The organism is Kitasatospora sp. NPDC048239, from assembly GCF_043202015.1.
Lineage (GTDB): Bacteria > Actinomycetota > Actinomycetes > Streptomycetales > Streptomycetaceae > Kitasatospora.
In genome coordinates this window covers 425,051-481,505 of the sequence record NZ_JBICZP010000002.1, presented here as the reverse complement: position 1 = coordinate 481,505, position 56,455 = coordinate 425,051, and the positions used below count along the sequence as shown (strand labels likewise).

At 73.0% G+C, this 56,455-nt stretch carries 48 protein-coding genes, 1 tRNA gene, 1 pseudogene and 1 riboswitch (1 of these 51 only partly in view); of the genes and pseudogenes, 18 read left to right on the top strand and 32 right to left on the bottom strand.

All coding sequences use genetic code 11. The features are described from left to right. Window positions 1-632 carry the 3' end of a monocarboxylate uptake permease MctP gene (gene mctP / locus ACGFZP_RS06275; RefSeq protein ID WP_392929138.1) on the top strand. The gene continues 982 nt to the left of window position 1, outside the view, so only the last 632 of its 1,614 coding nucleotides appear in the window; its start codon lies beyond the left edge, outside the window; it ends in the stop codon at window positions 630-632. Between the two features lie 174 nt (window positions 633-806). After that, the gene (locus ACGFZP_RS06270; RefSeq protein ID WP_392929137.1) at window positions 807-1,586 is read left to right on the top strand and encodes a histidine phosphatase family protein; all 780 of its coding nucleotides are present in this window, start codon (window positions 807-809) and stop codon (window positions 1,584-1,586) included. 45 nt (window positions 1,587-1,631) lie between these two features. Here the strand turns inward: ACGFZP_RS06270 and ACGFZP_RS06265 are convergent, their stop codons facing one another. Continuing rightward, window positions 1,632-2,588, bottom strand: coding sequence for a helix-turn-helix domain-containing protein (locus ACGFZP_RS06265; RefSeq protein ID WP_392929136.1), 957 nt, complete (start codon window positions 2,586-2,588; stop codon window positions 1,632-1,634). A 476-nt stretch (window positions 2,589-3,064) separates the two neighbouring features. Here ACGFZP_RS06265 and ACGFZP_RS06260 point away from each other — a divergent pair, with 476 nt between their 5' ends. Continuing rightward, entirely contained in the window at window positions 3,065-3,559 is a 495-nt protein-coding gene (locus ACGFZP_RS06260) for a GNAT family N-acetyltransferase (protein WP_392929134.1), read from the top strand. Window positions 3,560-3,593: 34 nt separating this feature from the next. On the opposite strand, the gene ACGFZP_RS06255 is transcribed toward ACGFZP_RS06260, so the two are convergent. From ACGFZP_RS06255 to ACGFZP_RS06235, 5 genes are all read right to left on the bottom strand, one after another. Next, entirely contained in the window at window positions 3,594-5,180 is a 1,587-nt protein-coding gene (locus tag ACGFZP_RS06255) for a glycosyltransferase family 39 protein (RefSeq protein WP_392929132.1), read from the bottom strand. Between the two features lie 164 nt (window positions 5,181-5,344). Then, window positions 5,345-7,564: a glycosyltransferase family 39 protein gene (locus tag ACGFZP_RS06250; protein WP_392929130.1), complete on the bottom strand. Its 2,220-nt coding sequence runs from the start codon at window positions 7,562-7,564 to the stop codon at window positions 5,345-5,347. Then, window positions 7,564-8,661, bottom strand: a complete 1,098-nt coding sequence (locus tag ACGFZP_RS06245) for a glycoside hydrolase family 26 protein (RefSeq protein WP_392929129.1) — start codon at window positions 8,659-8,661, stop codon at window positions 7,564-7,566. Before ACGFZP_RS06245 ends, ACGFZP_RS06250 begins: the two co-directional genes overlap by 1 nt. After that, window positions 8,658-10,259, bottom strand: coding sequence for a glycosyltransferase family 2 protein (locus ACGFZP_RS06240; protein ID WP_392929127.1), 1,602 nt, complete (start codon window positions 10,257-10,259; stop codon window positions 8,658-8,660). Before ACGFZP_RS06240 ends, ACGFZP_RS06245 begins: the two co-directional genes overlap by 4 nt. 159 nt (window positions 10,260-10,418) lie before the next feature. After that, window positions 10,419-11,291, bottom strand: coding sequence for a hypothetical protein (locus ACGFZP_RS06235; protein ID WP_392929125.1), 873 nt, complete (start codon window positions 11,289-11,291; stop codon window positions 10,419-10,421). A 477-nt stretch (window positions 11,292-11,768) separates the two neighbouring features. Then, a riboswitch (cobalamin riboswitch) is annotated at window positions 11,769-11,910 on the top strand. Window positions 11,911-12,094: 184 nt separating this feature from the next. Here ACGFZP_RS06235 and ACGFZP_RS06230 point away from each other — a divergent pair. Beyond that, window positions 12,095-14,506 carry a ribonucleoside-diphosphate reductase subunit alpha gene (locus ACGFZP_RS06230; protein WP_392929663.1) on the top strand — a complete coding sequence of 804 codons (2,412 nt, stop codon included), beginning with the start codon at window positions 12,095-12,097 and terminating at the stop codon, window positions 14,504-14,506. After that, window positions 14,506-15,522 carry a ribonucleotide-diphosphate reductase subunit beta gene (locus tag ACGFZP_RS06225; protein ID WP_392929124.1) on the top strand — a complete coding sequence of 339 codons (1,017 nt, stop codon included), beginning with the start codon at window positions 14,506-14,508 and terminating at the stop codon, window positions 15,520-15,522. The genes ACGFZP_RS06230 and ACGFZP_RS06225 overlap by 1 nt, the downstream gene beginning before the upstream one ends. Before the next feature lie 65 nt (window positions 15,523-15,587). On the opposite strand, the pseudogene ACGFZP_RS06220 reads toward ACGFZP_RS06225, so the two are convergent. The 3 genes and pseudogenes from ACGFZP_RS06220 to ACGFZP_RS06210 all read right to left on the bottom strand — a co-directional run. Then, window positions 15,588-15,740 (bottom strand): annotated as a pseudogene (locus ACGFZP_RS06220) (DUF397 domain-containing protein); the annotation flags it as partial. Window positions 15,741-15,791: 51 nt separating this feature from the next. After that, on the bottom strand, window positions 15,792-16,142 hold the full coding sequence (locus ACGFZP_RS06215) for a peptidoglycan-binding protein (RefSeq protein WP_392929122.1): 351 nt from the start codon (window positions 16,140-16,142) through the stop codon (window positions 15,792-15,794). A gap of 362 nt (window positions 16,143-16,504) precedes the next feature. Further along, window positions 16,505-17,041 carry a DUF3995 domain-containing protein gene (locus ACGFZP_RS06210; protein WP_392929120.1) on the bottom strand — a complete coding sequence of 179 codons (537 nt, stop codon included), beginning with the start codon at window positions 17,039-17,041 and terminating at the stop codon, window positions 16,505-16,507. A gap of 308 nt (window positions 17,042-17,349) precedes the next feature. On the opposite strand from ACGFZP_RS06210, the gene ACGFZP_RS06205 reads away from it, so the two are divergent. Then, entirely contained in the window at window positions 17,350-18,408 is a 1,059-nt protein-coding gene (locus tag ACGFZP_RS06205; RefSeq protein ID WP_392929119.1) for a ferritin-like protein, read from the top strand. A 70-nt stretch (window positions 18,409-18,478) separates the two neighbouring features. Here the strand turns inward: ACGFZP_RS06205 and def are convergent, their stop codons facing one another. From def to ACGFZP_RS06165, 8 genes are all read right to left on the bottom strand, one after another. After that, on the bottom strand, window positions 18,479-19,120 hold the full coding sequence (def, locus tag ACGFZP_RS06200) for a peptide deformylase (protein ID WP_392929117.1): 642 nt from the start codon (window positions 19,118-19,120) through the stop codon (window positions 18,479-18,481). A gap of 62 nt (window positions 19,121-19,182) precedes the next feature. Beyond that, complete coding sequence (locus tag ACGFZP_RS06195; RefSeq protein WP_387944294.1) at window positions 19,183-20,172, bottom strand: tetratricopeptide repeat protein; 990 nt, start codon at window positions 20,170-20,172, stop codon at window positions 19,183-19,185. Between the two features lie 292 nt (window positions 20,173-20,464). After that, window positions 20,465-21,787, bottom strand: coding sequence for an HD-GYP domain-containing protein (locus ACGFZP_RS06190; RefSeq protein ID WP_392929115.1), 1,323 nt, complete (start codon window positions 21,785-21,787; stop codon window positions 20,465-20,467). A 23-nt stretch (window positions 21,788-21,810) separates the two neighbouring features. Further along, window positions 21,811-23,253 (bottom strand): HD-GYP domain-containing protein, encoded by a 1,443-nt coding sequence (locus ACGFZP_RS06185; RefSeq protein ID WP_392929114.1) that lies wholly within the window; start codon window positions 23,251-23,253, stop codon window positions 21,811-21,813. A 389-nt stretch (window positions 23,254-23,642) separates the two neighbouring features. Further along, entirely contained in the window at window positions 23,643-24,032 is a 390-nt protein-coding gene (gene rsrA / locus ACGFZP_RS06180; protein ID WP_392929112.1) for a mycothiol system anti-sigma-R factor, read from the bottom strand. Next, window positions 24,029-24,772, bottom strand: coding sequence for a sigma-70 family RNA polymerase sigma factor (locus tag ACGFZP_RS06175; RefSeq protein ID WP_387944636.1), 744 nt, complete (start codon window positions 24,770-24,772; stop codon window positions 24,029-24,031). Before ACGFZP_RS06175 ends, rsrA begins: the two co-directional genes overlap by 4 nt. Before the next feature lie 277 nt (window positions 24,773-25,049). Further along, on the bottom strand, window positions 25,050-25,706 hold the full coding sequence (locus tag ACGFZP_RS06170) for an alpha/beta family hydrolase (RefSeq protein ID WP_392929110.1): 657 nt from the start codon (window positions 25,704-25,706) through the stop codon (window positions 25,050-25,052). Window positions 25,707-25,756: 50 nt separating this feature from the next. After that, a complete protein-coding gene (locus tag ACGFZP_RS06165; protein ID WP_392929107.1) occupies window positions 25,757-26,509 on the bottom strand; it encodes an SOS response-associated peptidase in 753 nt (250 codons plus the stop codon). Between the two features lie 133 nt (window positions 26,510-26,642). On the opposite strand from ACGFZP_RS06165, the gene ACGFZP_RS06160 reads away from it, so the two are divergent. From ACGFZP_RS06160 to hisN, 5 genes are all read left to right on the top strand, one after another. Beyond that, entirely contained in the window at window positions 26,643-27,356 is a 714-nt protein-coding gene (locus tag ACGFZP_RS06160) for a M50 family metallopeptidase (protein ID WP_392929105.1), read from the top strand. A gap of 101 nt (window positions 27,357-27,457) precedes the next feature. Continuing rightward, window positions 27,458-28,789: a 3-phosphoshikimate 1-carboxyvinyltransferase gene (gene aroA, locus ACGFZP_RS06155; protein ID WP_392929104.1), complete on the top strand. Its 1,332-nt coding sequence runs from the start codon at window positions 27,458-27,460 to the stop codon at window positions 28,787-28,789. A 15-nt stretch (window positions 28,790-28,804) separates the two neighbouring features. Beyond that, window positions 28,805-29,860, top strand: a complete 1,056-nt coding sequence (gene rsgA, locus ACGFZP_RS06150) for a ribosome small subunit-dependent GTPase A (protein ID WP_392929102.1) — start codon at window positions 28,805-28,807, stop codon at window positions 29,858-29,860. 120 nt (window positions 29,861-29,980) lie between these two features. Next, the gene (locus tag ACGFZP_RS06145; RefSeq protein WP_392929100.1) at window positions 29,981-30,304 is read left to right on the top strand and encodes a DMT family transporter; all 324 of its coding nucleotides are present in this window, start codon (window positions 29,981-29,983) and stop codon (window positions 30,302-30,304) included. 156 nt (window positions 30,305-30,460) lie between these two features. Continuing rightward, a complete protein-coding gene (hisN, locus tag ACGFZP_RS06140; RefSeq protein ID WP_392929098.1) occupies window positions 30,461-31,258 on the top strand; it encodes a histidinol-phosphatase in 798 nt (265 codons plus the stop codon). An 85-nt stretch (window positions 31,259-31,343) separates the two neighbouring features. On the opposite strand, the gene ACGFZP_RS06135 is transcribed toward hisN, so the two are convergent. Continuing rightward, window positions 31,344-32,822, bottom strand: coding sequence for a catalase (locus ACGFZP_RS06135; RefSeq protein WP_392929096.1), 1,479 nt, complete (start codon window positions 32,820-32,822; stop codon window positions 31,344-31,346). Between the two features lie 105 nt (window positions 32,823-32,927). Here ACGFZP_RS06135 and ACGFZP_RS06130 point away from each other — a divergent pair, with 105 nt between their 5' ends. Continuing rightward, window positions 32,928-33,347, top strand: a complete 420-nt coding sequence (locus tag ACGFZP_RS06130) for a Fur family transcriptional regulator (protein WP_392929094.1) — start codon at window positions 32,928-32,930, stop codon at window positions 33,345-33,347. A 3-nt stretch (window positions 33,348-33,350) separates the two neighbouring features. Here ACGFZP_RS06130 and ACGFZP_RS06125 read toward each other — a convergent pair whose 3' ends face one another. The 3 genes from ACGFZP_RS06125 to ACGFZP_RS06115 all read right to left on the bottom strand — a co-directional run bounded on the left by ACGFZP_RS06125 (window position 33,351) and on the right by ACGFZP_RS06115 (window position 38,805). Continuing rightward, window positions 33,351-35,330 carry a tetratricopeptide repeat protein gene (locus ACGFZP_RS06125; protein ID WP_392929092.1) on the bottom strand — a complete coding sequence of 660 codons (1,980 nt, stop codon included), beginning with the start codon at window positions 35,328-35,330 and terminating at the stop codon, window positions 33,351-33,353. A 348-nt stretch (window positions 35,331-35,678) separates the two neighbouring features. Beyond that, window positions 35,679-35,752, bottom strand: a tRNA-Met gene (locus ACGFZP_RS06120). A gap of 56 nt (window positions 35,753-35,808) precedes the next feature. Beyond that, entirely contained in the window at window positions 35,809-38,805 is a 2,997-nt protein-coding gene (locus ACGFZP_RS06115) for a UPF0182 family protein (protein ID WP_392929089.1), read from the bottom strand. A gap of 178 nt (window positions 38,806-38,983) precedes the next feature. On the opposite strand from ACGFZP_RS06115, the gene ACGFZP_RS06110 reads away from it, so the two are divergent. After that, entirely contained in the window at window positions 38,984-39,550 is a 567-nt protein-coding gene (locus ACGFZP_RS06110; RefSeq protein WP_392929087.1) for a PPA1309 family protein, read from the top strand. A gap of 66 nt (window positions 39,551-39,616) precedes the next feature. Here ACGFZP_RS06110 and ACGFZP_RS06105 read toward each other — a convergent pair whose 3' ends face one another. The 4 genes from ACGFZP_RS06105 to ACGFZP_RS06090 form a co-directional block, all read right to left on the bottom strand. After that, window positions 39,617-40,735 (bottom strand): PDZ domain-containing protein, encoded by a 1,119-nt coding sequence (locus ACGFZP_RS06105; protein ID WP_392929084.1) that lies wholly within the window; start codon window positions 40,733-40,735, stop codon window positions 39,617-39,619. A gap of 42 nt (window positions 40,736-40,777) precedes the next feature. Beyond that, window positions 40,778-40,966 carry a hypothetical protein gene (locus ACGFZP_RS06100; RefSeq protein WP_392929082.1) on the bottom strand — a complete coding sequence of 63 codons (189 nt, stop codon included), beginning with the start codon at window positions 40,964-40,966 and terminating at the stop codon, window positions 40,778-40,780. A gap of 231 nt (window positions 40,967-41,197) precedes the next feature. After that, window positions 41,198-41,638: a molybdenum cofactor biosynthesis protein MoaE gene (locus tag ACGFZP_RS06095; protein ID WP_392929081.1), complete on the bottom strand. Its 441-nt coding sequence runs from the start codon at window positions 41,636-41,638 to the stop codon at window positions 41,198-41,200. A gap of 108 nt (window positions 41,639-41,746) precedes the next feature. Further along, the gene (locus ACGFZP_RS06090) at window positions 41,747-42,895 is read right to left on the bottom strand and encodes an NAD-dependent epimerase/dehydratase family protein (protein ID WP_392929080.1); all 1,149 of its coding nucleotides are present in this window, start codon (window positions 42,893-42,895) and stop codon (window positions 41,747-41,749) included. Window positions 42,896-43,104: 209 nt separating this feature from the next. On the opposite strand from ACGFZP_RS06090, the gene ACGFZP_RS06085 reads away from it, so the two are divergent. Both ACGFZP_RS06085 and ACGFZP_RS06080 read left to right on the top strand, forming a co-directional pair. Continuing rightward, a complete protein-coding gene (locus tag ACGFZP_RS06085; protein WP_392929078.1) occupies window positions 43,105-44,640 on the top strand; it encodes a zinc-dependent metalloprotease in 1,536 nt (511 codons plus the stop codon). Further along, a complete protein-coding gene (locus tag ACGFZP_RS06080) occupies window positions 44,637-45,245 on the top strand; it encodes an NUDIX hydrolase (RefSeq protein ID WP_392929076.1) in 609 nt (202 codons plus the stop codon). The genes ACGFZP_RS06085 and ACGFZP_RS06080 overlap by 4 nt, the downstream gene beginning before the upstream one ends. 153 nt (window positions 45,246-45,398) lie before the next feature. Here the strand turns inward: ACGFZP_RS06080 and ACGFZP_RS06075 are convergent, their stop codons facing one another. Beyond that, complete coding sequence (locus ACGFZP_RS06075) at window positions 45,399-45,935, bottom strand: M48 family metallopeptidase (RefSeq protein ID WP_392929074.1); 537 nt, start codon at window positions 45,933-45,935, stop codon at window positions 45,399-45,401. A 450-nt stretch (window positions 45,936-46,385) separates the two neighbouring features. Here ACGFZP_RS06075 and ACGFZP_RS06070 point away from each other — a divergent pair, with 450 nt between their 5' ends. Further along, window positions 46,386-47,474, top strand: coding sequence for a ThiF family adenylyltransferase (locus ACGFZP_RS06070; RefSeq protein ID WP_392929073.1), 1,089 nt, complete (start codon window positions 46,386-46,388; stop codon window positions 47,472-47,474). A gap of 813 nt (window positions 47,475-48,287) precedes the next feature. Here the strand turns inward: ACGFZP_RS06070 and ACGFZP_RS06065 are convergent. After that, entirely contained in the window at window positions 48,288-48,944 is a 657-nt protein-coding gene (locus ACGFZP_RS06065; RefSeq protein WP_392929071.1) for a DUF4937 domain-containing protein, read from the bottom strand. Window positions 48,945-49,369: 425 nt separating this feature from the next. Between ACGFZP_RS06065 and ACGFZP_RS06060 the strand changes: the two genes are divergently transcribed. Beyond that, window positions 49,370-50,749: an ABC1 kinase family protein gene (locus tag ACGFZP_RS06060; protein WP_392929069.1), complete on the top strand. Its 1,380-nt coding sequence runs from the start codon at window positions 49,370-49,372 to the stop codon at window positions 50,747-50,749. 128 nt (window positions 50,750-50,877) lie between these two features. On the opposite strand, the gene ACGFZP_RS06055 is transcribed toward ACGFZP_RS06060, so the two are convergent. From ACGFZP_RS06055 to ACGFZP_RS06040, 4 genes are all read right to left on the bottom strand, one after another. Then, entirely contained in the window at window positions 50,878-51,123 is a 246-nt protein-coding gene (locus ACGFZP_RS06055) for a hypothetical protein (protein WP_387944344.1), read from the bottom strand. Between the two features lie 149 nt (window positions 51,124-51,272). Then, complete coding sequence (locus ACGFZP_RS06050) at window positions 51,273-51,641, bottom strand: WhiB family transcriptional regulator (protein ID WP_392929067.1); 369 nt, start codon at window positions 51,639-51,641, stop codon at window positions 51,273-51,275. 167 nt (window positions 51,642-51,808) lie between these two features. Beyond that, a complete protein-coding gene (locus tag ACGFZP_RS06045; protein ID WP_392929064.1) occupies window positions 51,809-52,285 on the bottom strand; it encodes a hypothetical protein in 477 nt (158 codons plus the stop codon). A 313-nt stretch (window positions 52,286-52,598) separates the two neighbouring features. After that, window positions 52,599-54,833 (bottom strand): ATP-dependent DNA helicase UvrD2, encoded by a 2,235-nt coding sequence (locus ACGFZP_RS06040; RefSeq protein WP_392929063.1) that lies wholly within the window; start codon window positions 54,831-54,833, stop codon window positions 52,599-52,601. 230 nt (window positions 54,834-55,063) lie between these two features. Between ACGFZP_RS06040 and ACGFZP_RS06035 the strand changes: the two genes are divergently transcribed. Continuing rightward, entirely contained in the window at window positions 55,064-55,321 is a 258-nt protein-coding gene (locus tag ACGFZP_RS06035) for a mycoredoxin (RefSeq protein WP_392929061.1), read from the top strand. A gap of 26 nt (window positions 55,322-55,347) precedes the next feature. Here the strand turns inward: ACGFZP_RS06035 and ACGFZP_RS06030 are convergent, their stop codons facing one another. Continuing rightward, window positions 55,348-56,187 carry a GntR family transcriptional regulator gene (locus ACGFZP_RS06030; protein WP_392929060.1) on the bottom strand — a complete coding sequence of 280 codons (840 nt, stop codon included), beginning with the start codon at window positions 56,185-56,187 and terminating at the stop codon, window positions 55,348-55,350. Between the last annotated feature and the right edge of the window lie 268 nt (window positions 56,188-56,455).

Here is a 56,455-nt window from a genome sequence, read left to right as displayed (position 1 = left end):
TCGAGAACATGTTCCCGGACTGGTTCACCGGCGTCGCCTTCGCCGCGATCGGGATCGGCGCGCTGGTGCCGGCCGCCATCATGTCGATCGCCGCGGCCAACCTCTTCACCCGCAACGTCTACAAGGAGTACCTGAAGCCCACCGCCACCCCCGCCGACGAGACCAGGGTCGCCAAGCTCGCCTCGCTGCTGGTGAAGGTCGGCGCGCTGGTCTTCGTGCTCACCATGGACAAGCAGGCCGCGATCAACCTGCAGCTGCTCGGCGGCCTGTGGATCCTGCAGACCTTCGTCTCCATCGTCGGCGGCCTGTTCACCCGCTGGTTCCACCACTGGGCGCTGTTCGCCGGGTGGGCGGCCGGCATGGTCTACGGGACCTGGCAGGCGTACGGCCTGGCCAGCCCGGCGACCAAGCACTTCGGCGGCAACGCCACCGAGATCCCCGGCATCGGCGAGCTGGGCTACATCGGCCTGACCGCCTTCGTGCTCAACCTGCTGGTCTCGGTGGTGCTCACGGTGGTGCTGCGGGCGCTCAAGGCCCCGGAGAGCCCGGACGAGACCCGTCCGGGCGACTACAGCGCCGAAACCGGCGACGAAGAGCTGAAGAACGCGCCGGAGCCCGTGGCGGCGCACTGATACGCCCCGCGCGCGCCCTGTGATCGCGCCGCCTTCTCCGTGAACACTGGAGAAGGCGGCGCGATCATATGTATGAACGGCCGCACACCCAGAGCACCATCCAGCACGACCAGACCGGACCGCCGGACGGCCGGCAACTGATCGCACCGGCATCGACCACGGGGAGAAGCGGCGATGGCAGAACTCGGCACCACCCTCAACGGCCAGTACCAGTCCACCCACGGCGCACCGCCCACCGCACCGGCCGCCGCCCACCGGCTGCCGTCCGTCCTGATCGCCACCCGGCACGGCGAGTCCACCGCCAACGTGGAGTTCCAGCTGGCCGAGGCGGCCGACGCGCTGAGCGTGCCGATCAGCTGCCGGGACGCGGACATCCCGCTCTCGCTGCACGGCCAGCAGCAGGCCCAGGCGCTGGGCCTGTGGTGGGCCGCCCTGCCCAGCGCCGACCGCCCGCGCAGCGTCTGGTGCTCGCCGTACGTCCGCACCACCGAGACGGCCCGGATCGCGCTCGCCCAGGCCGCCGGGCTCGGCGCGGTACCGGTCTCGCTGAACGTGCGCTACGACGAGCGGCTGCGCGACCGCGAACTGGGCGTGCTGGAGATGCTGACCAAGGCCGCGATCGAGGCCAAGTACCCCGAGGAGGCCGCCAGACGGCGCAAGATGGGCGAGCTGTACTACCGGCCGCCCGGCGGCGAGTCCTGGGCCGACGTGGCGCTGCGGATGCGCGGGCTGCTGCGCGACCTGGGCGAGGAGGAGGCCGGGCGGCCGGTGCTGCTGGTCGGGCACGACTGCACGGTGCTGATGCTCCGGTACGTGCTGGACCGGCTGACCGAGGCCCGGCTCACCGCGCTGGAGCCGGTGCGCAACTGCTCCACCAGCATCTGGCGCGCCGAGGGCGGGCGGCTGCAGCCGGCGCACTGGAACGACACCGGGCACCTGGAGGGCACCCGGTAGCCCGCCCTGTCCGGCGCCGCGGCGCCGGCCCGGAAGGCGACGGGCTCAGCCGGCGACGGGCTCGGCGAAGCAGCGGCGGTAGGCCAGCGGGGTCGTGCCCAGCCGGCGCCCGAAGTGGTGGCGCAGGGTGGCCGCGTTGCCGAAGCCGCAGCTGGCCGCGATCACGTCCACCGATTCGGTGGTGGACTCCAGCATCCGCTGCGCGAGCAGCAGGCGCTGCCCGGTGAGCCAGCGGTGCGGGGTGGTGCCGGTCTCCTGCTGGAAGCGGCGGGCGAAGGTGCGCGGCGACATGTGGACCCGGGCGGCGAGCTGCTCCACGGTGGACTCCTCGTCCAGGTGGTGGCGCATCCAGTCGAGCAGCGGGGCGAGCGAGTCGCCGTCGCCCTCGGGCAGCGGGCGGGCCACGAACTGGGCCTGCCCGCCCTCGCGGTGCGGCGCCACCACCATCCGGCGGGCGATCCCCCGGGCCACCTCGGCCCCCTGGAACCGGCGCACCAGGTGCAGACAGGCGTCGATGCCGGCCGCCGTCCCGGCCGAGGTGATCACCGGGTCGTCGTCCACGTAGAGCACGTCCGGCTCGACCGTGGTCAGCGGGAAGCGCCGGGCCAGCTCCTCGGCGTGCCGCCAGTGCGTGGTGGAGCGGCGGCCGTCGAGCAGCCCGGCGGCGCCGAGGACGAAGGCGCCGCTGCAGATCGACAGCACCCGGGCGCCGCCGTCCACGGCCGACCGGAGGGCGTCGACCAGCGGTTGCGGGTACTGCGGGCGCAGGCCCGTCGCCGTGACGATCACCAGGTCGGCCTCGGCCAGCCGCTCCGGGCCGTGCGGGACGTCCACCGTGAAGCCCGCGTGGGTGCGGTGCGGACCGGTCCGGGCCCCGGCGATCGCGAAGTCGTACCCGGGCAGGCCCTCCTCGGTGCGGTCCAGGCCGAAGACCTCGCAGGCCACCCCGAGTTCGAAGGGGTGGAGCTCCTCCAGGACCACCGCGACCACGTTCGTCAGCATGCCGCCCAGGATGCCCTCCCGGGCGGCCCGGGGGGAAGGGGTCGGGTGGCAGTATTTCGATGCAATCGGTCATTCCTGCCACTCGTGCTGTCCGGACGGCCCCGCGAGAGTGGAGCCATGGACTCCGACACACTCGCAAGCGCCCTCGCCCTCGCCGGTGCCGTCGGCGGGTTCGGCCTGCTCGGCACCCTGATCGGCCGGGAGGTCGCCCGGGGCACCGCCGCCGGCCGCGACAACTGGCACCGGCCCGGCGGCTACCCCGCCGACCCCGCCCTGCCCGACCGGCTGTACGGCACCATGCCGGCCGCCTCCCTGCGCCCGTCCGCCGACCCCGCCGCCGACTCCCCCGCGCTGCCCGCCGCCGACCGCCCCCCTGTCGTACCGGCCGGCCGCGCCGCCACCCGCCGGACCGCCGGCCCGGCCACCCGTCCCGCCCCGGCTCGGGCCGTACCGGCCGGCTCCGGCACACTGGCCGGATGGACATCGTCATCCGCCGGGCCCGGGCCGAGGACCTCGAAGCCGCCGGCCGCATCACCGTCGAGGCCTTCGTCGGCGACGGCTACACCTCGCCCGAGAGCCGCTACGTCGACCTCCTGCGCGACGCCGCCCGCCGGGCCCGGGAGGCCGAACTCCTCGTCGCGGTCGACCAGGCCGACGGACGGGTGCTCGGCTGCGTGACCTTCGCCGTGGGCGGTACCGAGTGGGCCGACATCGCCGACCCGCACGAGGGCGAGATCCGGATGCTCGCCACCGCCGCGGCCACCCGCGGCCGGGGCGTCGGCGAGGCCCTGGTCCGCGCCTCGCTGGCGCGCAGCCGCGAACTGGGCCTGGCCGGCATGGCCTTCTCCACCCGGCCCGAGATGACGGCCGCCCACCGCATCTACGAGCGCGTCGGCTTCCGCCGCACCCCCGAGCGGGACTGGGCGCCGTACCCGGGCATGGACCTGATGGTCTACAGCCTGGCGTTCTGAGCAGGCCCCGGGGCTGGGCCCTGTCCTGGTACGCCTAGGCCTTGCCCTTGGTGCGTTCCAGCAGCACCACCCGGAGGTTGGGCACCGCCTCGGTGCGGACGGTGTGGAACTGCTTCAGCTCCTTGGCCACCTTGTCCGACACACTGCCGTACGGCCGGCGGTCCCCGCTCGCCACCAGCAGCCAGATCCGCTGGACCCCGGCCATGCAGCGGGCCGGCTCCTCGCACTCCAGCGCGCCGAAGCTGCCGGCCTGCTGCGCGGTCACCCAGAGCAGGGTGTCCTTCGGAGCCGGGCGGTCGCGCAACTCGTAGGCCAGCGCCCGGCGCATCGAACTGGTCGGCTCGAACACCACGCCGTCCCCGGGGTGCAGTCCGGCGCTGATCACCCGGGCGGCGGCGCGGGCGTCCGCCTCCCCGCCCAGGTCGTCCCGGACGCTCGCCTGGGCCGGCCAGGCCAGCACCGCGGCCAGCGCGAAGGCCACCACCAGCGGAACCGGCCCGACCACCCAGCGCGGCGGGGTCCGGGAGGCGGTGAGCTGGGCGACCAGCCCGGGCAGCCGGCCGATCGCGGCCGCGGTGAGCAGCATCCAGGCGGGCACCGTGAAGAGCAGGTAGCGGGCCAGGAACAGGTGCAGCCAGTGCGCGGTCGCCACGGTGACCAGCACCGGCACGAGCGCCCAGCAGATCAGCGGACCGACCGGCTGGCGGAGCAGCAGCAGGCCCACCGCGCCGAGCACGCCCAGCGGCAGCAGGGTCCAGCCGAGCGCCGAGGAGCCGGCCAGGTCCTTCACGAGTTCGCCGAGGTCGCCCCAGTCGCGCGCGTTCCAGGCGATCTGGCCGCTCTGCCCGGCACCGAGCAGCAGCAGCGGGCTCAGCAGCAGCACCGCGGCGGCCGAGGCCACCGCCCAACGGCCGAACAGCACCCAGCGGGCCCCGGCGTCGTCCGTGCCGCGGCGGAACTCGCGGGCGACCAGCAGCAGGTGGCCGGGCAGCACCATCAGCGTCACCAGGTGGGTGAGGCCCATGGCGACCACGGTGAGCGCGTAGCCGGCCCAGAGCAGCAGCACCGGCCGCAGCCCGGCCGCGGCGGGCCTGCGGTCCTGAACGATCCGGGTGATCAGCAGGGTGCTGCCGGAGGCCGCCAGGACGGCGAAGGCGTACGGCCGGGCGTCCTGGCCGTACCAGGTGATGCTGGGACAGACCGCGAACAGCACTCCGGCCAGCAGGCCCAGCCGGGGGGAGAGCAGCCGCCGCCCGAGCAGGGCCACGCAGCCGGCGGCGGCGGCCATCGCGAGCGCCGAGGGGATCCGCAGCGCGGCCTCGGACTGGCCGGCCACCGACACCCACAGGTGCAGCAGCAGGTAGTAGGGCGCCAGCACCAGGTCCATGTTCCCGGTGAGGGTGCCGAGATCGGACCAGGACAGCGTGGCCGCCCACCAGGAGGCGTGCTCGTCCCGCCAGAGCTGGCGGTCCTGGATGCCGTAGAGGCAGAGCGCGAGGGTGAGCAGCACGGGCGGCAGGGCGATGCCGAGGGCGGCCCGCCACGGCGGGGCCTGCTCACCGGCCTCGGGCGCGGCCGGGACGGGTGGCACGGCCGCGGCGGAGGCCGGGAGCGGTGGCACGGACCCGGTGGAGGCCGGGGGCACGGCCGGGGGCGCGGGCGGAGGCGGCGGCGCCGTGGGGGGCGCGGCCGCGGGCGCGGGCGGGGACGGGGGCATCGGCGGGTGGCCCGGGGCCGGCGGCCAGGCCGCCGACGCACCCGTCGCACTGGTGGAGGTGGTCATCGCTACTGTTTGACCCAGATCCGGTAGTAGCCGGTTCCACCCACGTGTGTGAAGGGAATGCGCCCGAGCAGCCGGTAGTGCGGGCTCTGCGCGATCGCCTCCGCCACCACCCGGTCGGTGTCCGGGGTGGCGACCCCGTCCAGCACCACTAGGTCGAACCAGCCGTCCGCGATGGCCGTCCGGTAGCCGTCGTCGCCGGTGTGCAGTTTGTCGGCCTTGTCGACGTACCCGATGCCGTAGGTGGAGGTCCACTGGCTCTGCAGGGTGAGGTCGCGCGTGTAGTACACCGGGACGTTGTCGGCCGAGGCCAGGTAGCGGCCGGTGCTGGTGACGTGCTGGCGCAGCACCTCGGTCATCCGGGTGGAGTCCGGCCAGGTGTCGAACCGCCAGGTCGACTGGGTGAGGCCGAGCGCGAGCGCCACCACCCAGAGCAGGATGCCCAGTTGCGGGTGCCGGAAGTGCGGGCCGACCAGGCGGGCCAGGCCGATGCCGGCCATCGGCGCGGCGAACAGCAGCCCGAAGCCGAGGTGCTTGTAGAGCGCCACCGAGGTGTGCAGGTGCATCTGGTAGGCCGGGGCGAGCAGCGCGGTGCCGGTCAGCAGCAGTCCGAGCAGGACTCGTCGGCGCCGGCCCGGGCCGGTCATCGTGCGGACCAGCGGGGACTCGTTCATCCGGCCGCGCAGCGCGTAGGCGATCGCGCCGCCGACCGCGGTGACGAACATCAGGCCGCTGAACTCCACGCACTGGCGGGCCAGTTCCGTCCAGGGCTCGGTGCCGTGCGCGCGCTGGGTGGTGGTCGCCTGGACACCCTTGAGGACGTCGGTGAAGGTCATCCCGAGCCAGAGCAGCGCACCCGAGCCGCCCGCCAGCAGCACCCCGCGCAGCATCGGCTGGCGGACGCCGTTGCGCCGCCCGGTCAGCACCGCGAGCAGCACCAGGCTGGGCAGGTAGAGCGCCGAGGCGTACTTCAGTCCGACCGCCAGCACCGCGACCGGCGCGGCCGCCAGGACGACGGCGGCGGGCGCCCTGTCGCTGCGCACCACGATCCAGATCGCAAGCGCGAGCAGCAGCACCGCCGGGGCGTCGTAGGTCGCGAAGAAGCCCAGCACCACGGTGGACTGGGTGACCGCGAACATCGCCGCCGCGCCGAGTGCGACGCGCTCGTTGAACAGCCGCCGGGTGAAGCCGTAGAGCAGCGCGGTGGAGCCCAGCATGGAGAGCAGGCTGAACAGCCGCACCCCGAGCATGCCGAAGTGGTTCTCCACCACCGCGGCCACGATCGGGTAGAGCGTCGGCGAGCCGGAGAAGTAGGTGTTGTAGTCCTTCGGCATCGGGGTGCCGTACATCCAGTGGGACAGCTGCGCGTGTCCGGCGTACATGTACAGCGCCTCGTCCTGGAACGCGGTGTTCGACAGGCGCACGGACATCGCGGTCTGGATCGCCAGGATGGCGATCAGCAGGGCACGGCTGACCCAGGAGCGGCGGCGGCCGGAGTCGAGCGTCCAGCTGGCCTCGGGCACCGGCGGCAGGGTGTAGCCGGGGCCCTCGTCGACCTCGGCGGGCTCGGGCTCGGCTGCGCGGCGGCGGCCGCGGCGGGGCCCGGCCTCCGGGTCCGACCCCGGTTCCGGTTCCGATCCCGGCTCCGGCCCCGGCTCCACGGGCTCGACCGGTCCGCGGGTGGCGGGGGCGGGCTGCTCCGGCTCCGCCCCGGGCGCCCTACGGCGACCGCGGCGCGGCCCGGGCGGGCTCGGCACGGGCTCGACCGGTCCGTCCTCGGCAGGGGCGGCCGGCTGCTCCGGCTCCGCCCCGGGCGCGCGGCGGCGACCGCGGCGCGGCCCGGGCGGGCTCGGCACGGGCTGCTCGGCGTCGCCGTCGAGCGGCTCCTCCCGCGGCAGGGCCTCCGGATGCAGGGCCTCCTGTTGCAGGGTCCCCGACGAGCGGGCGTCCTGCGAACGGGCCTCCGGTGAACGGTTCGGCTCCGGGTTGGTCGACTGCGGCCGGTTCGGCTGCGGGCGGGGGCTCTCGAACCACGACCCGCCGGTGTCGGGGATCCGGACCGGCCCGTCCTCGACGAACGGCGGCTCGGCGGCCGAAGGCTCGACCGGCAGCGGCTCGACGGACTGCGGCTCGACGGGCGGCCCGTCGGCGCGGCGGCCGTCGGCGGCCTCCGGTCTCGGGCCGGGGACCCGGCGGCGGGTGCGGTGCGCTGGGGAGGACGTCATCAGGGGCTCTTCACATCGAAGCTGTAGCGGCCGTCGGAGACCGCCTGCTTGAAGGCGGTCTGGGACTGCTGGTCGCTCTCGATCCGCCAGTCGACCTCCTTGTTGAGGTTGAACCAGATGAAGCCCAGGCAGTCGGAGCGCTTCAGCACGTTGGCGGCGAGGTTGAAGATGTCGGCCGGTTTGCGGGCACCGGGTTCGGAGCCGGTCTCGGCGATGATCCAGGGCTTGTTGGTGAAGGTGCGGATCTGGGTGAGGGTGGGCGTGTACAGGGTGTCGAAGGTGCCCGCTTCGAGGTGCGTGTAGTACGCGACGATCCCCACCCAGTCGACGTAGGTGTCACCGGGGTAGTACTGCTTGAGCGTCACCGTCGGCACCGGGTTGATGCTGTTGGGGCTCCACACCCAGATCACCTGGCCGACGCCGAGCTGGGTGAACACGTCGTGCAGGTGCTGGTAGGCGGCGACGAAGTCGGCGGCGGTGGTGGTCTTGGTGCCCCAGTCGTACCAGGTGCCGTTGAACTCGTGGGCGAAGCTGATCGCCACCGGGATGTTGGTGTTGCGCACGGCGGCCGCGTACCGCTTGACGTAGTCGTCGTGCTTGCCCGCCGCGATGTCCGCCAGCGGCGTCTTGTAGGGCTCCCAGGCGATGAACGGCATCGCCCCGGCCGCCCAGGCGTTGGTCACGCCCTTGACGTCGTACTCGTCACCCCAGCCGGAGTAGTACTCGACGATGTTCGGCCGCTTGCCGGCCTTCGTCGCGAACTCGTCCACGCCGGCCATCGACTGCGGGGCGCCGTCGACGGCCACCCCGATGTACTTCTTCGCCGGCTTGAGCAGCGGCCGGACGTCGTAGGGCAGATCGGCGGCCGCCGTCGCGGCGGGCGAGGGGGCCGCCGCGGAGGCGGTCGGCGACGCCCCCGGGGAGGCCGTGCCGGAGGCGGTCGGGGCCGGCGCCGGGGCGGCGGCCAGCGGTCCGAGCGGCTTCTCGCCGAGCAGGTCGCAGGCCGCCAGCGGGAGCAGCAGCAGGGCCGCCGCGAGCGCGCGGACCAGACCGGAGCGGGCCCGGCCACCCCGTCCGGAAGTGGTGTGGAGCGTCATGCCGCTGCGTCCTGGGATCGGGGCTGGATGAGGATCCGGCCGACGGTCACCGCGTAGAACAGGCCGGAGGAGAGGACCAGGGCGAAGTCCAGCGGGTACATGGTGAACATCCGGTAGACCGCCGCGACCACCCAGACCAGCGCGGAGCCCGCGCCCCAGACGATGACACCGGTCCAGAACCGCCGCTGGCGGTTCTTGGCCTTGCTCGAACCGGTCGGCTGCCAACCGCGCTCACGCCCGCGGACGAGGTCCCAGACGGCGAAGAAGTGCGCCCAGCCGTACATCATCCGGCCGGCCCAGGCCTCCAGGCGGTACGGCGCCCGGTGCCAGAGCGGGAAGATCAGGGTCGCGTACACCAGGCTGGGGATGACGAGCGTCAGGTGCTCGACCTTCAGCAGGTCGGGCCGCCAGAGCAGCAGCATGATCGGCAGCATCGGCAGCGCGAAGGTCAGCAGCGCGGTGTGGATGTAGTACAGGAACCCGGAGATGTAGCAGAGCCGGGTGGTGAAATCGAGCTTGGTCTTCCAGAACTTCCGGCTGGTCATCAGCGACATCGAGCCCATGCACCAGCGGTACTGCTGGTTCTGGAAGGCCCCCGCGTTGTCCGGGCAGACGCCGGTGGACAGCGCCACCGGTATGTACTGCAGGTCCCAGCCGAGGGCGCGCAGGTCGAAGCCGGTGTGGACGTCCTCGGAGTGGGCTATCAGCGTGGTGCCGCCGTTCTCGTCCAGCGCCGCCCGCCGGTAGACCGCGCAGCTGCCGACGCAGATCGCGCCGTCGTTGCGCTGCCGGGCGACCTGGACCGAGCGGTAGAACAGCTCCTGGATCGCCCCGGCGCCGCGCTCGATCCAGTTCTGCGAGTCCAGCACCCGGAAGAACTGGGGCGTCTGCACGATGGCGAGCCGGCTGTCCCGCTGCAGGTACGGCAGGACCTCGTGCAGCAGGTCGTGGCGGGGCGCGAAGTCGGCGTCGAGGATCAGGATGAACTCGCCGTCCGAGCGCCCGAAGCCGTAGTGCAGGTTGCCGGCCTTCTTGAACCAGCCGCGGTTCTCGCGGACGCCGTAGCGGAAGCCGAAGTCGGCGGCCATCGCCTCGACCTCGGGGTTCGCCGCGTCGTCCAGGACGAACGGCATCACCAGGCCCGGGTAGTGCTCGGCCATCTTCCGGACGTACGTCCACGTGTTGTGCAGCACCTCGATCGGCTCGCCGCAGACCGGCAGGAAGACGTCCACGGTCGGGAGGTCGTCGGGCTTCCACTGCCGGACCAGCCGGCGGTGCTCCTTGATGTCGAAGTTCGGCGTGAAACTGTTCACGCGCAGCGACACCAGGTAGTAGACGACCGTGAAGAACAGGAACGGCACGCAGAGCCAGAACCACGACCCCACGGAGTACAGCTGGCCCTGGCTGATCACCAGGCAGGCGAAGCTGACCACCGAGCAGAGGGTCAGCACCCACTGGTGCCTGATGGTGTAGCTGTACTTCTCCTGCGAAGTGGGCGGGGCCGGCAGCAGCAGCGACGGGACGGGCTCGCCCGGGCTGCCGCGTCTGCGGCCTGCCGCTCTGCGCCGTCTGCTGGTCGCATTGACGGCAGCGCTCACCGCGCGGTACCTCCTGCTCGCTGATTCCCCGTCTCGGGGGCGCTTTGGGGCAGGCCGATACCTCCCCCCGAAAGCGGTCATCCTATCCGACGGCCATCTGCCGCCCGCACCGGGACGGTTGGCCGCCGGACGGTCCGCCGGCGGCCTCCTGCGGCAGACTCAGCCGGTGTGTCCGGCGCGGCCCAGCAGGACCGCCTTGGTGCGGTCCGCGAGCAGGGCGCCGGCGGTCGAGGCCACCGGGTCGCTCTGGTCCGGGGTCTGCTTGAGCGAGCCCGCCACGGTGAAGTAGCCGAAGCGGCCGATCGCGGCGTGCGTCTCCGTGCAGCCCGACTTGTCGGTCACGCAGAACATGGCCACACCGGGGCCGGACAGACCCTGGATCAGGCCGGCGTGACGGCCGAGCGCGCGGTCCGCGCCCGCCTTGTTGTCGAAGACCGCGACGCCGACGGTCACCGCGCTGTCGCCGCTGACGTACGTCGCGCGGACCAGCGAGCGGCAGGTGTCGTCGCCGAGGGCGAGGCCGAGGCCTCCGGTGGTCGCCTTGGAGCACGGGGACGTGGCCCCGGTCACCTTGCGGGTCCACACCTTGCCGTCGATGGTGCGGGTCTGGTCCGGGAACAGCGTCGCGGCGTCGACCGGGAGCTTGTCGGTGGCGGCGTCCGAGATGACGGCCAGCGCCTGCTCGGTGGGCACGCCCGCCGAGGTGGAGCTCGCGGTCGGCTTGGGGTCGTTCTTGGTGTCGCCGTTGCCGTTGATCCACACCGCGGCCGCGACCACGCCGCCGACCAGGACGGCGGCCAGCGCCGCGGCGCCGATCCACAGGCGCTTGCGCTTACGGGACTCGTTCGCGTGGCGGTCCGCCATCGCGCCCCAGTCCGGCTCGGCGGGGGCCTGCGGCGCGGGCTGCGGCCACTGGTTGTACGGGGCGGGCCCGCCGGGGCCCTGCGGCGGCCCGGTGTGGGGCTGCGGCGCGGGCTGCGGCATCGGCTGGGCCATCGGCTGCGGCTGCGGCTGCGGCTGCGGCTGCGGCACGGGTTGCGGCTGCGGGTGTGGCTGCGGCTGCGGCTGGGCCATCGGCTGCGGAGCCGGCGGCGGGTACGCCCCGGGCCCGCTCGGCACATGCGGCGGCGCCGGCGGCTGGGCCTGCGGCGGCACCCCGGCCCCCGGCTGCGCGTACGGGGTCGCGGGCGGCCCGAAGCCACCGGGCGGCGGCACCGGCGGCCCCCCCTGCTGCTGCGGCGGCACGGGCGGTTGACCCGGCGGCACCTGACCCGGCGTTTCCGGCTGCTGACCCGGCACCGGCTGTGCCGGCTGACGCGTCCACTCCGCCGGTACGCCCGTTCCCTCGCTCATGTGCCGAGATCGTAGGGCATGACCCTGACGGCCAGTCGTCCGGTAACCAATCCGTTCCCAAAACCGGCCGTCCACCGGACACGCCAGGGCCCGCGCCCGCACCCGCCGTCATCGTCCCGACACGCGGCGCCGCACAACATGTGGTGTCGCATCGAGCGGACACCACTAGATGTATGCTCGATCCTGCTGTCGACGCAGGGGAACCCGGTGCGAGTCCGGGACTGCCCCGCAGCGGTGTGCGGGCGGCTCCCCAGAGAGCCCGCGAGTCCGAGTACCTGCCGACGGCGTGCCACGGCCTCCCCGCAGAGGCCCTGCAGCACGTGCAGTACTTCCGGGCCTCGCGGGCGGGCCGGGGATGCCACCGTCGCGCGACGCCACCGGGCGTTCGCGCCGTGCTCCCCTGCCCCGATCGGCCCGGTTGCCGGATCCACCGCCGATCGCCGCCAGGAGAGAGCGCCTTGACCACCGCTGCCTCAGCCACCCTGCCCGCCCAGGGTTCCCCCGCCGAACCGACGGTTTCCGACCCCGGCGGTTCGCTGCTCCGGCTACTGACCGACCGCAGCGTCGATCTCCCCCAGGTGGACCCCGGCCATGTCGCCGCCGCCGCGCTCCGCGGCCGCCACGCCGGCTCGGACTTCGCCGAGCTGCGCGGACTGGCCGTGGAGGCCGCCGCCTCGATGATCGCCGAGGACCCGCAGTACTCGAAGCTGGCCGCCCGCCTCCTCGCCCTGGAGATCGTCGACGAGGCCGTCAGCCAGGGCTCGGTCTCGTTCTCCGCCTCGATCGCCGTCGGCCACGCCGAGGGCCTGATCGGCGACACCACCGCCGCCTTCGTCGCCAAGCACGCCGACACCCTGAACGCGCTGATCGACCCCAGCGGCGACGACCGCTTCGAGTACTTCGGCCTGCGCACCGTGCAGAGCCGCTACCTGCTGCGCCACCCGATCACCCGCAAGGTCGTCGAGACCCCGCAGCACTTCCTGCTCCGCGTCGCCAGCGGCCTGGCGGTCGGCGACAACGAGCAGTCGGTGCGCGAGGTGGCCGAGCTGTACCGCCTGATGAGCCGGCTGGAGTACCTGACCTCCTCGCCGACCCTCTTCAACTCCGGCACCCGGCACCCGCAGATGTCGAGCTGCTACCTGCTCGACTCGCCGCTGGACAACCTGGACTCGATCTACTCGCGCTACGCCCAGATCGCCCGCCTCTCCAAGCACGCCGGCGGCATCGGCCTGTCCTACTCGCGGATCCGCTCGCGCGGCTCGCTGATCCGGGGCACCAACGGCAAGTCCAACGGCATCGTCCCGTTCCTGCGCACCCTCGACTCCTCGGTCGCCGCCGTCAACCAGGGCGGCCGCCGCAAGGGCGCGGCCTGCGTCTACCTGGAGACCTGGCACGCGGACATCGAGGAGTTCCTGGAGCTGCGCGACAACACCGGTGAGGAGGCGCGCCGCACCCACAACCTGAACCTGGCGCACTGGATCCCGGACGAGTTCATGCGCCGGGTGAACGCCAACGCCGACTGGTCGCTGTTCTCCCCCGCCGACGTGCCCGAGCTGGTCGACCTGTGGGGCGTCGAGTTCGACGAGGCGTACCTGAAGGCCGAGCAGGCCGGCAAGGCCGTCCGCACCATCCCCGCGCAGACCCTGTACGCCCGGATGATGCGCACCCTGGCGCAGACCGGCAACGGCTGGATGACCTTCAAGGACGCCTCCAACCGCGCCGCCAACCAGACCGCGCTGCCCGGCCGCACGGTGCACAGCTCCAACCTCTGCACCGAGATCCTGGAGGTCACGGACGACTCCGAGACCGCCGTCTGCAACCTCGGCTCGGTCAACCTCGGCGCGCACGTCGCCGCCGGTGCCACCGCCGCCGACCTGCTGAACGCCATGGACTGGGACCGGCTGGACGCCACCGTGCGCACCGCCGTCACCTTCCTCGACCGCGTGGTGGACATCAACTTCTACCCGACCCCCGAGGCCGGCGCGTCCAACTCGCGCTGGCGCCCGGTGGGCCTCGGCGTGATGGGCCTGCAGGACGTCTTCTTCCAGCTCCGCCTGGACTTCGACTCCGCCGAGGCCAAGCAGCTCTCCACCCTGATCTCCGAGCGCATCATGCTCACCGCCTACGAGCGCTCCGCCGACCTGGCCGAGCAGCTGGGCCGGCACGAGGCGTACGGCGAGACCCGCGCCGCCCGCGGCGAGCTGCACATCGACCACTTCCCGAGCGCCGCGCCCGAGTGGGCCGACCGCTGGACCGCCCTGCGGGCCCGGATCGCCACCACCGGTCTGCGCAACTCGCTGCTGCTGGCGATCGCGCCGACCGCCACGATCGCCTCGATCGCCGGCGTGTACGAGTGCATCGAGCCGCAGGTCTCCAACCTGTTCAAGCGCGAGACCCTCTCCGGCGAGTTCCTCCAGGTCAACCCGTACCTGGTGCGCGAGCTCAAGGAGCTCGGCGTCTGGGACCAGCAGACCCGGGACGCGCTGCGCGACGCCAACGGCTCCGTCCAGGAGCTCAACTGGCTGCCCGCCGGGGTCCGCTCGCTGTACCGCACGGCCTGGGAGCTGCCCCAGCGCGCGCTGATCGACCTGGCCGCCGCCCGGATGCCGTACATCGACCAGAGCCAGTCGCTGAACCTCTTCATGGCCGCGCCCACCATCGGCAAGCTCAGCTCGATGTACGCGTACGCGTGGAAGGTCGGTCTGAAGACCACCTACTACCTGCGCTCGCGCCCGGCGACCAGGATCGCCCAGGCCGCGTCGGGCACGGCCCGCGCCGCCGCCCCGGTTCCGGCCGACCCGGTCAGCGTGGGCACCCCGACCCTCACGCCGGAGGAGGAGGCCGCGCTGGCCTGCTCCCTGGAGAACCCCGAGTCCTGCGAGGCCTGCCAGTAATGTCCGACGACCGCGAGAAGATGCTGCTCGACCCCGGGTTCGAGCTGACCCTTCGCCCGATGCGCTACCCGTCGTTCTACGACCGCTACCGCGACGCGATCAAGAACACCTGGACCGTCGAGGAGGTGGACCTGCACTCCGACGTCGCCGACCTCGCCAAGCTGAGCGAGGGCGAGCGGCACATGATCGGCCGGCTGGTCGCCTTCTTCGCCACCGGTGACTCGATCGTCTCCAACAACGTGGTGCTGAGCCTCTACAAGCACATCAACTCCCCGGAGGCGCGGCTGTACCTGTCGCGCCAGCTGTTCGAGGAGGCCGTGCACGTCCAGTTCTACCTGACGCTGCTGGACACCTACCTTCCGGACCCGGAGGACCGCAACGCGGCCTTCGCCGCGGTGGAGAACATCCCCTCCATCCACCAGAAGGCCCAGTTCTGCTTCAAGTACATGAACGCGGTCGACCACATCGACTCGCTGCAGACCAAGGACGACCGCCGCGCGTTCCTCCTGAACCTGATCTGCTTCGCGGCGTGCGTCGAGGGCCTGTTCTTCTACGGCGCGTTCGCGTACGTGTACTGGTTCCGAAGCCGGGGCCTGCTGCACGGCCTGGCCACCGGCACCAACTGGGTGTTCCGGGACGAGTCCATGCACATGGACTTCGCGATGTCGGTCGTGGACACCGTCCGCGAGGAGGAGCCCGACCTCTTCGACGAGACGATGGCCAAGCAGGTCACCGAGATGCTGGAGGAGGCCGTCGAGGCCGAGCTCCAGTTCGCCCAGGACCTCTGCGGCGAGGGCCTGCCCGGCATGAACACCGCGTCGATGCGCGAGTACCTGCAGGCCGTCGCCGACCAGCGGCTCGCCCGCCTCGGCATGCCGATCCGGTACGGCTCGACCAACCCGTTCGGCTTCATGGAGCTCCAGAACGTGCAGGAGCTGACCAACTTCTTCGAGCGCCGGGTGTCGGCGTACCAGGTCGCCGTCGAGGGCTCGGTCGCCTTCGACGACGACTTCTAAAGAAGGCGGACACGACAGAGGTGCCCCGCACGGCCACGGCCGCGCGGGGCACCTCTGCGTTGGGCTCAGAAGACCGGAAGGTCCCCGCACCCGGCCCCTGTCACGAAGGCCGCCCACGCCCCGGCGGCGAGGAGCAGAGCCGGCCCCTCCGGATCCCTGGAGTCCCGGAGGGCCGTCGCCATCAACCCGACCCGCGTCCCGACGCAGCTCCCGCCCTGACCGCTGTACGTGCCCGGTCGGCCGGTCCGGCAAGGGCCTCCTGGGGCTTCCTAGCCCCAGATGCCCTCGGTGGGCAGGCTCCAGTAGCAGGAGCCGTTGGTGCCCGAATTGTAGTTGTACCGGGGGTCGCCCCAGGCGTAGAGCGTGCTGCCCGTGGCCGGCCCGACGATGCCGTCGACCTCGGTGTTCGGGTCGGTGTCATTGGCCTGCAGGTACCTGATCGCCTCCTCCGTCTGCGGGCCGAACAGGCTGTCTTCCTTGATCTGTGCGTGGTAGATGTTCATGGTCTTGAAGATGTGGTTGAGGCTGTGCTGCACGCACCACACGCCGGCCTTCGTGTTGGGGTAGCCGTTGCCGATGTAGCTCACTCCGACCCTGGCCTGGGCGCTGCCGCTCAGCATGCCGCTCACGAACAATGCCGCGGTGCCCGCAACGAGACCGATCCTGGCAACCCTGCGCTTGCGCATGGCCCTTCCCCCTCTTGACGGTGTTTCGGAATTCACCAGGGGGCCCTCTTCACCCCTGGCGCTGCGTCAACTATAGGAATCCGCAACCCACTCCGAGTGGCGCCAAACCCCGCAGGCGGCATCCCGGGATTCGTCTCACGACGCTGACCTGGGAATTGGGACGCCACCATGCCCCCAATTGGTGACGTCCCACTCTGACGGACGGTGGGTGGAGACGACCACGGCCCACCGCGACGCCATCCGCTCCTGCACCAGCCCCGGCCGGTCCGACTTCTCACGCGCGTGGTCGCGGCTGCTCAGGCCCGCGCGCAGTTCGCACAGTTCGCGCGGTTCGCACGGCGAAGGCGGTGGCGGGCGGCCAGGCCCAGGGCTAGGCCCCAGGCGAGGAAGAGGCCGTACCAGAAGAGGCCCCAGGCGGCCTGCGGGTGGGCGTCCTTCGCGGCGAAGGCGGGCGCGGAGACCACGCGGTCCGCGGCGAGCAGGTACTGCATGGCGAAGTAGGTGAAGCCCCAGAGCACCATGCCGACGGAGGCGATCGCCGCCGGAACGGCGATCAGGCGGGCCGGGATCCGCCGGCCCCACGGGCGTACCAGGGCGAGCGAGAGCACCGCGCCGAACACGGCGACCAGCCCCATCCCCCAGTATCCGGTCGCCGCCGCCCATGTGCCGTGCGGCGCCGAGGCAAAGTCGCCCGGGAAGGTCGCCGCGACGCCGGCGCCCCACCAGAAGTGCGGTGCCGCATAGGCGAGCGCGGCCCCGGCGGCCGCGTAGCCGGCCCACCCGGAAGAACGGTTGCTCCGGTCGGGCAGCGGGAGGGCGGTCACGGCGGCCATGGGGCTCTCCGGGGATCGTCGGGTTCGGCGCGGTGATCCGAGTCTTCCCTCGTGAGCACCCGCGGCGGATCCGGCCGCCGCACGATCCCACTCCCCCTGCGGGGGGAGGCGGCCCCTGCGCAGGAAGTCGGAGGGGCCGCCTTCCTGCGCAAGAACCGCGAGGATTCAGGCGAACCACCGGGCGGGGCGCCCGCGCCCGCGCGCGCCGCCCGTACGGATGAACTACCGGGCCGCGCCGCCGCGGGACATCCGCACACGATCAACCCCCGCGTACGGTCCGGCGCACAGCCGAACGAAAGGGGCCCACCGTGCCGACCGGAATCCTCGACTACAAGAGCGATGCGATCGTCCAGCTCATGAACATGGCGGAGGAGGACTGGACCGAGCAGGAGCTCAAGGACGCGCTCCAGCGGGCGATCATGCTGGAGCTCTCCACCATCCCGCCCTACGCCACCGCCCTCTGGTCGATCACCGACCCGGACAACGGCAAGCCGGTCCGCCACACCATCCGCGAGATCGTCTTCGACGAGATGTCCCACTTCGGCCTGGTCTGCAACATGCTCACCAGCATCGGCGGCACCGTCGTCCTCACCGACCCCGCCACCGTGCCCAAGTACCCGGGCCAGCTCCCCGGCGGCGTCAACCCCGGGCTGGAGGTCTTCCTCAGCGGGCTGAGCCGCGACTCGGCCTGCCTGTTCGCCGACATCGAGAAGCCCGAGCACCCGCTCGCCTTCGCCGCCGACGGCAACACGATCGGCGCCTTCTACCAGCGCATCGCCAACGTGTTCCCGAAGTTCGCCCACCTGCTCACCGGTCAGCGGCAGGTGGAGTTCCCGCTCGGGTCGAGCCACGGCGCCGGCAACGACATCATCCCGATGAACACCATCGACGACGTCCTGAAGGCGATCAACATCATCCAGGAACAGGGCGAGGGCACCACGGCCTCCCCGGTGAACCCCTTCCCGGGCTCCCCGGGCGAACTCGCCCACTACTACGCCTTCAAGGAGATCGCCGTCGGCAAGAAGCTGGTCTTCGACGACCAGACGGGGAAGTTCGAGTTCGCCGGCCCCGACCTCCCGCTGCCGGACACCTCCCCGGTCGCCCGCGTCCCCCAGGGCGGCTGGGCCAACTCCCCCGGCAACGAGCCCGACGCGACCACCGCCGGCCTCCTGCGCACCTTCAACCAGCACTACAGCGACATGCTGCGCGCCCTCGAAGGCGCCTGGGGCGCCGACGGCCCGGACTCGATCGGCCCGGCCATCGGCCTGATGGGCCAGATGCGCCGCGCCGCCCAGCAGGTCAACGGCGTCAAGCTCCCCGCCGATCCCCGCTTCACCTACGGCCCGGAGTGGCTGTTCGTCCAGTAGCAGCCCGCGCCGCGGAACGACGAAGGCCGGTGCGATTTCGCCGCACCGGCCTTCAACACGCCCTCGGACGTCAGTCGTTCGCCACCGTCGCGTACCGCGGCGTGCCCTCGGCCATCTGCCGCAGCGCGTCCTTGCGGTCCCGCTTGGACAGCTTGTCGATGTACAGGAACCCGTACAGGTGGTCCGTCTCGTGCTGCAGGCAGCGGGCGAAGAAGCCGGTGCCCTCGACGCGGATCGGGTTGCCGTCCTTGTCGACGCCGGTCACCGCGGCGTAGTCGGGCCGGGGCAGCTCGGCGTAGGCCGTCGGCACCGAGAGGCAGCCCTCGTTGCCGTCGTCCAGCACCCGCTTGCTGCCGGCCGGCAGCTCCTCCAGGACGGGGTTGACTACGTGGCCGATGTGGCGCACGCCCTCGTCGTCCGGGCAGTCGTAGACGAAGACCTTGAGGTCCACGCCGACCTGGTTCGCGGCCAGGCCGACGCCCTCGGCCGCGTACATCGACTGGAACATGTCGTCGATCAGCGCCGACAGCTCACCGTCGAACACGGTGACGTCCTTGACCTCCCGGTGCAGCACCGGGTTGCCGTACACCGTGATCGGACGCGCGGTGCCCTTCGAGAGGTCCGGCTCCTCGCCGACCACCTTCACCGGCTGGGCCTCGCCCTGCTCGGGCTCGTGGTCGTGGTCGTGCTGGTGGTCGTGCTGCTCCGCCATCGCTGCTTATCTTCCGATTCCGTGGACTACCGAGGTATACCGATCAAGAGTAAGCGGCCCGGTCAGCAGACTTCTTCGAGATCCCGATACGCCCTGGTCCCCGGCGCCGCCGCCACCCAGCGGTCCAGCAGCGTACGCACCACCCCGGCCGGCGCCGCGAGCCCGCACTCCCGCTCCACCAGCCAGGACATCCCGCCCGCGCCCTGACTCAGATGGCTCAGGTGCCCCGGGTGGGCCGCGTCCCCGTCGTCGTGCGGATCGTGGTGGGCCGTGTGGCCGTCGTCGGACGCCATCCGGCTCTCCGAACACGCCCGGCACAGCAGCCGCACCGAGGACGTCCAGTCCTCCGCCGCGTACCCCGCGTCCGCGACCAGCCGCTCCAGCGCGTCCCGGTCCCCCGCCGTGGCGGCCTGCAGCAGCACCACGTACGTCGGCACCGGGGACGGCGCCCACAGCTCGATCTCGTCGAACACCGGGTACGCCACGCCGTCGGTCACCCGCTCGCCGTGCGGGGCGCCGTCGTGCAGCACCACCTCGCCCCACCGGCGGCCGGAGGACGGCAGCGGAATCGACAGCACCTCGATCCGGGCCGGGTCCAGCCGGCGCCCCCACACCACCTCGGACTCGCCGTCCGGCGACAGCCGCACCGGGGTCGTCCCCAGGTCCAGGCTCACCGGACCGTCCGGCTGCGCCCCGGGGCCGCCGGGCAGCCGCAGCCCGTACGCCTGCCAGGCCCGCCGCGCCAGCGGCCAGTCCTGCAGCGCCGTCGCCGTGATCCCCAGGTTCCACCAGTCCGGCGCGCCCTGCTCGCGGTCCAGCAGCGCCACCGCCCGCAGCCCGGCCGCCCGGGCCTGCTCCCAGTCCCGGCGGAACTTGTGCAGCAGCGCGAGGTTGAACCAGGAGTCCGACAGCCACGGCTCCAGATCGGCGGCCATCACCAGCAGCGCGCCCGCGTCCTCGAAGCGGCCGTCGCCGATCAGCGTGAAGGCCCGGTCGGTCGTCTGCCGCCAGGTGGCGGACGGCCGGTGCCGTGCCCGGTGGAAGATCCTCACGTTCGTCCCTGCCGTCGTCGTCCGCTGAAGTCCCGCACCACTTCTCCCGTATCCGCTCCCGCGTCACGGTCCCGGTGCCCCGGGTCGGTGTTCCACGCTACGACCGCATCCAACCACGCCCGCTGCCGCCTGCGCTCCCCACCGCCGCGGTTGCACCTGCTTCCGGCCCCCGCCCCTACCCAGCCTGCCCGCCCCGCCGCCCGGCCTCAACCCCAGCCGCCGGACCGGCCCCGGAGACGGCCCGGACACGACCCGGGCCCGAGCCGGGGCCGAGCCTGAGCCCGGCGGGAATCTAGCCCCGCACCCTCACCAGTGCGTCGACGACCCGGGCGTCGTAGACCCGCCCGCGCCCCATCCGCAGCGCCTCCAGCACCTCCAGCCCCCCGACCGCCTCCCCCACGCCCCGCCCCCGGGCCGCCGTCAGCAGGTCGTCGTGCGCGTTGGCCACCCGGATGATCCGCGCCGCCAGCGGCACCGAGCGGTCCGCGCCCCCGTCCGGCCCGTGCCACGGGTCCGCCGACCGGGCGACCTGCTCGGCCACCTGCCGCGGCACCCCCGTCCGCCGGATCACCTCGCTCCCCAGCCGGGCGATCCGCTGCTGCTCCTCGTCCGACAGCAGCGCCGTCGCCCCGTCCGGCACCGGCTCCACCAGCGACAGCTGCCCGACGTCGTGCATCAGCGCCGCGTACTCCAACAGGGCGAGCTCACGGGTGCCCAGCCCCAGCTCGCGCCCCAGCGCGCACGCCGTGTCGGCGACCCTGCGGGCATGCCCCGGCGGGGTGTAGCCGGCCACCTCGGTGGCCTTGGCCAGGCTGGCGATGGTCTGCCCGGTGGTGGCCCGGGCGGCGGCGGCCCGCCGGAACGACACCTGGGCCAGCAGCAGCGGCGCGCAGAACAGCGGCAGCGCCCAGAGCCCCACCTCGCCCGCCGCGAGGCTGACCAGCATCCCGGTGGCGACGATCGCCGAGCCGATCCCGAACAGCGAGCGCAGCTCGTCCTCCAGCGCCGCCGGGAACCGCAGCCCGCTGCGCGCCCGCCGCAGCGCCGCGGCGAGCGTGGCATCGCACAGCGCCGCCAGCGCGGCCACCACGGTCAGGAACACCCCGTACGCGGGGCCGTCCGGCGAGTACCGGTCGACCAGGCCGCTGTTGTAGAGCGGTTGGAAGAGCACCGCGGCGAAGCCCACCCCGATCAGCCGCCGGGCCGCGGTGTCCCGCCGGGCCGGGTCGTTCCACGGCCGCCGCCGGTGCCGCCGCGCCGACCGGGGCACCACCGCCGAGGGAAGCAGCGCGAGCAGCATCCCCACCCCCGCGACCACGACCACCTGGAGCACCCCGTGGGCGGTCGGCAGCCCGCGCAGCGGCCCCAGCAGGGCGTAGGCGAGCGCCCCGGCGGCCCCGATCGGCGCCTGCTCGCGATCGCCCGGAAGGGTGATCCGGACGCACTCGCCGAGCGCGATCAGCACGACGAAGGCCAGCGCCACCCCGGGCGCGGACACTCCGCGCACCACGACCGCCCCGAGCGCCACGGCGAACAGCCCGACCGCCCCGGCGTGCACCGCCCCCGGACCGGGCCCGAACGCCGCCGTCCCGCGTGCCCGGCCGGTCCCGCCCATCCGGCCCGCCCCGCCCGTCCCGATCACGGCTGACCGGCCATCGGCCCGGTCCCGCCCTGGGCCGGCACCCGGCGCGGGGCCGCCCGGGCCGGCTCGGGCACCCCGAGCGGAATATCCGGCACCGCCCGGATGCAGTCGCCGGGCGGCGGCAGCACCGGCTGCCAGTCGTGCACGGCGAGCGCGTCCACCAGCGCCCCCACCATCACCGGGTCGAACTGGCTGCCCGAGCAGCGCTGCAGCTCGGCGACCGCCTCGGTGACCGGCCGCCCGCGCCGGTAGGAGCGCGTCGAGGTCATCGAGTCGAAGGCGTCGGCCACCGAGATGATCCGGGCGAACTCCGGGATCTGCTGCCCCACCAGCCCGCTCGGATAGCCCCGGCCGTCCATCCGCTCGTGGTGGTGCAGGATCCCGGCGTGCGCCTCGCCGAGGAAGGCGATCCCGTGCACCAGCTCGTACCCGTACACCGGGTGCACCTCCACGGCCCGTCGCTCGGCCTCGGTGAGGGGACCGTTTCTGCGCAGCAGCTCGGTGGCCACGCCCAGCTTGCCGACGTCGTGCAGGATGCCCGCGAACCGCAGCGTGCGCAGGCGCTCGGCCTCCATGCCCAGCTGACCGGCGATCAGCACGGCGGCCCTGCCCACCCGTTCGCTGTGGCCGCGGGTGTACGCGTCCTTGATCTCGACCGCCTGCACCAGCGCCTGGACGGTGGCCTGGTGGGCGTCGCGCTCCCGGTGGCCCTGGGCGAACACCCACGCGGAGATGGAGAGCGGCAGCAGCGCCAGCAGCGCCGCGAAGGCCCCGTACGGGCCCTGCCAGAGCACCGCGACCATCAGTCCGCCGGCCGCGTGCACCAGGACCGGCAGCCCGACCGCGGCGGCCGGCCCGCGCAGCAGCACCCCGGGCCGCCGCCCCTCGGCGAGTACCAGCATCACGCCCACCAGCACCCCGTTGGCCAGGCAGAACGTGCCGACGGCGGCCAGCGCGGGCAGCAGCGCGGCCGGGAACCGCGAGCCCAGCAGCAGCTGCGGCCCGCACAGCAGGTGGAACACCACCGAGGAGGCGAACGCGCAGAGCGCGAGCTGCGAGCCGTTCCACAGCTGCCGCAGCCAGAAGTGCGGCTCGGGGTGGCCGAGCAGCCCGGCCGGGACGGCCACCAGCGCGGCGGCGGCGGGCGGCAGCATCAGCACCCCGGCGAAGAGCACCGGGAAGAAGGCGTTCGCCCCGGACCGGGTCGGGGCCCGCTCCGGCAGCGGCCGGCGCAGCACCAGCCGCAGCAGCCGCAGACAGGGCGTGGGCAGGCCCTGGGCGAGCGACTCCCAGCAGCCGTGCAGGAACGCCAGCAGGCCGACCTTGGGCCAGTCGACCGGCCCGCCCAGCCAGCGGGGCGCCCCGAGCGGGAGCGCGTCGGACAGCAGCGGCAGCAGGCAGCAGAGCGCCGCCACCGGGACGGCCACCAGGTACCGCACGGCGCCCTCCCGCAGGGCTTCGCCTCCACTGTCGGTAGCGATCTCGACCTCCCCGCCGTCCTGGCCCGCTCTGCGCTCAGCGCGCCGGGCGGACCGGCGGTGAGTGTCCGTCAGGAGGATAGGCCGCCGCTCCGGTGCAAGGACGCATGATCGCGGAATGCCGCAGCTGGCGCATTACCAACTCACTCGAACGAGTGACGGCGCATACGAGCAGAAAGGGAGCGGCCCCGGGAGCGCGTGCTCCCGGGGCCGGGTGTCCAGGTATCCGTGGAATCCGAGGTGTCAGGCCTGTCCGGCCGATCCACCCGGCACGGCGGGCCCACCGGATCCGGCCAATCCGCCGTATCCGATGCGAACACGCGTCCGCCCGCCGGTCGGCGGACCGCCGCTCACTCCGCCGGAGCGCCCGCCTCGACCGACGCGCCCACCGACCGGACCGCCGCCTCGGTGGCGGCCTTCGGCGGCACGGCGACATGGACGTCCGCGGCGTCGACGGCGACCACCACCGCCTCGCCGGAGCGCTGCCCGGCACGGATCGAGTCGATCCTGGCCAGCACCTTGCCGCGCAGGTCGGCCGGGGTGTCGTCGCACCCGCAGCAGCGCTTGATCAGCGCCTTGATCGCCTGCTCCAGCCCGTACTTCTCCAGGCACGGGGAGCACTCCTCGAAGTGCACCCGCAACTTGTCGTAGTCGCCCTCGGCCATCTCGTTGTCGAGGAATTCATAGAGGTGGTCGAGGACCTCGCCACACTCGGTGTCGTGCGGATCGCCGCAGCTCATGAGCCCGAGCCCTTCGCTTCCTGCCCTGCCCCGCTGCCGGCCGGGACGAGCCCGCGCTCACGGGCGTAATCCTCCAGCATGCCGCGCAGCTGACGACGGCCGCGGTGCAGCCGGGACATCACCGTACCGATGGGAGTACCCATGATGTCCGCGATCTCCTTGTACGCAAAGCCCTCTACGTCCGCGAGATAGACGGCGATACGGAATTCCTCCGGAATGGCCTGGAGGGCGTCCTTCACGTCGCTGTCCGGGAGGTGGTCGAGCGCCTGGGTCTCGGCCGAGCGCAGACCGGTCGACATGTGCGACTCGGCCCTGGCCAGCTGCCAGTCCTCGATCTCCTCGGCGGCGGTGCGCTGGGGCTCCCGCTGCTTCTTGCGGTACGAGTTGATGAACGTGTTGGTGAGGATGCGGTACAGCCAGGCCTTGAGGTTGGTGCCCTCACGGAACTGGTGGAAGGACGCGTACGCCTTGGCGAACGCCTCCTGGAGCAGGTCCTCCGCATCGGCCGGGTTGCGGGTCATCCGCAGCGCCGCCGAGTACATCGGATCCAGGTAGCCCAGGGCGTCGCGCTCGAAGCGCTCCCGCCGGGCCTCCTCGCTCTCCTCCGCCGACACCCGGAAGGTGTCCTCACCGATCGCCTCGGCCAGCTCCTCACCGGTGAGCGCCTCGCCCGTGGGCAGGCTCTCGCCCGGGCCCCTGCCCGGCTCGGCCTCGTGCTCGGTCCCGACGACCGGACCCACCTCCTCGGCATGGCGCCCCACGGCGGGCCGCCCCGAAATGGAGGATATCGGCCTGACGGGCTTCTCGCCCGCGGCAATCCACTCCGACCATGCAGGGGCAAAGGCCGTGGCGGCCTCGCGCTCCTCCGGCCGCTCGGGGCACGCGATCGAACCCATCTGTGCTGCCTTCCACCTCGGGACTCAAGCTGACGAGGGTGTCAACCACACCGAGGGCGCCCGCATTCCCGCCCCGCCCCCTTGATTCACCCGCCAGGGTGAGCGGGCGGCCACAGCCCGCTCACGAACCACCCGTAGCGGCCCTGAGCAGCCCCGACAGCCAGCCGCCGACCGCGCCGGTGATCAGCTCCAGCACCTCCTCCTGCCCGATCGGCGCCCGCTTCGGCACGTCGAACCCGTGGCCGCCGTACGGCACGGACACCAGCTCGTGCCCGGCCGGCAGCTCCGGGAACTCCGCCGGGCCGCCGAACGGATCGGCCACGCTCTGCACCACCAGCGTCGGCAGGCCCGACTCCAGCAGCTCCTGCGCCCGGCTCTTCTCCGGCCGCCCCGGCGGGTGCAGCGGGAACGCCAGTGCCAGCACCCCCACCGCGCCGGTGGCCGCGCCCGTCCGGCAGGCCACCCTGGCCCCGGCGCTGCGCCCGCCGACCACCAGCGGCGGCCCGTCCCCGGCCAGCCGCTCGGCGACCGGCGTCCAGGCCGTGTCCAGGGTCTTCGGCGCCGGCCCGAGCCGCTTGCCCGCCACCCGCCACGGCTGCTCGACCAGCGCCACGGTGAACCCCAGCGGCGGCAGCGCGGCCGCCAGCGCGGCGAGGTCCCTGGCCTCGATCCCGCCGCCCGCGCCGTGCCCGAGCGCCAGCACCGCCGCCTGGTCGGCCGCCCGGTGCCAGGTGATCCGGGCGTTCCCGGCGGGGGTGGGGAGGAGTTCGGTGGTCATCGTGCGGGGCTCCCGGTTCGGAAAGGCGCGGTGCTCGGAGAACGCGGTGTTCAGAAGAGCGTGGTCTCGTGCTCGACCTCGGTCCACGGCCGGGTCAGCTCGGGTCCGTTGTTGCGGATGCTGCCGACGGCCGGCGAGACCGGGGTGGCCAGCAGCGCACCGGGCGGCGGAGGTATCAGCAGTCGGCGCAGCTCCTCCGGTTCGACCGCCGCCGGGTCGAGCCAGTCGTCGAAGGAGCCCGGGTCGAGGAAGAGCGGCATCCGCTCGTGGATCGGCGCGAGCAGCTCCTCCGCCCCGGTGGTGACGATGGTGAAGGTGACCAGCCACGCCTCCGGGTGCCCGGCCGGCACCGTCCGGTTGCGCCAGAACTCGTACAGCCCGGCCAGCGCCAGCGGGGCGCCGTCCGCCCGGGAGACGAAGAACGGCTTCTTGCGGGGCTTGCCGCGCTCACCCGGCAGCGTCTGCCACTCGTAGTAGCCGTCGACCGGCAGGATGCAGCGCCGGGACGCGAAGGCCTGCCGGTACGAGGGCTTCTCGTGCACCGTGTCCGACCGGGCGTTGATCATCTTCACCGCCGTCTCGGCGGACCTCGACCACTGCGGCACCAGGCCCCAGCGCAGCACCCGCAGCTGCCGCACCGGCTTCGTGCCGCCCTTGGGCACCCGGTCCAGCACCACGAAGGCGCTCTCGGTCGGGGCGACGTTCCAACTGGGCGCCAGCGTCTCGGCCGGATCCCACTGCCGGACGCCGAACAGCTCGACGATGTCCTCGGGCCTACTGCTGGAGGCGAAGCGACCGCACATGCCGTCAGCTTGCCACGCGCCGCACTCTCACCGATTCCTCATCCCGAACAGCGGAACCCCCCGCCGCCGCCCGGCCGTCCCCGCATGGGAGGCTGCCACCTCGGCCGCCGGACCGCAGGCAGGGAGCGCACGCATGGACACCCAGAGCATCGGCGAGGTGTGGGACCGCGTCACCGGCACCCAGCCCGCCCCGCCCGGCTGGCTCGTCCTGGCCACCGGCGCCGCCGCGCTGCTCACCGTGCTGTTCCGGCCGCTGTGGCGGTTCGGCCGCAACGCGGTGACCATCGCCCACGAGGGCGGCCACGGCCTGGTCGCCCGCCTCACCGGCCGCAGGCTGGCCGGCATCCGGCTGCACTCCGACACCTCCGGCCTGACCCTCTCCTACGGCCACCCCACCGGGCCCGGCATGGTGCTCACCGCCGCCGCCGGCTACACCACCCCCGCGCTGCTCGGCCTCGGCGGCGCCGCCCTGCTCGGCGGGGGCCGGATCACCCTGCTGCTCTGGCTGGCCATCGCGCTGCTGCTGGCCCTGCTGGTCCGGATCCGCAACGCCTTCGGGCTGTTCTCCGTCCTGCTGGCCTGCGCCGCCTTCCTGCTGGTCTCCTGGTACGGCAGCACCGAGGTCCAGGCCGCCTTCGCCTACCTCGGCAGCTGGTTCCTGCTGTTCGGCGGCGTCCGCCCGGTGGTGGAGCTCCAGCACCAGCGCCGCCGCGGCCAGGCCGGCGACTCCGACGCCGACCAGCTGGCCCGGATCACCGGCATCCCCGGCCTCGCCTGGGTGACGCTGTTCCTGGTGACCGCCCTCGCCTGCCTGGCCCTCGGCGCGAACTGGCTGCTGGGCTACTAAGCCGTCCTTGCAAAGACCCCCCAGGGCGCGGCGGCCGCCGGACCGTCCCGCCATCCGGCCACGGGCGGGGACAGTTCCCGTACGGCCCCTAAACTTGCCCCATGACCGAGACCCTGTGGCCCGCCCCCGTCGCGACCACCCCCGTTGACGCCACCGTCACCATCCCCGGCTCCAAGTCGGTCACCAACCGGGCCCTGGTGCTGGCCGCCCTCGCCGGCGAGCCCGGCTGGGTGCGGCGCCCGCTGCGCAGCCGCGACTCCCAGCTGATGGCCGACGGCCTGCGCGCCCTCGGCGTCGGCATCGAGGAGCGGGTCAACAACGACGCCGGCGGCACCGGCGGCGGCGAGGCCTGGCGGGTCATCCCCGCGCCCGCCCTGCTCGGCCCCGCCTCCATCGACGTCGGCAACGCCGGCACGGTCATGCGCTTCCTGCCCCCGCTCGCCGTCCTCGCCGACGGCCCGGTCCACTTCGACGGCGACCCCCGCAGCTACGAGCGCCCCCAGCACGGCGTGATCAACGCCCTGCGCGCGCTCGGCGGCCGGATCGACGACGGCGGCCGCGGCGCCTTCCCGCTCACCGTGCACGGCACCGGCGCGCTGGACGGCGGCCCGGTCGAGCTGGACGCCTCCTCCTCCTCGCAGTTCGTCTCCGCCCTGCTGCTCTCCGGCGCCCGCTACAACCAGGGCGTCGAGGTCCGCCACGTCGGCGGCCCCGTCCCCTCCCTCCCGCACATCCGGATGACGGTGGAGATGCTGCGCCTCGCCGGGGTCCAGGTCGACGCCCCCGAGGACGGCGGCGAGAAGGACGTCTGGCGGGTCACTCCCGGCGCCCTGCTCGGCCGCGACATGGTCGTCGAGCCCGACCTCTCCAACGCCGCGCCGTTCTTCGCCGCCGCGCTGGTCACCGGCGGCCGGGTCGCCGTCCGCGACTGGCCGAAGCACACCACCCAGCCCGGCGACCAGCTGCGCGAGATCTACACGCGGATGGGCGGCGTCTGCGAGTTCACCGACGAGGGCCTGCAGTTCACCGGCAGCGGCCGGATCCACGGCATCGAGGCGGACCTGCACGACGTCGGCGAGCTGACCCCGGTGATCGCCGCCGTCGCCGCGCTGGCCGACTCCGAGTCCCACCTGTACGGCATCGCCCACCTGCGGCTGCACGAGACCGACCGGCTGGCCGCGCTCGCCAAGGAGATCAACGACCTCGGCGGCGACGTCACCGAGACCGAGGACGGCCTGCGGATCCGCCCGCGCCCGCTGCACGGCGGCGTCTTCCACACCTACGAGGACCACCGCCTGGCCACCGCCGCCGCGGTGATCGGCCTGGCCGTCAAGGGCGTCCAGGTGGAGAACGTGGCCACCACCGCCAAGACCCTGCCCGACTTCCCGGTCATGTGGGCGGACCTGCTCGGCGAAGCGGTGGCGGGCGGCTGAGCGGAGACTGAGCACATGCGCCGCTACGGCAAGGACGCCGACGAGGACGACATCCGCAACCGCCCCGCACGCCGCGGCTCCCGGCCGCGGACCCGGATCCGGCCCAAACACGACGACGCCGCCGAGGCGATGGTCCTCACCGTCGACCGCGGCCGGCTGACCTGCCTGCTCGACGCGGGCACCCGGCAGGAACGCGAGATCGTCGCCATGAAGGCCCGCGAGCTGGGCCGCAAGGGCGTCGTCGTCGGAGACATCGTCAACATCGTCGGCGACCTCTCGGGGGACGCCGACACCCTGGCCCGGATCGTCCGGGTCGAGGAGCGCACCTCGGTGCTGCGCCGCACCGCGGACGACGACGACCCGTACGAGCGGATCGTGGTCGCCAACGCGCAGCAGCTGGCCATCGTCACCGCGCTCGCCGACCCGGAGCCCCGGCCCCGGCTGATCGACCGCTGCCTGGTGGCCGCCTACGACGCGGGCATGGAGCCGCTGCTGGTGCTCACCAAGTCCGACCTGGCCCGGGCCGAGCCGCTGCTGGAGTCGTACGCCCCGCTCGGCATCAACTACGTGGTGACCCGTCGGGACGAGCTGGCCACCGAGGGCGCCGAGGCCGTCCGGGCGCACCTGCGCGGGCTGTCGACGGTGTTCATCGGGCACTCCGGCGTCGGGAAGACCACCCTGGTCAACGCCCTCGTGCCGCTGCACCAGCGGACCACCGGGGTGGTCAACGCGGTGACCGGCCGCGGCCGGCACACCACCGTCTCGGCGCTGGCGCTGCGGCTGCCGCCTCCCCCCGGGGTCAAGCCGGGCTCGAAGAAGGCGCTCGATCCGGGCTGGGTGATCGACACCCCGGGCTTCCGCTCCTTCGGCCTCTCGCACATCGACCCCTCCCGGGTCATCCTCGCCTTCCCCGATCTGGAGCCCGGCACCGCCGACTGCCCCCGCGCGTGCAGCCACGACGAGCCGGACTGCGCGCTGGACGCCTGGGTGGCGGACGGCCACGCCGAGGCCGCCCGGCTCTACTCGCTGCGCCGGCTGCTGGCCAGCAAGGAGACCCGCGAGGGGGACTGACGGCGCGGCGCGCCGCTTGTTTTCCGCGCGTTCGAGGTGTCGGACCGGCCAGGCCTGGTGATCATAGGAAAGTCGGGCCGGGTTACGGTCCGACACCTCGATCGACAGGGAGAGCACGCGATGGCATGGGCCCTGGTGATCCTGGCCGGCCTGCTGGAGACCGGCTTCGCGATCAACCTCAAGCTCAGCGAGGGGTTCACCAAGCTCTGGCCCACCATCAGCTTCTGCGTGTTCGCCCTCAGCAGTTTCGGCCTGCTCACCCTCTCCCTGAAGAGCCTGCCGGTCGGCCCGGCCTACGCGGTGTGGACCGGGATCGGCGCGGCCGGCACCGCGATCTACGGCATGGTCTTCCTGGAGGAGACCACCTCGGCGCTCAAGCTGGTCTCGATCTCCCTGGTGATCGCCGGGGTGATCGGGCTCCAGCTGAGCGGCTCGGCGCACTGACGCGCGGCTCGGCGCCGCCCCGAGCCGTACGGCCCCGGACGCCCGCCCGCCCCTGGCCGGGGGCCCTCGCGGGGTGCTCCACGGCGGCCGGACGCACGGCGTCCGCTCCGCGAGCCCGACTGTCCCGATCGGGTACGGCTCGCTAGGGTTTCGACCATGGCCGACTACCACGACGATCTCCGACTCGCCCATGTCCTCGCCGACTCGGCCGACTCGATCACCCTGGAGCGCTTCCGCGCCCTCGACCTGAAGATCGAGACCAAGCCCGACCTGACCCCGGTCAGCGACGCCGACAAGGCGGCCGAGGAGCATGTGCGCGGGGTCCTCCAGCGGGCCCGACCGCGCGACGCGGTGCTCGGCGAGGAGTTCGGCCTGCAGGGCTCCGGCCCGCGCCGCTGGGTGATCGACCCGATCGACGGCACCAAGAACTACATCCGCGGCGTACCGGTCTGGGCCACCCTGATCGCGCTGCTGGAGGACGGCCCGGACGGCGTGGAGCGCCCGGTGGTCGGCATCGTCTCCGCCCCCGCGCTGAACCGCCGCTGGTGGGCCGCCAAGGACCTCGGCGCCTTCGCCGGCCGCAGCCTGGCCAAGGCGAGCCGGATCCACGTCTCCGGGGTCTCCCGGATCGAGGACGCGTCGTTCTCCTACTCCTCGCTCTCCGGCTGGGAGGACCGCGGCCGCCTCGACCCGTTCCTGGACCTCACCCGGGCGTGCTGGCGCACCCGCGCCTACGGGGACTTCTGGTCCTACATGATGGTCGCCGAGGGCGCGGTGGACATCGCCGCCGAGCCCGAGCTGTCGCTCTGGGACATGGCCGCCAACTGCGTCATCGTCGAGGAGGCCGGCGGCCGCTTCACCGGCCTGGACGGCGTCCCCGGCCCCGGCGGCGCCGACGCGGTCGCCTCCAACGGCCTGCTGCACGAGGAGGCCCTGCGCCGCCTCAGCGTCTGAGTCCTTCCCCGTTCATGGGTGCGGGCCCGTGCCGACCGGCTTTCCGGTCGGCACGGGCCCGCGGCTCATCGGGGACGCGGCGGCGTCACTTCTGCTTGCGTAGCTCCCGCACCGCCTCGTCCAGGCGCCGGCCGTAGTCGGCGTCCGCCTTGCGGAAGTTCTCCACCGCCCGCTCGACGATGTCCTCGCGGTCGGCCGAGACCTTGGCGATGAAGCCGGCCAGGTTGGCGATCAGCCGCTGCTTCTCGTCCTCGGAGAACAGCCGGTACAGGGTGCCGGCCTGCACGAAGTCGTCGTCCTCGCGGTGCGAGGGCGCCTCGTGGGTGCCGGTGGCCCCGGTGACTGCCGTGGCGGCCCACAGCGGGCGGTTGGTCTGCACCGCGCCGCCGAAGCTGTTCGGCTCGTAGTTCTTGCGGCGGCCGTGGCGGCCGTCGTACAGGTGGCCGTCCCGGCTGTTGGTGAGCGCCTCGGTGGCGTGCGGGCGGTTCACCGGCAGGTGGTCGGCGTTGATGCCGACGCGGTAGCGGTGGGCGTCCGCGTAGGCGAACAGCCGGCCCTGCAGCATCTTGTCCGGGGACGGGCCGATGCCGGGCACGAAGTGCGCCGGGGAGAAGATCGACTGCTCGACCTCGGCGAAGACGTTGTCGGGGTTGCGGTTGAGCTCCAGCCGGCCGATCTCGATCGGCGGGTAGTCCGCGTGCGGCCAGACCTTGGTCAGGTCGAAGGGGTTGAAGCGGTAACCGGCCGCGTCCGCCGCCGGCATGATCTGGACCTGCACCGTCCAGCTCGGGAACTCGCCGCGCTCGATGGACTCGCGCAGGTCCCGCTGGTGGCTGTCCGGGTCCTCGCCGGCGAGCTTCGCCGCCTCGTCGGCCGTCAGGTTCCTGATGCCCTGGTCGGTCTTGAAGTGGTACTTGACCCAGAAGTACTCGCCGGCCTCGTTCTGCCACTGGTAGGTGTGCGAGCCGTAGCCGTTGAGGTGGCGGTAGGAGGCGGGGATGCCGCGGTCGCCGAACAGCCAGGTCACCTGGTGGGTCGACTCGGGCGACAGGCCCCAGAAGTCCCAGACGTTGTCCGCCTCCTGCGAGCCGGTGTACGGGTCCCGCTTCTGGGTGTGGATGAAGTCCGGGAACTTGATGGCGTCCTTGATGAAGAACACCGGGGTGTTGTTGCCGACGAGGTCGTAGTTGCCCTCCTCGGTGTAGAACTTCAGCGCGAAACCGCGCGGGTCGCGGACGGCGTCGGCGGAGCCGAGGTTGCCGGCCACGGTGGAGAACCGCAGGAAGGTCTCGGTCTGCCGGCCGACCTCGGAGAGGAAGTGCGCCCGGGTGTACGCGGAGACGTCGGCGGTCACCGTGAAGGTGCCGTACGCGGCGGCGCCGCGGGCGTGCACCACGCGCTCCGGGATCCGCTCGCGGTTGAAGTGCGCGAGCTTCTCGAACAGCTGCTGGTCCTGGATCAGCGCCGGACCGCCGACACCGGCGGTCTCGGTGTTCTGGTTGTCGGCGACGGGGGCACCCGCCTCCGTGGTGAGGGTGGGGCGCAGCTCGTCCTGAGTGGTCATAAGAGGGTGCCTCCGCGTGATCCGGTCGTGATGAACCGATCCTAACTTGGACTCTGTCTAAGTCAATACTGGAACCAGGTCCGGAGCGTCACTTACCCTGTACCCATGAGTGATCTGCTGGAGCGACTTCGCGGACGTGGGTGGCGGCTGACCTCGCAGCGCCGGGTCGTTGCCGAGGTCCTCGACGGTGAGCACGTCCACCTCACGGCCGAGGAGGTGCACGCCCGCGCCGTCGAACGGCTCCCCGAGATCAGCCGCGCGACGGTCTACAACACGCTGGGCGAGCTGGTCTGCCTCGGCGAGGTGCTGGAGGTCGCCACCGACGGCCGCGCCAAGCGCTACGACCCCAACGCGCACCACGCCCACCAGCACCTGGTGTGCTCCGGCTGCGGCGCCATCCGCGACGTCCACCCGCAGGGCGACCCGCTGGCCGCGCTGCCGGCCGCCGAGCGCTTCGGCTTCGTGGTCTCCGGAGCCGAGATCACCTACCGCGGACTCTGTCCGGACTGTACGAACGGACCCTGACCGCTACGCGCTCAACTCGGCGTGCAGCGCGCCCAACAGGCGCCCCGCACGCTCCGCGACCTCGGCCGGGCCGTAGTCCGTGGCCCGCCGGCACCAGTTCTCCGCCTGGACCGGCTCGCCGCGCCGCAGCGCCAGCAGGGCCAGCCGCAGCGCCGCCCGCCCGTGCCCGGCGTCCGCGGCCCGGGTGTACCAGAGCATCGCCTCGGCCTCGCTGTCCTGCCGGGCCAGCAGCAGCCCCAGGTTGAACGCGGCGCTGCGGCTGCCCGCCTCCGCCGCCCTGCGGTACCAGCTCTCCGCGATCTCCAGCGCGCCGCGCTCGGCCGCCCGCACGCCCATCCGCACCTGGGCCCGCCGGTGCCCGGCGTCCGCCGCCAGCGCGTACCAGTGCTCGGCCTCCGCGTCCGCGTCCCCCCGCCGGTCCAGCACCGAGGCCAGCCGGAACGCGCCCTCCGCCGAACCGCCCGCCGCCGCCTGCCGGTAGCGGTCCAGGGCGCCCGCCAGATTGCCGCGCTGCTCCTGGACGACCGCCAGCTGGAGCGCCGCCTCGCCGTGCCCCTCGGCGGCGGCGCGCGCGTACCACTCCTGCGCCTGCCGGTGCTCGCCGCGCCCGGCGTGCAGGACGCCCAGGTTGAACGCGCCGTCCACGCTGCCGGCCTCGGCGGCCTTGGAGAACCACGGCTCGGCGCCCGACTCGTCGCCGCGCTGGAGCAGCACCACGGCCAGCGCGTTGCAGGCCTCCCGGTGCCCGGCGTAGGCGGCGCGGCGGTACCACTGCTCGGCCTGCTGGTCGCGGCCGGCGCCGGCGCAGAGCAGACCGAGGTTGAAGGCCCCGTTCTGGTCCCCCGCGTCCAGCGCGCTGCGGTACCAGCGCTCGGCCTCCGCGGCCTCGCCCCGGCCGGCGTGCAGTGCGCCCAGCGCGTTGGCGGCGTTGCCGTCCCCGGCCTCGGCGGCCTCCTGCCACCAGTCGGCCGCGGCGGCGGGGTCGCCGGAGTCGCGCAGCAGGAAGCCCAGCGCGCAGGCGGCCCGCGGCTCGCCGTTCTGCGCCGACTGCCGGTACCAGCGGGCGGCCTCCTCCAGCAGCGACTGGTCGGTCCTGGCCCGCTCCTCCAGCAGCACCCCGAGGCGCAGCGCCGCGCGGGCGTGGCTGCGCGCCGCGGCGGTGCGGTACCAGGTCTCGGCGGTCTCCTTGTCCCCCGCGGCCTCGCGCATCCGGGCCAGCCGGTAGGCGGCCTCGCGGTGCCCGGCGTCGGCGGACACCTTGAACCAGCGCTCGGCGCGCACGTCGCGCCGGTGCTCCATCAGGTCGCCCAGCGCGTACGCCCCGAGCGGGTGGCCGTGGTCGGCGGCGAAGTGCAGCCAGTACTCGGCGGCCTCCTCCTCGCCCTGGTCGCGCAGTTGGAGGCCGAGCGCGTGCGCGGCCGGTGCGCTGCCGGCCACCGCGGCCTGCCGCCACCACTGGGCGGCCTCGGCCCGGTGGCCCTGCTGGTGCAGCAGCACGCCGAGGTTGTTGGCGGCGGCGCGCAGCCCGGCGGCGGCGGCGCTGCGCAGGTACGGCTCGGCGTCCTCCAGTTCGCCGCGGCGCAGCAGCAGCGTGCCGAGCCGGCTGGCGGCGTCCGGGTCGCCGCCGTCGGCGGCCTGGCGGTGCCGGGCCTCCAGGGCGGCCTGCTCGCGGGCGGCGAGGGCGGTCTCGAAGCTGGCGGAGTCGAAGCCGACGGAGTCGGGGCCGGGCTGTCCGCCCTGCTCCGCCTCGCCCTCGGTGAGCGCGCCGTACGAGCCGATGGCCGCGGCGAACTGACGGGCGGAGACGTGCACCAGGCTGTCGGGGCCGTAGCCGTCGGCGGTACGGCGCTCGGTCAGTCCGCTGGTGCGCTGGGCGGGCAGGGCTCCGGGATGGCGCTCGGGGCTCTCCGCCCAGGCGTCGGTGTCCGCCTCGGTGGTCGCTGCGGGCTTGGCTCCTGGTCCGTTCCTGCCGATCAGCCTCATGCCGACTCCCGCTCCCCCAGAGTGCCGCGGCATCCTCCCCCGGCCTTCGGCCAGGGGGACCCCCAGGGGGCCTGCCGGATCCGACGGCCGGTCAGCAGCCGTGCAACGTCCCCCGTATGTCCCATCGTCGCATCACCCGCAACCCGCGTACACCTGCCCCGGCCGATTTCGGCGGGGCGGACCCGAAGCCGACGGAATTGCTTCGGCGCTTTGTCGATTTCCCGACACTTCGATGCCACAAACCCCGATGCCCGCAACGGTCGATAGTACCGGAGCGGGCCGGACCGCCCCCGGATGAAAACGCAAGAGGCCCGGAGGATGATCCTCCGGGCCTCTGCTGCTACTGAGTAGCGGGGACAGGATTTGAACCTGCGACCTCTGGGTTATGAGCCCAGCGAGCTACCGAGCTGCTCCACCCCGCGTCGGTAGTTGAACTGTAGCACGGGTGCGGGGTGGAACAGGAATCGGTTTTCCCAGCTCAGGGACTCGTACTCGGCCCGGGGGTCTGGGCGGGGGTCTGGCCCGGCCCGGTCGGTGCCGCCGTCGGCGCGGTCGTCGGTGCCGCCGTCGGGGCGGTGCCCGCCTTCTGCTCGGCGGCCGCCAGCTCCTTGGCCGCCTCGCTCTGCGCCTTCTGCGCCTGCCCGAGCGCCACCCAGTCCCCGGCCTTGGCCGCGTTGTCGGCGTCGGTCTGCGCCTTCAGCACGTTCTTGATCGCCTGCTGCAGCTCGGGCGTGATGGTGGAGCCCGGCGCCGGGGTCGTCGGGTTCGTCGGCGTGGTGGGCGACGTCGGCGTCGTCGTCCCCGGCGAGGTGGGCACGGTCGGCGTGGTGGCCGGCGCGGCGCCCGCGAACACCTTCTTCAGCGCCTCCTCCAGGGTGTTCTCAAAGGCGACGTTGTCGTTCCCGTACACCGCGAGGACCTTCTGCAGCGTCGGGTACTTCGCCCCGCGCCCGCGCACGTACACCGGCTCGACGTTGAGCAGCCCGCCGCCGACCGGCAGGGTCAGCAGGTTGCCGTACTCCAGGTCGGAGTCGCCGCCGCTCTTCAGCAGCGTGATCTGCTGGGCCACCTCCTGCCGCGAGTTGAACTGCGACTGCACCAGGTTGGGGCCGAGCGTCTTGCTGTCCCCCGGCACCTTGAGGATCCGGATCTTCCCGTAGTCCGGCCCCGGGTCCGCGCTGACCGCCATGAAGGCGGCCAGGTTGTCCCGGCCCCTCGGCACGAAGGTGGTGGTCAGCGAGAAGCTGGCCGAGGTCACCGCAGGGTCCGGCATCCGCACCGTCAGGTAGTACGGGGGCTGGAACTGCTTGGTGTCGCTGGTCGGGTCCACCGGGACCTGCCAGATGTCGCTGCCGTTGAAGAACGAGTCGGCGTCCGTCACGTGGTACTGGCCCAGCAGGTCGCGCTGCACCTTGAACAGGTCCTGCGGGTACCGCAGGTGCGGCATCAGCGTGGCCGGAATGTCGGCCTTGGCCTTCACGGTGTCCGGGAACGCCTTCATCCAGGTCTTCAGCACCGGGTCGTTCTCGTCCCACTGGTACAGCGTCACCTCGCCGGTGTACGCGTCCACGGTGGCCTTGACCGAGTTGCGGATGTAGTTGACCTGGTTGGCGGCGGTCAGCAGCTCACCGCGCTGGTTGGTCAGCGAGTCCTTGGTGGCGGTCCCCAGCGTCGTCTTCGACGAGAAGGGGTAGCCGTCCGAGGTCGTGTAGCCGTCCAGGACCCAGACCACCCGGCCGTTCTCCACCACCGGGTACGGGTCGCCGTCGATCGACAGCCACGGCGCGACCTTCTCGACCCGCTCCTTGGGCGTCCGGTCGTAGATCACCTTGGCGCCGTCGCTGATCGCGCCCGCGTAGAGGATCTGCGGCTCGGCGAACTTCACCGCGTAGGCGGCCCGGGTCAGCGGGTTGTCCAGCGAGACGCCGCTGCCGCCGGTGTACTTGTACTGCTTGTTCTCACCGGAGTCGGTGGTGTAGTCGATCTCCTGGTTGGAGCCGCCCACGATCGAGTACGTGCTGGTCTTCTCGCCGTAGTAGATCCGCTGCTGGTAGTCACCCAGCGAACCGGTGGCGGGCAGGCCCGACTCGGTGAAGACCGGCTGGCCCTTGTCGTTGACCTGGTTGCCCTTGGCGACGACCGCGCCGTAGCCGTGGGTGTACTTGAAGTGGTCGTTGATCCAGTTGCGCTGCACCCCGTTGAGGTCCAGCTCACGCAGGCCGATCACGGTGTCCTGGGCGCCCGCGCCCTTGCCGTAGCGGTCCACGTCCAGGGTCGACGGGAAGGCGTAGTACGAGCGCTGCTGCTCGATCGACTGGAAGGTCGGCGAGACCACGTTCGGGTCCAGCAGGCGGATGTCCGCGATGGTCTGCGCATCCGGCTTCAGCGCCTCGGCGTCCGTCGTGCCCTTGGGGCTGTACGGACTCGTCTGGCTGTCCGCGATCCCGTACGCCTGCCGCGTCGCGTCGATGTTCTTCTGGATGTACGGCGTCTCCTTGGCCTGCTCGTTCGGCTTGACCTGGAACTGCTGCACGATCGCCGGGTACACCCCGCCGATCAGCACCGCCGACAGCACCATCAGCCCGAGGCCGATCAGGGCCGGAGCCCAGGTGCGGCGGATCGGGGTCAGGAAGAACAGCACCGCGCAGATGATCGCGACGAAGAACAGGATCGTCTTCGCCGGCAGGAACGCGTTGGCGTCCACGTACCGCAGACCGGTCCAGCCGGAGACCTCCCGGTAGGAGCCCGTCTTCACCGCCAGCGCGTACCGGTCCAGCCAGTACGCCACCGCCTTCAGCAGCACGAAGATGCCGAGCAGCACCGCCAGGTGGCCCTGCGCACCCGCGCTCGCCCGACGGCCCGGGCCCTGCAGCCGCAGCCCGCCGTACAGGTAGTGCACCAGCACCGAGGCCAGCAGGGACACGATCAGCGCACTGAACGCGAACCCGAGCAGGAACTCGTAGAAGGGCAGCTCGAAGGCGTAGAAGGAGACGTCCAGGTTGAACTGCGCGTCCTTGACGCCGAAGGACGTCCCGTTGGTCCACAGCAGCCAGGTCCGCCACTGGCCGGACGCCGCGGCACCGGCCACCAGGCCGATCACCAGCGACAGCCCGATCAGCGCCCAGCGCTTGAACGGCGCCAGCCCGGCCCGGTAGCGGTCCAGGCTCTGCTGCTCCACCGACATCGCCGACAGCGGCGGCCGCAGCCGGTGCGCCAGCCAGATGTTGGCACCCGTGATCACGGCCATCAGCAGGCCGAAGACGGCGAACAGCCCGACCTTCGTCCAGAGCTGGGTGGTGAACACCGAGGAGTAGTGGACGGACTTGAACCAGAGCCAGTCCGTCCAGAACCCGGCGAACATGACGAACAGCAGGAAGAGCACCGCGAGTACGCCCAGGGTGAGCAGGGCGACCCGCGCACGCCGGGAGGGCGGGCCTACCCTGCGCCGGAATCCCGGCCCTGAGCGTTCCGGCATCTGGAATACCACGGTGGCACCTCAGCTGTGTCGTCTGGAATAGGTTCGGTCGTCAGTGCAACTTAACCAGGCTTTAGCCGAGTTCCCACCGTTAGCAGACGGTTACGACAACCGCCCGCCACAGCCCGCCGTCCGTGTGTGGCGCCGCCCCGGCCGCCCGGCGTGTGAGGATTGGGACATGTCCGATGTCTCCTCTTCCTCCCCCGACGACGTCTCCAGCCTCCCGGCCGCGACCCCGCTCACCCGGGCCGCGCTGGAGATCGACGAGTACGCCGCCACCCTCGGCTGGGACCTCCCGGCCCGGCTGTTCGCCCTCGTGGACAGCGCCGCGCTGCGCAAGGCCGACCCCCGGGTCGCCAAGCAGCTCGGCCTCGCCGACAGCGACGAGCCCGGTCTCACCCCGGTCGAGCAGGACGAACTGCCGGCCGGCATGGAGCTGGACAAGTTCCTCGGCACCATCGCCTGGCCCGACGCGGTGGCCGGCTGCGCCCTCGTGGTGGAGCGGCTGATGCTTCCGCCGGGCGCCGAGCAGTCCCGCCCGCGCAACGCCAGCGACGCCCAGCTCGCCGACTGGGTGGCCAACCACCCCAAGCGCGAGGAGGTGCGGATCACCGCCGCCGTGCTGCGCAACGGCAAGAAGGAGATCGCCCTGCGGCTGCGCTCCAAGGACACCGCCCGCGAGGTGCTGACCGGCCCCGACCTGGTGCCGGGCCTGACCAAGGCGCTGCTGGCGACCTTCTCCTGACCCGGCCTTCCCGCCCGGTCGGCCCCGGCCGCCGGGCGGGGCCGGTGGCCGGCTGCGGCGGCTCTGCTACTTGGTGCAGGACGGCAGCGCGGAGGTCTGCCCGGAGCGGACCTGCTCCAGCGACTTCAGTGCGCCGTCCAGCGTCTCGGCCTTGATCAGGGTCAGCCCGGACGGGGTGGCCTTGCTCGCCTCGGCGCAGTTGGCGGCCGGGGTGAAGAAGTACTCGGCGCCGGCGTCGCGGGCGGCGATCAGCTTCATCGATATGCCGCCGATCGGGCCGACCCTGCCGTCGTCGGTGATGGTGCCGGTGCCGGCCACGAACCTGCCCGCCGTGAGGTCCTCCGGCGTCAGCTTGTCGATGATGCCGAGCGAGAACATCAGGCCGGCGCTCGGGCCGCCGACGTCCTGCAGGCCGATGTCGATCTGGAACGGGTAGGTGTGCCGGATCCCGGCCACGATGCCGACCATCGCCGCGTCGGCGCGGTCCGGCTTGAGCGTCGGGTCGACGTCCCCGGCCCGCCTGGTGACGACGGCGACATCGGTGCTGGCGGCCGGGTCGGCCTTGGCGCCGTTGGCGTTGGCGTCCTTGACCCGCGGGACGACGGTGAACATCACCAGCTCGCCCGGCTTGTGCTTGGTGACGGCGTTGGCGACGTCCTCGGGGGTGGTCACCGGGGTGCCGCCGACGGCGACGATCTGGTCGCCGGCGTGCAGTTTGCCCTCCGCCGGGGCGCCGGCCGCGACGGACTTGACGATCAGCTCGGCCCCCACCGGGATGCCCAGCTGGGTGAGCGCCGCCGTCCGGGCGCTGTCCTCGGAGGAGGCGAACTCCTCGGCGTTCTGCCGCTTCGCCTGCTCGTCCGTCTGGCCCTTCGGGTAGACGTTGTCGTGCGGGACGACCAGCACGTCGCCGCGCAGCCACCCGACCACCGCGGAGACCAGGCTGGGCTCGTACTTGGCGCCGGTGACCTGGACGGTCGTCATGTTGAGGTGGCCGCTGGTCGGGTACGACTCGTGGCCGGTGATGCTGATCACCGGCTTGCCCGTCTTGTCCTGCATCCCGAGCGTGTTGTACGTCGGCCCGGGGCTCATCTCCGTGTACGGCACCTTCGTCAGCACCGAGACGCAGAGCAGCGCTATGAGCAGCAGGGTGGCGGCGAGCATCGTCGCAGAGCGGCGTGGCATGCCTCGACAGTACGGGACGCGGGTGACGCGGCGCCCGCCGGGCTACCGGCCGGGACGCTCGCCCGAGGCGCTGTCCGCGGTGGTGCGTTCCATCGCGGCCATGAAGCGCCGGTGTTCGGCCAGTGAGGCCGGGTCCCCCGTGGCTCGCGGGGCCCGTTGGGCCCACCCCGCCCACAGGGCGGCGAGCAGGACGGCGACTACCGGAATGATCAACCAGGCGAGCACAGCCATCTCAGTACTCCCAGCTCGTCGTGTCTATGAGCAGATTAACCACCCCGGCGGACAACGCAGGTGGCGCCGTCCGGGTTACGGGACGGCCGATCGGCTCACTGCCAGGGAGTATTCGGCGCACCGGTCCACACCCGTTCGGGTGAGGGCCCGGCGCGCCTGCCGGAAAGCGGTGCGGCGGGGGGCTTCAGCGGCTGCGGCGGAAGCCCTGCGGCAGCTGCCGGCGGGCGGCCTTCAGCAGCTGCCGGCGCCGACCCACTCCTCCTCGCCGTCGGAGAAGACCTGGTGCTTCCAGATCGGCACCTCGTGCTTGAGGTCGTCGATCAGCCGGCGGGCGGCGGCGAACGCCTCACCCCGGTGGGCGCAGGAGACCGCGACGATCACGGCCTTGTCGGTGATCTCCAGCCGGCCGATCCGGTGCACCGCGGCGAGCGCCCGGACCGGGAAGTCCGCGACGATCTTCTCCGCGATCCGCCGCATCTCCTGCTCGGCGGTGGGGTGGCAGCTGTACTCCAGCGCGGCGACGGACTTGCCGCCGTCGTGGTCACGAACCGTCCCGACGAAGACGGTCGTACCGCCGGCCGCGTCGTCGCCGACCGCCTCGTACACCTCGTCGAGCGAGAGCGGGGTGTCGCGGACGGCGAGCAGCCGGATGGGGTCGTGGTTCTCGGACATGACTCCATGATTCCCCATCCCGGGTGGTTTCGGGCAAGGGGCTTCCGTATCACGATTGCAAAATTTCGCATCGTGAGAACGGGATAGGGAATCGACCGCCCCGACCGGTCAGAAGCGGCGCCGCTTGCGGGCCCGGCGCACCAGCGCCGCGGTACCGACCAGTGCCACCGTCGCCCCCGCCGCCCCCAGGCTGGTGGCGGCCTCCTTGCCGCCCAGCCGCCGCCCGGCCACCGCGTGCTTGCCGGAGACCTGCGCCAGCAGCTCCGCCAGCACCTGCTCGTTGCTGTACACCGGGCGCCAGCCCGCCTCGTGCAGGCGGCTGCCGGACACCACCCACGGGTACATGGTGTACGCGAGGTCCCCGGCCGGGGCCGGGGTCAGGCCCAGCCGGTGCAGCCGGGCGGCGGTGCCCAGCGCCAGCGAGGCGGGCAGCTCCATCCGCCGGATCCCGGAGAGCCGCTCCACGTCCTCCTGCTCCAGCCAGCCGTCGCAGCCGACGGTGACCTCGCCCTCGACCAGGCCGAGCGCCGCGTACTCCAGCGCCGCCGCCAGGTCGTCCACGTGGCAGAACTGCCAGCACGGCCGGGAGCCCGCCACCACCAGCAGCCGGGGCGCCTCGAAGTGCCTGGTCAACACGGTGTCGACGCCCGGCCCGACCACCACGGCCGGACGCAGCACGGTGACCTGGAGGCCCGGGTGGGCGCGCGGGGCCCGCCGGGCCAGCCGCTCGATCTCCAGCAGGTCGCCGACCAGCGAGGCCTCCTCGGTGGCCCGCAGCTCCGAGTCCTCGGCCAGCGGCACCTCGTTGTCGGCCAGCGCGCCGTAGACCATCGCCGAGGTGCAGAGCACCACCCGGTTGACCCCGGCGGCCGCGGCGGCGGTCAGCACGGTCTGCGCGCCGCGCACGTTGTAGGCGCTGCGGGCCCGCGGGTCGGACTCCATGCCGAGGTCCATCGCGAGGTGGACGACCACGTCCACCCCGGCCAGCCGCTCGGCCACCGCCGGGTCGCGGACGTCCAGGATCCGCCACTGGACGCCGGGCACCTCCCCGCGGCGGTCGTCCACCGCGAGCACTTTCTTCACGCCGGGCGAGGCCACCAGGCGTGCGGCGACGCGCTCGCCGAGCACGCCGGCGGCGCCGGTCACGGCCACGGTCAGCGGCCTTCCGCCGTAGGCTGGAGGCGGCGACGCCGTGATGTCCGGGGCGTCCTCACCTCCGGTCAGCCCAGAGCGAACGTCCGAGGGCGGGGAACTCACCGGCCATCCTCCACGGTTAGCTTATGTGCGTACGTACGTGTGTCAGTACGTCCATCCTGCCCGAGGCTAAGGCCCGGCGGTGCACCCGGCGCGGGCCAGCCGCGCGGGAGCCGCCCACCGGCCACGAGTCCCCCACTCCGCCGACCGCCTCGGACCGGCAGTTTTCTCCCGCCACCACCCGCAAGACGGCCGACCGGATCGAGGACCCCGTGAGCGACCTTCCCTTCGGATTCGGCGTTCCGCCAGAGGAGCCCGAGGACGGCAAGGACAAGGACAAGTCCGAGCAGGACAAGCCCCAGCAGGGCAAGCCCGAGCAGAGCGGCCAGTCCCCGTTCGGCTTCGCCGGGAACCCGCTCGGCGCGCTGTTCGGCATGGGTATGCCGGGAGCCCCCGGTGGGCCGGGCGCCGGCGGGCCCGGTGCGGACAACCCTTTCGCGGCGATGTTCGGCGGCCTCAACCCCAACGACCTCGGCGCGGCCTTCCAGCAGCTCGGGCAGATGCTCTCCTTCGAGGGCGGCCCGGTGAACTGGGACCTCGCCAAGGACATCGCCCGCCAGACCGTGGTCGCCGAGCCCGTCGAGGGCAAGAGCAAGGACCGCTCGGTCAGCGCCACCGAGCGCTCGGCCGTCGCCGAGGCCGTCCGGCTCGCCGACCTCTGGCTGGACTCCGCCACCGAGTTCCCCTCCGGCGCGGGCACCGCCGTCGCCTGGAGCCGCGCCGAGTGGATCGAGGCCACCCTGCCGGTCTGGAAGGACCTCGTCGACCCGGTCGCCGAGCGGGTCGGCACCGCCATGGGCGGCGTGCTGCCCGAGGAGATGCAGGCCATGGCCGGCCCGCTGATGGGCATGATGCGCTCGATGGGCGGTGCCATGTTCGGCACCCAGATCGGCCAGGCGCTCGGCGCGCTCGCCGCCGAGGTGGTCGGCTCCACCGACGTCGGCCTGCCGCTCGCCCCGGCCGGCAAGGCCGCGCTGCTGCCGCAGAACATCGCCGAGTTCGGCGAGGGCCTGAACGTGCCCGCCGACGAGGTCCGGCTCTACCTCGCCCTGCGCGAGGCCGCCCACCAGCGGCTCTTCGCCCACGTGCCGTGGCTGCGCGCCCACCTGTTCGGCGCCGTCGAGGCCTACGCCCGCGGCATCAAGGTGGACAGCTCCCGGATGGAAGAGCTGGCCGGCCAGCTCGACCCGAGCAACCCCGAGGCGCTTCAGGAGGCGCTCGCCGGCGGCCTGCTCCAGCCCGAGGACACCCCCGAGCAGAAGGCCGCGCTCGCCCGCCTGGAGACGGCGCTCGCGCTGGTCGAGGGCTGGGTGGACGCCGTCGTGCACGCCGCCGCCGAACCTCACCTCCCGCAGGCCGGCGCCCTGCGCGAGACGGTCCGCCGCCGCCGCGCCGCCGGCGGGCCCGCCGAGCAGACCTTCGCCACCCTGGTCGGCCTGGAGCTGCGCCCGCGCCGGCTGCGCGACGCCGCCCGGCTCTGGGCGCTGCTCGCCGACGCCCGCGGCATCGAGGGCCGCGACGACCTCTGGCAGCACCCCGACATGCTGCCCACCGCCGCCGACCTGGACGACCCGGACGCCTTCGTGCACCGCGGCAGCGCCGACGGCCTGGAGGGCGGCCTCGACTTCGACGCGATCGACCGGCTGCTCGGCGAGGCGGCCGCCGGCGGCTCGCCCGCGCCCGACGCCAAGCCCGACCTGACGAAGAAGGACGAGGACGAGGACGGGAAGGGCGAGCCCACCGCATGACGATCACCGACCCGGGCGCGTCGACCCGGCCCGCCGCCTCGCTGCACGCCGACGCCGTCCGCACCCTGGCCGGCTGGCAGCCCGCCGACCCGGACCAGGACCAGCTGCGGCGCGACTACCTGAACCACCTGGCCGAGCAGCCCGAGGGCCTGTACCGCTCCTGCCTGCCCGCCCACATCACCGCCAGCGCGGCGGTCGTCGACCCGGCCGCCGGGCGGGTGCTGCTCACCCTGCACCCCAAGGTCGGGATGTGGCTGCAGATGGGCGGGCACTGCGAGCCGGGCGACCCCGACCTCGCCTCGGCCGCGCTGCGCGAGGCCACCGAGGAGTCGGGCATCCCGGACCTCGTGCTGCTGACGGTCGGCGGCGTCCCGGTGCCGGCCAAGCTCGACCGGCACCAGGTGCGCTGCACCGGCAAGGACCGGCCGGAGAACACCCACCTCGACGTCCAGTACATCGCGGTGGCACCGCCCGGGGCGCAGGCGCTGATCAGCGAGGAGTCGCTGGATCTGCGCTGGTTCGACTTCGACCGGCTGCCCGAGCTGACCGACCACTCGGTACGCGACCTCGTCGCGCGGGCCAGGGAGCTGACCGCCCGCGGTTGAGGTGAAGTCATAGAGAAGGGGCGCGGGCCAGACGGCCCGCGCCCCTTCTTGTCGGCCTGGTCGGCCCTCCTCGGGCCGTCGTCGCGCCGTGCCGTCCTCGCGCTGTCCTCGCGCCGTCTGCTGTCCTCGTGTTGTCGTCCGGCGGGGTGTGCGTCAGCCGCAGGAACCGGCGGGGTCCGGCTCCGGCCGGGCGCCGGGGATGTGCGGCAGCCGGGCCGCCGAGACCACGCCCTCCAGATAGCCGCGGGCCCGCTCGGTGCGCGGATAGGCCTCCAGCAGCGCCCAGAAGGCCGGGCCGTGATCCGGTACCAGCAGGTGGGCGAGCTCGTGCACCAGCACGTAGTCGACCACGTACTCCGGCATGCCCTGGAGACGGTGTGAGAGCCGGATCGTGCGCTCGCTCGGGGTGCACGACCCCCAGCGCGAGTTCTGGTTGGTGACCCAGCGCACCTGGGCGGGCTGGGCCCGGCCGCCGAGATAGCCGGCCGAGAGCTCACGCGCCCGGGCGGCCAGCGCGTCGTCCCCGAGCATCCGGCGGCTCTCCTGGGCCGCCAGCTTCTCCAGCATCTGCGCGACCCAGCGCTGCTCCTCGGCGTGCGACATCCGGGCCGGGATCAGCACGATGGTGCGGTCGCCCTCGCGGTACGCGGACACGGTGCGGCTGCGGCGGGCGCTGCGGCGGACCTCCACCCGGGAGCGGTCGAACTGTTTCTCGACATGCGCTTCACCGTGCTTGTCCGCGCCCTGAGGGGGCGGCGGCGGTTCCGCGGATGTCGGCCGCTGATCAGGGCGCCCGCGCGTGCTCGGCGCCGCTACCTGCGACCCGGACGCTGCACGGGCACGCCGACGCGACGCCGGGGGATGGGAGTCCCGTTCGGCTGCCATGGCACACGACGTTACCCGGTACCCCTGACAGAAGTCCGCTGCCGTGGCCGAAATCTTTCGTGGAGTGATCGCGAACGAAAGGCCGACAACTGGTGTCCGGAATGCGACCTCGGACCGGACGGCGAGTTATCCACAAGGGGTGCGAACCGATGGTGTGATCATGGACTCGCACCTGTGGATAACCCAGAGCACGACGTCGTTCCGATCGGGCATGCTGCCGTCAGCCGTCCGGAAACGATCGGAAGGGAAACCACCGTGCGCCTTGCCCTGAAGCCCGCCCTCTCCCGCAGCTGGCGGGACTCCGACACCCTGCAGTTCGGCACCGTCCAGCGCTACGCCGGGGTGGTCGAACGCGCCGACAAGACCCTTTGCGACTTCCTCGGGCTGCTCGACGGGACGCGCGAGCGGCCGGAGCTGCTCGCGGCCGGCGAGCGGGTCGGCCTCGGCCGCGACCCGGCGGACGCACTGCTCGACGAGCTGGAACAGGCCGGGCTGCTGGACGACGCCGACGCGGTGGGCGCCGCGCTGGGGCGCTACCCGCAGCCGCACCGCGATCTGCTCGGGCCGGATCTCGCCTCGCTCTCGCTGGTCCACTCCAGCCCGGGCGCCGCGCCGGCCGTCCTGGCCCGCCGGGCCGACCTGCGGGTCGAGGTGCGCGGCGCCGGCCGGGTGGGGGCGGCGCTCGCTGCCGTGCTGGCGGCGGGCGGGGCGGGGGCCGTCACCGTGGTGGACAACGGACGGGTCGGCCCCGGAGACTGCTCCCCCGCGGGCCTGCCGCCGGGCGACGTCGGGCGGCTGCGGGCGACCGCCGCCCGCGAGGCCGTCCAACGGGCCTCGGCACGGCGGCCGGCGCCGAGCGGCGGCCGCGTGGGGAAGGGGCCGCCCGATCTGGTCGTGCTGGCGCCCAGGGACGGCAGTGGGGCGTTCGCGGGTGGCACGTACGCGGCCAGGGAGCTGCTGCGGGCCGGTGTGCCGCACCTGTACGTCGGGGTGGTGGAGGAGATCGGGGTGGTCGGGCCGCTGGTGGTCCCCGGCGTCTCGGCCTGCGGCCACTGCCTGGTGCTCACGAGGGAGGACGAGGACGCCGCCTGGCCCCGCCTGCTCGCCCAGCTGGCCGACGATGGCCCCGGCCGGGCCCGCACCCCGGCCTGCGACACCGCGTTGGCGACGGCCGTGGCCGGTCTCGCGGCGCTCCACGTCCAGCTGTACCTCGACGGCCTCCGCCCACCCAGCGTCGACGGCTGGAGCGAGATCTCCGCGGGTGACGGTATGTCCCGCCGCCTGCGGTTGAAGGGCCATCCGGACTGCGGCTGCCTCTGGCAACCGCTGCCGCCACCGAACTGACCACGACCACCGACCCCTCGGGAAGGGAGGCCTGTCTGGCCATCAGCAGCTGGGGACCGAGCGCCCTGCGTCCCGCCGTCCTGCCCGCTGCACCGGGCAGGACGGCGGGAAGGGGCAGCCGCGGGCCCGGCGGCGGCCGCATCCGGCGCGGGCAGGACGCGGGTTGGTGTCGGCAGCAGGCGGGCAGCTGTCGACAGGGCGTGGGCAGCTGCCGGCCGCGCGCGGACAGATACGGGAAGGGCGCGGGCAGATGTGCGCAGGTGTTGACCGGGACAGCCAGCAGGCCGAATGAAAACGAAGCGGAGGTGGTGGGAGGGGGAGGGGGGTGGGCCCCAAATCGCAGGTCAGCCCGCCGGCCTCGGGCGCACCGCCCGAGGCCGGCGGAACACCGCAGGAGGCCCGGCCCCTCCGCCCGCAGCGGAGGGGCTGGTTGGAAGACCCTCCCCCACCCGCCGGCAGGCCAGGCATCAGCCGCCTCGCCCGGCAGATCAGTTGAAGAACCCCACGCCCTCCACCCCAGGCAACCACCGCGCACAGGAAGTCGGGCCGGCCGACTTCCTGTGCGCAGGCCAACAACCACCTGCCACAGGGGGCAGGGGGCAGGGGGCAGGGGGCAGGGGGCAGGGGGCAGGGGCGGTGAACCACCCGCAGAACACCCGAGGGCCCGGCAGGCTGCACCCCGGCCATCACCCCCGGGCCCCGCAACCCCGCCCGGCCCCACCGCCAGGGCCGCCTGCCCACGCACACCACCAACGCCCCATCCCACCAACGCCCCACCCCGCCGCAGGGCCACCCACCAGAAGGGCGGTCGGCCTACCTCCCACCCTCGACAGGCGACGGCTCGGGGAGGACTCGCCAGGCCTCCTCAAGGGGCAGCACATGACCGGCCATCGCCTGGAGGTCCCCACCGAGCGCGGCCCGCGAGCGCAGGCCCGGAAGGTGGTGGTCGGCGTAGTGCCGATGGGCAGCCGGACCGGTCCAGAGCGAGGTCACCAGACAGCGGCTCCGGGCGAGTTGGGTGACGACACCGGCGAGCATGCCGCCGGCCGCCGCCATTCCCGGGGCCCAGACCTCTCGCTGGACCTCCAGGAAATGGTCCTCGCGGCCGGGCAGCAGTCGGCAGTCGGCGACCCTCAGCAGTGTCGCGCTCTTCAGGGCCTGCGGAAGGTCGGCCGCGTCGCCCGCCATCTCCAGGACGGTTCCGCCCGCCGCGATCTCGATCGACCGGTAGCCCGCGTCCTGCCGGATCCCGGCGACCACCGCGTCGTGCCGCTCGTCCATGAAGCGCCTGTACATCCGGGCATCGGCCCACATGCCCAGCACATGGGCCCGGCCGGTGGCGGGATCCCAGCCTCCCACCTGCCCGACCAGGCCCGGCTGGTCGCCGATCACCGACCAGGCGCTCTGACCGGCGGAGAACACCCCTCGCGCGGCCGTCGGCACACCGCAGCTGATCCACTTGCCCCACATATCCGGTCGGCCTCCCGACAGATCGACACCACGAACTCACCGCAGGACTCATCCGACGGCAGACCCGCCCGGGGCATCAACGGTCCGCAGTCGCATGAGCGCGGACCCAGCGACGTAGGACCCTCCGTCAACAGCCTCCGTCAACGGCCGCCGTCAACAGCCGCCGGCGCCCCGCCACCCGGCTCCCCCCGACGGTCGGGCCCCGGTAGGGCGGCACCTCACCGCCGGTGGAAGGCTGTCCCGGACTTCCTCGGCTCGGCGGCGTTCTTCGGCCGGGCCGACGGCCCCGGCCCGGGAGGCCACCGAGGTAGGGGTGGGACTGGGGCAAATGCGAGCGGGCCCGGGGCGGGGAGCGGGCACAATGGCGTAGTGATGGCCGGCCCTCCGTTGTGGGGGGCCGGGGGCGTGTGGGATTGGAGGCCCGGGTGAGCGATCTACCGCGCAAGGCAGTGACCCGCACGGCACGGCTCGCCGCCCTGCCGCTGGGGATAGCCGGTCGGGCCACACTCGGACTGGGCAGGCGGATCGGGGGGCGGTCGGCCGAGGTGGTGACCGCCGAGCTTCAGCAGGCCACCGCGGACCAGCTGTTCAAGGTCCTCGGCGAGCTCAAGGGCGGGGCGATGAAGTTCGGGCAGGTGCTGTCCGTCTTCGAGGCCGCACTGCCGGAGGAGGTCGCCGGGCCCTACCGCGCGGCCCTGACCAAGCTGCAGGACGCCGCTCCCCCGATGCCCGCCGCGAAGGTCCACACCGCGCTCGCGCAGCGGCTCGGCAAGGACTGGCGGGAGCTGTTCCGCCGGTTCGACGACCGGCCCGCCGCCGCCGCGTCGATCGGGCAGGTGCACCGGGCGATCTGGCACGACGGGCGCGAGGTCGCGGTGAAGGTGCAGTACCCGGGTGCGGGTGACGCGCTGTTGGCCGATCTGTCGCAGCTGAGCCGGGTGGCCTGGCTGCTCGGCCCGCTGATCCCGGGGCTGGACATCAAGCCGCTGATCACCGAACTGCGCGAGCGGGTCGCCGAGGAGCTGGACTACGAGCTGGAGGCGGCCGCGCAGCGCAGGCACGCCGAGGTGTTCGCGGGCGATCCGGACATCGTGGTGCCCGGTGTGGTGGCACAGGCCGACCAGGTGCTGGTCACCGAGTGGATGGGCGGCACCCCGCTGGCCGAGGTGATCGCCTCCGGCACCCAGGAGGAGCGCGACCGGGCGGGGCACCTGCTGGCCCGGTTCCTGTTCGCGGGCCCGTCGCGGACGGGTCTGCTGCACGCCGACCCGCACCCGGGCAACTTCCGGCTGCTGAAGGACGACGGTCCGGCGGCCGGCTGGCGGCTCGGGGTGATGGACTTCGGCACCGTCGACCGGTTGCCCGGCGGGCTGCCCGCCCCGATCGGGGCGTCCCTGCGGATGGCGCTGGCCGGGGACGCGGCGGGTGTGCTGGAGATGCTCCGCGAGGAGGGCTTCGTCAAGCCCTCCATCGAGCTGGACCCGGATGCGGTGCTCGACTACCTGGTGCCGATCATCGAGCCGGCCGCGGTGGACACCTTCCACTTCACCCGGACCTGGATGCGGGCCCAGGCGGCCCGGATCGCCGACCCGCGCTCGCCCGCCTACAACCTGGGCAAGCAGCTCAACCTCCCCCCGGCGTACCTGCTGATCCACCGGGTGACGCTGAGCACCATCGGTGTGCTCTGCCAGCTGGGGGCCAACGCGCCGTTCCGGGCGGAGATGCTGCGGTGGCTGCCGGAGTTCAACGACCAGCCCGAGCCGGCCGCACCGGCGAAGAAGCGCGGGGCGGCCGGAAGGCGCTGACCCACCCCGCGCCGACCCACCCTGCGCCGGCCCCCCGCGCTGATCCACCCCGTACAACGGCCGAAGGCCGCTCCCCGCGATGGGGGGCGGCCTTCGGCACGACGGGGGTGAAACGAACCTGGCTGTGACTACATCAGCGCGACGGCGAGGGCCTTGCGGGCCCGGAGCGAGGCGCGTTCGGCCCTCTGCTTGAGCCGGCGGGCGCGGACGACCCGGCTGACGAGCCGTTCGTGCTCGGCCTCCTGGAGGCGCTCTTGCATATGGGCACGGGCCAGGGATTCGTGGAGAAGTTGCATCTCAAGGGTCCTGTTCTGGATCTGAAGTTCAGTGGTCTGCTCGGCGCGGACGGTCGGATCGATGGCGGCGGCGGTCATGTGGTGGTCCTGCTCGTGGTGCGACGTTGGGAAGGGGACGGTGCGGGCGGCGTCGGCCTTGGCGGCGGCAAGACGCACGGAGCGACGCAGGGCGCTGTCCAACGGGGGCTGCTCTCCCCGACGGACGGCCCGGGCTCCGAGCGCGGGGTTCACGCTGCGACCTCGGTCTTGCGCGGACGGCCACGCGGACGCTTCCGGGCCACGATCACGCCCTGGACGAAGAGCTCGCCGCCCCAGACGCCCCACGGCTCGCGCCGCTCCAGCGCACCGGTGAGACAGGCGTCCTTGACCGGGCAGGTGCCGCAGAGGGACTTCGCGTACTCGACGTCGGCGGGCGTCTCGGCGAAGAAGACCTCCGGGTCGAAGGTGCGGCACGGGATGGGCTGGCCAAGCGCCTCGGCCTGGTCGATCGAGGTGAGCTGCATAAGAGAAACCTCCGGGGGGTCGGCCTGGTCGGCCTTGGTGTTCTGGCTTGTCGGCGGTACGGACGGGATGGGCGGCGTGATGACCGTGGACACTGTTGGCGTCTTCCTCGTCTTTTCAGTGGGTCCGGCTCAGCTGACTGGTGGGGCTGGGCCGGAGGCCCCGGGGGGCCTGGGTCGGTCTTGCGTACCGGACAAAACAGAAGGGCCGCGGATCCCGTTTACGGGTTCCGCGGCCCTGGAGGGTGCCGACCTGAGGCTTCTCAGGTTCGTTCTCTCCAGGGTTCAGGCCCGCGGAAGGCCCGCATCCGGATGGCCGTGGCGCCCGTAAAGGCGGCCTTGGCCTGGTTGATCTGCTGCTCGTTCTGCTTCTGGGCGTTTCCGGCACCGATGGCCTGCGCATAGCCGCCATGCATGGCGGCCGCTACTGCTGCCTTCGGTGCCTGGGTCGGTCGCTCATCACGCAGGGAGCGCGACATGGCGACCGGGGCCCAGTCACGGGACAGACCGGTCTCGACGGAGGTGCCTTCGCTGCCGCCCTTGACGCCCGTGCTGGAGAGATCAGTGTGTCCAAGACCACTGACAGCGGGGACGACGGAGGCGGGAACGACGGAGACACCGAGGGTGTCGAGACCCAGACCGGTTCCGCACAGCAGGGCGAGGGCCCGCAGGCGGGCATCACGCACGGAGGTAGCGTCGACGGTCTGGCCAGTCAGTTTGGTGATCATGATGGTTTCCACTGTCTTCGCCTCCTCTCGGCGTCTCGCGGAGCCTGGTCTCCCGGGCTCCGAACTGTTCGGATGTCTGTCTCGGTGATGCAGGTGGTGCAGGTGAAGCTGTGGCGTGCAGGGGAATGCGTGACAGGTGTGACCCCGTGCGACCGCGTCCCCTTGACCGCTCCGGCAGGCTATTGCGCTCCCGGTATGGCGCGCAAACTATTTTTCCGGCGAGTTCTCGGCGAGGTTCTCCGGCACGTTCGCCGGTGAGCCCCAGCGGGTTGCGGAGCCGCGGTCCGAACCGCCCGGGCAACCGACCGGAGTGGTCCGGGTCGACTCAGGCGGGATCACCCGGATCGCCGTCCTCGACGTCGACCGGATCCTCCGCAGGCTCCTCCCCCGCACACAACGAGAGCACGGCGGCCCCGTACTTGTCCAGCTTCATCGCACCGACCCCCGAGATCACCGCCAGGTCCTGCCGGGTCCCGGGGACGTCCTCGGCGATCGCCATCAGTGTCGCGTCGGTGAAGACCACGTAGGCCGGCGCGCCCTGCTTCTTCGCCTGCCCGGCCCGCCACTCGCGCAGCCGCTCGTACAGCCCCTCGTCCATGGTGGACGGGCAGCTCTCGCAGCGGCGCAGCTTGCGCTCGACCGCCTCGGTGAGCACCCGCTCGCAGACCCGGCACTTGACCGGCCCGCGCACCCGGCGCCCGGCCGCGCGCTCGCCCGGCTCGACCCCGCCGCGCCCGCCCCGGCCTCCGGCGCGCACGCCCGGTGCGCCGGAGCCCGGCCGCAGGCCGTCCAGGAAGCGGGTGGGCTTGCGGCTGGCCCGGCCGCCCGGGGAGCGGGAGAGCGCCCAGGACAGCGAGAGGTGCTTGCGGGCGCGGGTGACGCCGACGTAGAGCAGTCGGCGCTCCTCCTCGACCTGCTCGTCGGTCTTCGCGTAGATGATCGGCATGGTGCCCTCGGTGAGGCCGACCAGGAAGACGGCGTCCCACTCCAGGCCCTTGGCCGCGTGCAGCGAGGCGAGGGTCACGCCCTCGACGGCGGGGGCGTGCTGGGCGGCGGCCCGGGCGTCCAGCTCGGCGACGTACGCGGCGAGGTCGGCCGGCTCCCCGGCGGCCGCGCGGGTGCGCTCGAACTCCTCGGCGAGCCGCACGAGTGCGGCCAGCGACTCCCAGCGCTCGCGGACCGCGCCGGAGCCGGCCGGCGGCTCCGGGGTGAAGCCGCGGCTGGCGAGGACGGCGCGGACCTGGGCGGCGAGCCCGGGGACGCCGTCGGTGAGCGGGTCGGAGCCGGCCCGGGCGGCGCCGCGCAGCAGCACGCCGGCGTCCCGCACCTCGGGGCGTTCGAAGAACCGCTCGGCGCCCTTGAGCTGGTAGGAGATGCCGAGGTCGGAGAGCGCCTGCTCGTAGACCTCGGACTGGCCGTTGGTGCGGAACAGCACGGCGACCTCGCTGGCCCGCACGCCCGCCGCCAGCAGGTCCCTGATCCGGCGGGCGGTGGTCTCGGCCTCGGTGGGCTCGTCCTCGTACTCGGTGTAGACGGGCTCGGGGCCGGCCTCGCGCTGCGAGACCAGCTCCAGCCGGTGCCGGGCGGCCTGGCCGCGGGCCTGGGAGAGCAGGCCGTTGGCGAGGTGGACGACCTGCGGGGTGGAGCGGTAGTCGCGGACCAGCTTGACCACCGTGGCCTCGGGGTGGCGGGTGCGGAAGTTGAGCAGGTAGTCGGGGGTGGCGCCGGTGAAGGAGTAGATCGTCTGGCTGGCGTCGCCGACCACGCAGAGGCTGCCCGCGGCGGTGCCGGTCCACTGGTCGAGCAGGCGCTGCTGGAGCGGGGAGACGTCCTGGTACTCGTCGACGGTGAAGTGCCGGTACTGGGAGCGGACCTGGTCGGCGATGTCCGGCCGGTCCTCCAGGATGGCGGCGGTGAGCAGCAGGACGTCCTCGAAGTCGATCACGCCGCGGCGGGTCTTGGCCTCTTCGTAGACGCGGTAGACCTGGGCGGTCTCGGCCGGGTCGCGGGGGGCCTCGCGGCCGGACTTCTGGACGGCGGCGGGGTAGTCGTCGGGCCCGATCTGGGTGACCTTGGCCCATTCGATCTCGGCGGTGAGGTCGCGCAGTTCGGTGCGCTGGACGCGCAGGCCGCAGCGGCCGGCGGACTCGGCGACGAGTTGGACCTTGCGCTCCAGCAGCTGGGGGACGGGCCCGCCGATGGCGCGCGGCCAGAAGTAGTGGAGCTGGCGCAGCGCGGCGGCGTGGAAGGTGCGGGCCTGGACGCCGTCGGCGCCGAGCTGGCGCAGTCGGCCGCGCATCTCGCCGGCGGCGCGGGCGGTGAAGGTGACGGCGAGGACCTGGGCGGGCTGGTAGACGCCGCTGCGCACGCCGTAGGCGATCCGGTGGGTGATGGCGCGCGTCTTGCCGGTGCCGGCGCCGGCGAGGACGCACACGGGCCCGTGCAGGGCGGTGGCGACGGCCCGCTGTTCCGGGTCGAGTCCGGCGAGTACCGCGTCGGGGCCGGAGGCCGCCCGGTGGTCGTCGTCGAACGGGCTGCCGCTCAAGAGGTCTTCCTGCATGCGTTCCATCCTCTCAGCCCGGTGGGACAACTCGGGCGGGGTTGTCCACAGGAGCGATGTGATCGCAGGATGATCGCTGTGCGTTCGGGCGTGCGGGCCTGCCCGTACGCCGGGCGCATGCGGCATGCCGGGCGCACGCGCAGTGCACCGGCCATGCACGCGGAATGACCGATGCGCGGCCTGCGTTCTCCCCTGAGACCGCACGCCCTCTTCCCGAAGGAGCCCCCTCGATGTCCGGCAGCGTGACGATGTACAGCACGACCTGGTGCGGGTACTGCAACCGACTCAAGAGCCAGCTGGACCGTGAAGGCATCGGCTACACCGTGATCAACATCGAGGAGGACCCGGCGTCGGCGTCCTTCGTCGAGTCCGTGAACAACGGCAACCAGGTCGTGCCGACGGTGCTGGTGACGCCGGTGGGCGGCGGCGAGCAGGTCGTGATGACCAACCCGAGCCTGATCCAGGTCAAGAAGGCCCTGGCGGCCTGACGGGTGCCGCGGTCCGGGCCGGGGCGTTACGGCGCCTCGGCCCGGGCCGGGTCCACCGGTGCGGCGGGCGCCGGCAGCGAGGCCCGGGCGGCGAGGTCGCCGACGCCGTAGACGAGTCGGCTGCGGTCGGCGGAGTAGCGGGTCTCGATGACCCGGACGGGCCCGCGCCGGTCGTAGGTGACCCTGGTCTGGACGACCAGCGGTACCCCGGGGCCGCCCTGGAACCACTGGGCCTCCTCCGGTCCGGGCATCCGGGCGACCAGGTGGTCGACGGCCCCGATCTCGGTGCGGCCGAGTGCGGCGAGCACCGCCTCGTCGCCGCCGTCGATCTGGTCGGGCTCCATCAGCGGGGTGCCCGCGGCGAGTCCGGCGCGGTAGTGGCTCTCCTCGATCGAGTAGGGCTCGCGGTCGAGCAGACGCAGTTGCCGGCGGACCACGATGGCCTCGCCGGGCCGCAGTCCGAGCCGTTCGGCGATGTCCACCCGGGCCCGGACGATCATCATCTCGAAGTCGACGCCGAGTTCCCGTCCGGCCTCGGCGGCCTCGCCGGCGTAGATGGCGGTGGGCAGGGCGAGGCAGTCGCGCGGCGCGGTCGGCAGGACCGGTCCGTAGGCGCGGTGGTCCAGGACGGGGTGCTCCCTGAGGTAGGTCCCCTTGCCCTGGAGCCGGACCAGCCGGCCCTCGTTGACCAGGACGTCGACGGCCAGTCGAACGGTGTTGCGGGCCACGCCGTACTGGCGTTCCAGTTCGCTCTCGACCGGCAGCGCGGACGCGGCGGTGAACTCGCCCTCGGCGATCCGGCGGCGCAGATCGGCGGCGAGGCGCTGGTATTTGGGGGATTGGGCGGTGCCCCGTGGGATTGTCACCCGAGTGAATGTAGCGAGCGCGGCGACGCGCTTTCAGCCGTTTGCGGCAATGTCGACCGGGATCGGTGACAGCGCCTTTCCCTGGTACCGCAGCCGCCCTGCACAGGGCCCCTCCGATCACGAACATCGGATCGGGAAAGGAAATTGGGGGGGGGGGGGGCGGGGGGGGGGGGCCCCCCCCCCAACCCCAAAAACCCCACCCCCGGGGGGGCGGGGGCGGCCGGCCCCCACGAGGAACCCACACAGTAGCGGCGGACGACCCGCCGCC

Coding starts and splice junctions, on each gene's coding strand:
- ACGFZP_RS06250 (WP_392929130.1), bottom strand. CDS start 7,564: ATGACGTCCTCCCCAGCGCACCGCACCCGCCGCCGGGTCCCCGGCCCG.
- ACGFZP_RS06270 (WP_392929137.1), top strand. CDS start 807: ATGGCAGAACTCGGCACCACCCTCAACGGCCAGTACCAGTCCACCCAC.
- ACGFZP_RS06265 (WP_392929136.1), bottom strand. CDS start 2,588: ATGCTGACGAACGTGGTCGCGGTGGTCCTGGAGGAGCTCCACCCCTTC.
- ACGFZP_RS06160 (WP_392929105.1), top strand. CDS start 26,643: ATGGACACCCAGAGCATCGGCGAGGTGTGGGACCGCGTCACCGGCACC.
- ACGFZP_RS06110 (WP_392929087.1), top strand. CDS start 38,984: ATGTCCGATGTCTCCTCTTCCTCCCCCGACGACGTCTCCAGCCTCCCG.
- ACGFZP_RS06210 (WP_392929120.1), bottom strand. CDS start 17,041: ATGGCCGCCGTGACCGCCCTCCCGCTGCCCGACCGGAGCAACCGTTCT.
- ACGFZP_RS06165 (WP_392929107.1), bottom strand. CDS start 26,509: ATGTGCGGTCGCTTCGCCTCCAGCAGTAGGCCCGAGGACATCGTCGAG.
- ACGFZP_RS06190 (WP_392929115.1), bottom strand. CDS start 21,787: ATGGGCGGGACCGGCCGGGCACGCGGGACGGCGGCGTTCGGGCCCGGT.
- ACGFZP_RS06135 (WP_392929096.1), bottom strand. CDS start 32,822: ATGACCACTCAGGACGAGCTGCGCCCCACCCTCACCACGGAGGCGGGT.
- ACGFZP_RS06115 (WP_392929089.1), bottom strand. CDS start 38,805: ATGCCGGAACGCTCAGGGCCGGGATTCCGGCGCAGGGTAGGCCCGCCC.
- ACGFZP_RS06245 (WP_392929129.1), bottom strand. CDS start 8,661: ATGACGCTCCACACCACTTCCGGACGGGGTGGCCGGGCCCGCTCCGGT.
- def (WP_392929117.1), bottom strand. CDS start 19,120: ATGGCGGAGCAGCACGACCACCAGCACGACCACGACCACGAGCCCGAG.
- ACGFZP_RS06035 (WP_392929061.1), top strand. CDS start 55,064: ATGTCCGGCAGCGTGACGATGTACAGCACGACCTGGTGCGGGTACTGC.
- ACGFZP_RS06130 (WP_392929094.1), top strand. CDS start 32,928: ATGAGTGATCTGCTGGAGCGACTTCGCGGACGTGGGTGGCGGCTGACC.
- hisN (WP_392929098.1), top strand. CDS start 30,461: ATGGCCGACTACCACGACGATCTCCGACTCGCCCATGTCCTCGCCGAC.
- ACGFZP_RS06065 (WP_392929071.1), bottom strand. CDS start 48,944: ATGTGGGGCAAGTGGATCAGCTGCGGTGTGCCGACGGCCGCGCGAGGG.
- ACGFZP_RS06215 (WP_392929122.1), bottom strand. CDS start 16,142: ATGCTGAGCGGCAGCGCCCAGGCCAGGGTCGGAGTGAGCTACATCGGC.
- rsrA (WP_392929112.1), bottom strand. CDS start 24,032: ATGAGCTGCGGCGATCCGCACGACACCGAGTGTGGCGAGGTCCTCGAC.
- aroA (WP_392929104.1), top strand. CDS start 27,458: ATGACCGAGACCCTGTGGCCCGCCCCCGTCGCGACCACCCCCGTTGAC.
- ACGFZP_RS06125 (WP_392929092.1), bottom strand. CDS start 35,330: ATGAGGCTGATCGGCAGGAACGGACCAGGAGCCAAGCCCGCAGCGACC.
- ACGFZP_RS06225 (WP_392929124.1), top strand. CDS start 14,506: ATGTCCGACGACCGCGAGAAGATGCTGCTCGACCCCGGGTTCGAGCTG.
- ACGFZP_RS06080 (WP_392929076.1), top strand. CDS start 44,637: ATGACGATCACCGACCCGGGCGCGTCGACCCGGCCCGCCGCCTCGCTG.
- ACGFZP_RS06105 (WP_392929084.1), bottom strand. CDS start 40,735: ATGCCACGCCGCTCTGCGACGATGCTCGCCGCCACCCTGCTGCTCATA.
- ACGFZP_RS06260 (WP_392929134.1), top strand. CDS start 3,065: ATGGACATCGTCATCCGCCGGGCCCGGGCCGAGGACCTCGAAGCCGCC.
- ACGFZP_RS06170 (WP_392929110.1), bottom strand. CDS start 25,706: ATGACCACCGAACTCCTCCCCACCCCCGCCGGGAACGCCCGGATCACC.
- ACGFZP_RS06145 (WP_392929100.1), top strand. CDS start 29,981: ATGGCATGGGCCCTGGTGATCCTGGCCGGCCTGCTGGAGACCGGCTTC.
- ACGFZP_RS06095 (WP_392929081.1), bottom strand. CDS start 41,638: ATGTCCGAGAACCACGACCCCATCCGGCTGCTCGCCGTCCGCGACACC.
- ACGFZP_RS06100 (WP_392929082.1), bottom strand. CDS start 40,966: ATGGCTGTGCTCGCCTGGTTGATCATTCCGGTAGTCGCCGTCCTGCTC.
- ACGFZP_RS06040 (WP_392929063.1), bottom strand. CDS start 54,833: ATGCAGGAAGACCTCTTGAGCGGCAGCCCGTTCGACGACGACCACCGG.
- ACGFZP_RS06055 (WP_387944344.1), bottom strand. CDS start 51,123: ATGACCGCCGCCGCCATCGATCCGACCGTCCGCGCCGAGCAGACCACT.
- rsgA (WP_392929102.1), top strand. CDS start 28,805: ATGCGCCGCTACGGCAAGGACGCCGACGAGGACGACATCCGCAACCGC.